Annotated in this window: 70 protein-coding genes and 3 tRNA genes (1 of these 73 cut by a window edge); 21 read left to right on the top strand and 52 right to left on the bottom strand. The window is 38.5% G+C overall.

All coding sequences use genetic code 11. From position 1 onward, the window contains the following. The 3 genes in view from OXU73_02580 to OXU73_02570 are tightly spaced (at most 56 nt apart) and all read left to right on the top strand, a layout consistent with a single transcriptional unit that may run on beyond the window. On the top strand, window positions 1-123 hold the 3' portion of the coding sequence (locus tag OXU73_02580; protein MDD9868190.1) for a hypothetical protein. Its footprint begins 60 nt before the window's first position; the window shows 123 of its 183 coding nt (coding positions 61-183); the start codon falls outside the window, past its left edge; the stop codon is at window positions 121-123. Between the two features lie 15 nt (window positions 124-138). Further along, complete coding sequence (gene rplT, locus OXU73_02575) at window positions 139-489, top strand: 50S ribosomal protein L20 (protein MDD9868189.1); 351 nt, start codon at window positions 139-141, stop codon at window positions 487-489. A 56-nt stretch (window positions 490-545) separates the two neighbouring features. Further along, window positions 546-1319, top strand: coding sequence for a hypothetical protein (locus tag OXU73_02570; protein MDD9868188.1), 774 nt, complete (start codon window positions 546-548; stop codon window positions 1317-1319). 18 nt (window positions 1320-1337) lie between these two features. Here the strand turns inward: OXU73_02570 and OXU73_02565 are convergent, their stop codons facing one another. The 12 genes from OXU73_02565 to rpsN form a co-directional block, all read right to left on the bottom strand. Next, window positions 1338-1652 (bottom strand): hypothetical protein, encoded by a 315-nt coding sequence (locus OXU73_02565; protein ID MDD9868187.1) that lies wholly within the window; start codon window positions 1650-1652, stop codon window positions 1338-1340. Window positions 1653-1733: 81 nt separating this feature from the next. Next, complete coding sequence (locus tag OXU73_02560) at window positions 1734-2585, bottom strand: hypothetical protein (GenBank protein MDD9868186.1); 852 nt, start codon at window positions 2583-2585, stop codon at window positions 1734-1736. A gap of 191 nt (window positions 2586-2776) precedes the next feature. Continuing rightward, on the bottom strand, window positions 2777-3370 hold the full coding sequence (locus OXU73_02555; GenBank protein ID MDD9868185.1) for a nucleoside-diphosphate kinase: 594 nt from the start codon (window positions 3368-3370) through the stop codon (window positions 2777-2779). A 24-nt stretch (window positions 3371-3394) separates the two neighbouring features. Next, window positions 3395-4165: a type I methionyl aminopeptidase gene (gene map, locus OXU73_02550; GenBank protein ID MDD9868184.1), complete on the bottom strand. Its 771-nt coding sequence runs from the start codon at window positions 4163-4165 to the stop codon at window positions 3395-3397. Further along, window positions 4162-4764: a nucleoside monophosphate kinase gene (locus OXU73_02545; GenBank protein MDD9868183.1), complete on the bottom strand. Its 603-nt coding sequence runs from the start codon at window positions 4762-4764 to the stop codon at window positions 4162-4164. Before OXU73_02545 ends, map begins: the two co-directional genes overlap by 4 nt. Further along, a complete protein-coding gene (gene secY, locus OXU73_02540) occupies window positions 4754-6037 on the bottom strand; it encodes a preprotein translocase subunit SecY (protein ID MDD9868182.1) in 1284 nt (427 codons plus the stop codon). The genes OXU73_02545 and secY overlap by 11 nt, the downstream gene beginning before the upstream one ends. A 3-nt stretch (window positions 6038-6040) precedes the next feature. Next, on the bottom strand, window positions 6041-6487 hold the full coding sequence (locus OXU73_02535; GenBank protein ID MDD9868181.1) for an uL15 family ribosomal protein: 447 nt from the start codon (window positions 6485-6487) through the stop codon (window positions 6041-6043). Between the two features lie 3 nt (window positions 6488-6490). Next, window positions 6491-7117, bottom strand: coding sequence for a 30S ribosomal protein S5 (locus OXU73_02530; GenBank protein ID MDD9868180.1), 627 nt, complete (start codon window positions 7115-7117; stop codon window positions 6491-6493). Between the two features lie 3 nt (window positions 7118-7120). Then, a complete protein-coding gene (gene rplR / locus OXU73_02525) occupies window positions 7121-7471 on the bottom strand; it encodes a 50S ribosomal protein L18 (protein MDD9868179.1) in 351 nt (116 codons plus the stop codon). A 10-nt stretch (window positions 7472-7481) separates the two neighbouring features. Then, window positions 7482-8021 carry a 50S ribosomal protein L6 gene (gene rplF, locus OXU73_02520; protein MDD9868178.1) on the bottom strand — a complete coding sequence of 180 codons (540 nt, stop codon included), beginning with the start codon at window positions 8019-8021 and terminating at the stop codon, window positions 7482-7484. 11 nt (window positions 8022-8032) lie between these two features. Continuing rightward, the gene (gene rpsH, locus OXU73_02515; GenBank protein ID MDD9868177.1) at window positions 8033-8425 is read right to left on the bottom strand and encodes a 30S ribosomal protein S8; all 393 of its coding nucleotides are present in this window, start codon (window positions 8423-8425) and stop codon (window positions 8033-8035) included. After that, window positions 8419-8688 carry a 30S ribosomal protein S14 gene (gene rpsN, locus OXU73_02510; GenBank protein MDD9868176.1) on the bottom strand — a complete coding sequence of 90 codons (270 nt, stop codon included), beginning with the start codon at window positions 8686-8688 and terminating at the stop codon, window positions 8419-8421. The genes rpsH and rpsN overlap by 7 nt, the downstream gene beginning before the upstream one ends. A gap of 353 nt (window positions 8689-9041) precedes the next feature. Between rpsN and OXU73_02505 the strand changes: the two genes are divergently transcribed. Together OXU73_02505 and OXU73_02500 are read left to right on the top strand one after the other, a co-directional pair. Beyond that, window positions 9042-9512 carry a DUF4065 domain-containing protein gene (locus OXU73_02505; GenBank protein MDD9868175.1) on the top strand — a complete coding sequence of 157 codons (471 nt, stop codon included), beginning with the start codon at window positions 9042-9044 and terminating at the stop codon, window positions 9510-9512. Window positions 9513-9515: 3 nt separating this feature from the next. Beyond that, a complete protein-coding gene (locus OXU73_02500) occupies window positions 9516-9896 on the top strand; it encodes a hypothetical protein (GenBank protein ID MDD9868174.1) in 381 nt (126 codons plus the stop codon). An 81-nt stretch (window positions 9897-9977) separates the two neighbouring features. Here OXU73_02500 and OXU73_02495 read toward each other — a convergent pair whose 3' ends face one another. The 26 genes from OXU73_02495 to OXU73_02370 form a co-directional block, all read right to left on the bottom strand. Beyond that, window positions 9978-11102 carry a hypothetical protein gene (locus OXU73_02495; GenBank protein MDD9868173.1) on the bottom strand — a complete coding sequence of 375 codons (1125 nt, stop codon included), beginning with the start codon at window positions 11100-11102 and terminating at the stop codon, window positions 9978-9980. Between the two features lie 33 nt (window positions 11103-11135). Continuing rightward, window positions 11136-11381, bottom strand: a complete 246-nt coding sequence (locus tag OXU73_02490) for a hypothetical protein (GenBank protein ID MDD9868172.1) — start codon at window positions 11379-11381, stop codon at window positions 11136-11138. A 114-nt stretch (window positions 11382-11495) separates the two neighbouring features. Then, window positions 11496-12260, bottom strand: a complete 765-nt coding sequence (locus OXU73_02485; GenBank protein ID MDD9868171.1) for a hypothetical protein — start codon at window positions 12258-12260, stop codon at window positions 11496-11498. A gap of 65 nt (window positions 12261-12325) precedes the next feature. Then, a complete protein-coding gene (locus OXU73_02480) occupies window positions 12326-12808 on the bottom strand; it encodes a Fic family protein (protein ID MDD9868170.1) in 483 nt (160 codons plus the stop codon). Then, window positions 12774-12938, bottom strand: a complete 165-nt coding sequence (locus OXU73_02475; protein MDD9868169.1) for a hypothetical protein — start codon at window positions 12936-12938, stop codon at window positions 12774-12776. Before OXU73_02475 ends, OXU73_02480 begins: the two co-directional genes overlap by 35 nt. 54 nt (window positions 12939-12992) lie before the next feature. Then, complete coding sequence (murB, locus tag OXU73_02470; GenBank protein ID MDD9868168.1) at window positions 12993-13991, bottom strand: UDP-N-acetylmuramate dehydrogenase; 999 nt, start codon at window positions 13989-13991, stop codon at window positions 12993-12995. A 33-nt stretch (window positions 13992-14024) separates the two neighbouring features. Next, window positions 14025-16013: a hypothetical protein gene (locus OXU73_02465; GenBank protein ID MDD9868167.1), complete on the bottom strand. Its 1989-nt coding sequence runs from the start codon at window positions 16011-16013 to the stop codon at window positions 14025-14027. 21 nt (window positions 16014-16034) lie between these two features. Continuing rightward, a complete protein-coding gene (gene rplE, locus OXU73_02460) occupies window positions 16035-16577 on the bottom strand; it encodes a 50S ribosomal protein L5 (protein MDD9868166.1) in 543 nt (180 codons plus the stop codon). A gap of 1 nt (window position 16578) precedes the next feature. Further along, the gene (gene rplX, locus OXU73_02455; GenBank protein ID MDD9868165.1) at window positions 16579-16884 is read right to left on the bottom strand and encodes a 50S ribosomal protein L24; all 306 of its coding nucleotides are present in this window, start codon (window positions 16882-16884) and stop codon (window positions 16579-16581) included. Next, on the bottom strand, window positions 16881-17261 hold the full coding sequence (gene rplN, locus OXU73_02450) for a 50S ribosomal protein L14 (protein MDD9868164.1): 381 nt from the start codon (window positions 17259-17261) through the stop codon (window positions 16881-16883). The genes rplX and rplN overlap by 4 nt, the downstream gene beginning before the upstream one ends. 5 nt (window positions 17262-17266) lie before the next feature. Continuing rightward, window positions 17267-17527, bottom strand: coding sequence for a 30S ribosomal protein S17 (rpsQ, locus tag OXU73_02445; protein ID MDD9868163.1), 261 nt, complete (start codon window positions 17525-17527; stop codon window positions 17267-17269). Window positions 17528-17536: 9 nt separating this feature from the next. Further along, entirely contained in the window at window positions 17537-17725 is a 189-nt protein-coding gene (rpmC, locus tag OXU73_02440; GenBank protein MDD9868162.1) for a 50S ribosomal protein L29, read from the bottom strand. Between the two features lies 1 nt (window position 17726). Next, window positions 17727-18146: a 50S ribosomal protein L16 gene (gene rplP / locus OXU73_02435; GenBank protein ID MDD9868161.1), complete on the bottom strand. Its 420-nt coding sequence runs from the start codon at window positions 18144-18146 to the stop codon at window positions 17727-17729. A gap of 6 nt (window positions 18147-18152) precedes the next feature. Beyond that, a complete protein-coding gene (gene rpsC, locus OXU73_02430; GenBank protein MDD9868160.1) occupies window positions 18153-18827 on the bottom strand; it encodes a 30S ribosomal protein S3 in 675 nt (224 codons plus the stop codon). Next, a complete protein-coding gene (gene rplV / locus OXU73_02425; GenBank protein ID MDD9868159.1) occupies window positions 18824-19159 on the bottom strand; it encodes a 50S ribosomal protein L22 in 336 nt (111 codons plus the stop codon). Before rplV ends, rpsC begins: the two co-directional genes overlap by 4 nt. Window positions 19160-19170: 11 nt before the next feature. Further along, the gene (gene rpsS, locus OXU73_02420; protein ID MDD9868158.1) at window positions 19171-19512 is read right to left on the bottom strand and encodes a 30S ribosomal protein S19; all 342 of its coding nucleotides are present in this window, start codon (window positions 19510-19512) and stop codon (window positions 19171-19173) included. Between the two features lie 65 nt (window positions 19513-19577). Continuing rightward, complete coding sequence (gene rplB / locus OXU73_02415) at window positions 19578-20417, bottom strand: 50S ribosomal protein L2 (GenBank protein MDD9868157.1); 840 nt, start codon at window positions 20415-20417, stop codon at window positions 19578-19580. Window positions 20418-20422: 5 nt separating this feature from the next. Further along, complete coding sequence (gene rplW / locus OXU73_02410; GenBank protein MDD9868156.1) at window positions 20423-20908, bottom strand: 50S ribosomal protein L23; 486 nt, start codon at window positions 20906-20908, stop codon at window positions 20423-20425. Window positions 20909-20914: 6 nt separating this feature from the next. Next, window positions 20915-21583, bottom strand: a complete 669-nt coding sequence (gene rplD / locus OXU73_02405; GenBank protein ID MDD9868155.1) for a 50S ribosomal protein L4 — start codon at window positions 21581-21583, stop codon at window positions 20915-20917. A gap of 6 nt (window positions 21584-21589) precedes the next feature. Further along, window positions 21590-22168 (bottom strand): 50S ribosomal protein L3, encoded by a 579-nt coding sequence (rplC, locus tag OXU73_02400; protein ID MDD9868154.1) that lies wholly within the window; start codon window positions 22166-22168, stop codon window positions 21590-21592. 39 nt (window positions 22169-22207) lie between these two features. Further along, complete coding sequence (rpsJ, locus tag OXU73_02395; GenBank protein MDD9868153.1) at window positions 22208-22537, bottom strand: 30S ribosomal protein S10; 330 nt, start codon at window positions 22535-22537, stop codon at window positions 22208-22210. Window positions 22538-22611: 74 nt separating this feature from the next. Then, window positions 22612-23808, bottom strand: a complete 1197-nt coding sequence (tuf, locus tag OXU73_02390) for an elongation factor Tu (GenBank protein ID MDD9868152.1) — start codon at window positions 23806-23808, stop codon at window positions 22612-22614. A gap of 147 nt (window positions 23809-23955) precedes the next feature. Next, window positions 23956-26115, bottom strand: a complete 2160-nt coding sequence (gene fusA, locus OXU73_02385) for an elongation factor G (GenBank protein ID MDD9868151.1) — start codon at window positions 26113-26115, stop codon at window positions 23956-23958. Between the two features lie 14 nt (window positions 26116-26129). Next, window positions 26130-26600, bottom strand: coding sequence for a 30S ribosomal protein S7 (gene rpsG / locus OXU73_02380; GenBank protein ID MDD9868150.1), 471 nt, complete (start codon window positions 26598-26600; stop codon window positions 26130-26132). Window positions 26601-26602: 2 nt separating this feature from the next. Further along, window positions 26603-27019, bottom strand: a complete 417-nt coding sequence (gene rpsL / locus OXU73_02375; protein MDD9868149.1) for a 30S ribosomal protein S12 — start codon at window positions 27017-27019, stop codon at window positions 26603-26605. Between the two features lie 44 nt (window positions 27020-27063). Beyond that, complete coding sequence (locus tag OXU73_02370; GenBank protein MDD9868148.1) at window positions 27064-27705, bottom strand: site-2 protease family protein; 642 nt, start codon at window positions 27703-27705, stop codon at window positions 27064-27066. A gap of 60 nt (window positions 27706-27765) precedes the next feature. Between OXU73_02370 and OXU73_02365 the strand changes: the two genes are divergently transcribed. Next, the gene (locus tag OXU73_02365; protein MDD9868147.1) at window positions 27766-28008 is read left to right on the top strand and encodes a hypothetical protein; all 243 of its coding nucleotides are present in this window, start codon (window positions 27766-27768) and stop codon (window positions 28006-28008) included. A gap of 2 nt (window positions 28009-28010) precedes the next feature. Here the strand turns inward: OXU73_02365 and OXU73_02360 are convergent, their stop codons facing one another. Then, window positions 28011-28601, bottom strand: a complete 591-nt coding sequence (locus OXU73_02360; GenBank protein ID MDD9868146.1) for a superoxide dismutase — start codon at window positions 28599-28601, stop codon at window positions 28011-28013. A gap of 50 nt (window positions 28602-28651) precedes the next feature. Between OXU73_02360 and OXU73_02355 the strand changes: the two genes are divergently transcribed. Continuing rightward, window positions 28652-29524 (top strand): MBL fold metallo-hydrolase, encoded by an 873-nt coding sequence (locus OXU73_02355; protein ID MDD9868145.1) that lies wholly within the window; start codon window positions 28652-28654, stop codon window positions 29522-29524. A gap of 163 nt (window positions 29525-29687) precedes the next feature. On the opposite strand, the gene OXU73_02350 is transcribed toward OXU73_02355, so the two are convergent. From OXU73_02350 to recJ, 3 genes are read right to left on the bottom strand one after another with little or no spacing between them, the layout of a single operon-like run. Continuing rightward, window positions 29688-31220, bottom strand: coding sequence for a ComEC/Rec2 family competence protein (locus OXU73_02350; GenBank protein MDD9868144.1), 1533 nt, complete (start codon window positions 31218-31220; stop codon window positions 29688-29690). Between the two features lie 3 nt (window positions 31221-31223). Then, window positions 31224-31652 (bottom strand): ribonuclease HI family protein, encoded by a 429-nt coding sequence (locus OXU73_02345; GenBank protein MDD9868143.1) that lies wholly within the window; start codon window positions 31650-31652, stop codon window positions 31224-31226. After that, window positions 31649-33334, bottom strand: a complete 1686-nt coding sequence (recJ, locus tag OXU73_02340) for a single-stranded-DNA-specific exonuclease RecJ (protein MDD9868142.1) — start codon at window positions 33332-33334, stop codon at window positions 31649-31651. The genes OXU73_02345 and recJ overlap by 4 nt, the downstream gene beginning before the upstream one ends. 44 nt (window positions 33335-33378) lie before the next feature. On the opposite strand from recJ, the gene OXU73_02335 reads away from it, so the two are divergent. From OXU73_02335 to OXU73_02325, 3 genes are all read left to right on the top strand, one after another. Beyond that, entirely contained in the window at window positions 33379-33795 is a 417-nt protein-coding gene (locus OXU73_02335) for an HIT family protein (protein MDD9868141.1), read from the top strand. A gap of 103 nt (window positions 33796-33898) precedes the next feature. After that, window positions 33899-34387, top strand: coding sequence for a dihydrofolate reductase (locus OXU73_02330; GenBank protein ID MDD9868140.1), 489 nt, complete (start codon window positions 33899-33901; stop codon window positions 34385-34387). 102 nt (window positions 34388-34489) lie between these two features. Further along, a complete protein-coding gene (locus OXU73_02325; protein MDD9868139.1) occupies window positions 34490-35104 on the top strand; it encodes a hypothetical protein in 615 nt (204 codons plus the stop codon). 59 nt (window positions 35105-35163) lie between these two features. Here OXU73_02325 and pgk read toward each other — a convergent pair whose 3' ends face one another. After that, entirely contained in the window at window positions 35164-36267 is a 1104-nt protein-coding gene (gene pgk / locus OXU73_02320; protein MDD9868138.1) for a phosphoglycerate kinase, read from the bottom strand. A gap of 15 nt (window positions 36268-36282) precedes the next feature. Next, window positions 36283-37047 (bottom strand): triose-phosphate isomerase, encoded by a 765-nt coding sequence (gene tpiA / locus OXU73_02315; protein ID MDD9868137.1) that lies wholly within the window; start codon window positions 37045-37047, stop codon window positions 36283-36285. Window positions 37048-37149: 102 nt separating this feature from the next. Here tpiA and nusA point away from each other — a divergent pair, with 102 nt between their 5' ends. The 6 genes from nusA (at window position 37150) to OXU73_02285 (ending at window position 41283) form a co-directional block, all read left to right on the top strand. Beyond that, the gene (nusA, locus tag OXU73_02310) at window positions 37150-38472 is read left to right on the top strand and encodes a transcription termination factor NusA (GenBank protein MDD9868136.1); all 1323 of its coding nucleotides are present in this window, start codon (window positions 37150-37152) and stop codon (window positions 38470-38472) included. A gap of 24 nt (window positions 38473-38496) precedes the next feature. Further along, window positions 38497-39015 carry an inorganic diphosphatase gene (locus OXU73_02305; GenBank protein MDD9868135.1) on the top strand — a complete coding sequence of 173 codons (519 nt, stop codon included), beginning with the start codon at window positions 38497-38499 and terminating at the stop codon, window positions 39013-39015. A gap of 43 nt (window positions 39016-39058) precedes the next feature. Then, entirely contained in the window at window positions 39059-39313 is a 255-nt protein-coding gene (locus tag OXU73_02300) for a hypothetical protein (protein ID MDD9868134.1), read from the top strand. Beyond that, window positions 39314-40273: a trigger factor gene (locus tag OXU73_02295; GenBank protein MDD9868133.1), complete on the top strand. Its 960-nt coding sequence runs from the start codon at window positions 39314-39316 to the stop codon at window positions 40271-40273. A gap of 37 nt (window positions 40274-40310) precedes the next feature. Beyond that, entirely contained in the window at window positions 40311-40895 is a 585-nt protein-coding gene (locus OXU73_02290; GenBank protein MDD9868132.1) for an ATP-dependent Clp protease proteolytic subunit, read from the top strand. A 109-nt stretch (window positions 40896-41004) separates the two neighbouring features. Then, window positions 41005-41283 (top strand): HU family DNA-binding protein, encoded by a 279-nt coding sequence (locus OXU73_02285; GenBank protein ID MDD9868131.1) that lies wholly within the window; start codon window positions 41005-41007, stop codon window positions 41281-41283. A gap of 56 nt (window positions 41284-41339) precedes the next feature. On the opposite strand, the gene OXU73_02280 is transcribed toward OXU73_02285, so the two are convergent. From OXU73_02280 to OXU73_02265, 4 genes are all read right to left on the bottom strand, one after another. After that, complete coding sequence (locus OXU73_02280) at window positions 41340-43559, bottom strand: AAA family ATPase (protein ID MDD9868130.1); 2220 nt, start codon at window positions 43557-43559, stop codon at window positions 41340-41342. Window positions 43560-43561: 2 nt separating this feature from the next. After that, the gene (locus OXU73_02275) at window positions 43562-43984 is read right to left on the bottom strand and encodes a hypothetical protein (GenBank protein ID MDD9868129.1); all 423 of its coding nucleotides are present in this window, start codon (window positions 43982-43984) and stop codon (window positions 43562-43564) included. Between the two features lie 22 nt (window positions 43985-44006). Next, window positions 44007-46400, bottom strand: coding sequence for a VWA domain-containing protein (locus tag OXU73_02270; protein ID MDD9868128.1), 2394 nt, complete (start codon window positions 46398-46400; stop codon window positions 44007-44009). A 117-nt stretch (window positions 46401-46517) separates the two neighbouring features. Next, window positions 46518-46588: transfer RNA gene (locus OXU73_02265), tRNA-Gly, on the bottom strand. A 66-nt stretch (window positions 46589-46654) separates the two neighbouring features. Here OXU73_02265 and OXU73_02260 point away from each other — a divergent pair. Then, window positions 46655-47524 (top strand): M15 family metallopeptidase, encoded by an 870-nt coding sequence (locus OXU73_02260; protein MDD9868127.1) that lies wholly within the window; start codon window positions 46655-46657, stop codon window positions 47522-47524. Window positions 47525-47552: 28 nt separating this feature from the next. Here the strand turns inward: OXU73_02260 and OXU73_02255 are convergent, their stop codons facing one another. The 3 genes from OXU73_02255 to OXU73_02245 form a co-directional block, all read right to left on the bottom strand. Then, window positions 47553-48434: a restriction endonuclease gene (locus OXU73_02255; protein MDD9868126.1), complete on the bottom strand. Its 882-nt coding sequence runs from the start codon at window positions 48432-48434 to the stop codon at window positions 47553-47555. Between the two features lie 248 nt (window positions 48435-48682). Continuing rightward, a tRNA-Pro gene (locus OXU73_02250) sits at window positions 48683-48755 on the bottom strand. 29 nt (window positions 48756-48784) lie between these two features. Further along, window positions 48785-49159: a YraN family protein gene (locus tag OXU73_02245; GenBank protein ID MDD9868125.1), complete on the bottom strand. Its 375-nt coding sequence runs from the start codon at window positions 49157-49159 to the stop codon at window positions 48785-48787. Window positions 49160-50713: 1554 nt separating this feature from the next. Between OXU73_02245 and OXU73_02240 the strand changes: the two genes are divergently transcribed. The 4 genes from OXU73_02240 (at window position 50714) to OXU73_02225 (ending at window position 53217) form a co-directional block, all read left to right on the top strand. Further along, window positions 50714-51031, top strand: coding sequence for a hypothetical protein (locus tag OXU73_02240; GenBank protein MDD9868124.1), 318 nt, complete (start codon window positions 50714-50716; stop codon window positions 51029-51031). Between the two features lie 221 nt (window positions 51032-51252). Continuing rightward, window positions 51253-51323, top strand: a tRNA-Gly gene (locus tag OXU73_02235). Between the two features lie 31 nt (window positions 51324-51354). Next, the gene (locus OXU73_02230; protein MDD9868123.1) at window positions 51355-52563 is read left to right on the top strand and encodes an MFS transporter; all 1209 of its coding nucleotides are present in this window, start codon (window positions 51355-51357) and stop codon (window positions 52561-52563) included. 120 nt (window positions 52564-52683) lie between these two features. After that, window positions 52684-53217 carry a hypothetical protein gene (locus OXU73_02225; GenBank protein ID MDD9868122.1) on the top strand — a complete coding sequence of 178 codons (534 nt, stop codon included), beginning with the start codon at window positions 52684-52686 and terminating at the stop codon, window positions 53215-53217. A gap of 523 nt (window positions 53218-53740) precedes the next feature. Here the strand turns inward: OXU73_02225 and OXU73_02220 are convergent. Then, a complete protein-coding gene (locus OXU73_02220; GenBank protein MDD9868121.1) occupies window positions 53741-55150 on the bottom strand; it encodes a serpin family protein in 1410 nt (469 codons plus the stop codon). Between the last annotated feature and the right edge of the window lie 273 nt (window positions 55151-55423).

Genomic DNA, 55423 nt, shown 5'->3' with positions numbered 1-55423 from the left:
AGAAAGTCAGGTCACGGTCATTTTAATGCAAAAATGTCACGCAGGAAGCAACTGGCAAGGAACAGGGGCAGACCGCTGTCTGTGTCTAAAAAAGAGATGCAGAGGTTCTTTGTAAATCTTTAATTATACTATCTATTTATGCCAAGAATAAAACGAGGAACAACATCACTAAAAAGAAGAAAGAGTACCTTAAAAAAGGTGAAAGGTTTTCGTTTTGGAATTTCAAATAAAGAGCGACAGGCAAACGAGGCTATAAGGCACGCTGGACTCCACGCATACAGAGATAGGCGGGTAAAAAAGGGAACTTTCAGAAGGTTGTGGAACATTAGATTAAACGCTGCCTTGAGATCAAAAAATACCACTTACAGTAAATTTATAGATACTTTAAATAAAAGAAAAATAAATATAAACCGAAAGATGCTTTCTTCCATAGCGCAGGAACATCCCGAAACATTTGATAGAATTGTCACGCAGGTGGAGAGTAAGTAGTTAACTCAGAGTTACTACATTTTATTATGATACATGTGGAACAATATAGTGAAGGTATGAAAAAAGATAGAATATATGTTCGCCACGCTGAAAGGAATTTGGCAAAGATCTTTCTAATTAGTGATGGATTTGCTATTACTATTCCAAATAGTTATCTAAAAAACTCTTCCAATAAGAGATGGGATGTTGCAAGACAGGATGGGCAGGACTTAAATGAGATGGATTCTTTAGATTTAAGCACTGAGCCAAAGTTAAGTTTTCATATATTTGGAAAAGAGGTATTTATTCAGATTTCAGGCAGGGGTATTACCTCTGGTAGAAATAATGATGGAACAATAAAAGGAATTGGTATGTATGTTGAGGAATTGGAATTAGAATATTTTAAGGAAAATGGTATTAGTCTTATAGCATATATATTAAACTTTAATATAAATGATAAATATAAAGAAAATCCGAAAAAAGGTGATTTTGTTTACTCGACTTGCAATGATAAAAGTGCAGAAAAATTAAGAACAGCGATTTTTTTAACAGATAAAGATAAAACAGGGATTGGGAAAAAAGGACTTTATGTTGAACAAATAATAAGGGATTTGTTTGATGGGAATACTGAGAAAGTGTTTCAAGAAGAGAAATTTGAGGTGCAATTTTTACCTCTTCACAATCTTCCTTACTGTCTGGCATGTGCAACATTTCAAGAAAGTTTTGATGATACAACTGGTGATATAGTAGGAGCAATGACCACTATACAACACCCTTCACGGTTATATCCTTCTGGTCCAAAGGAAAAAAGACAAATAATGTTAAAATTGATAGAAGAAGAAACAGGGTAAATTATACTTTGTGTTTAATTACAACTCATATTTTTTAATCTTGTATTCTCTCTTATACTCACTTATACAACTCTTTACATCCCGTTCTAACTGCTCTTCTGTTTTTCCTGTAAATTTTATTCCCCTCCACAAGTATGTATTGCAACTTTCGCCCAGAGGTAGAAACACTCTTTCTCCACTTTCAGACCCAATACAAGCGATGGTACGATAAGAATCTTTTATTGTTGAGTTACAATATTGAGTTGCCTTGTAATGGACACTATTTACATATAAAACACCAGCGACTATTATAATCACCGCTACACCTATAATATATTTATAATTTTTTTTCATTACTATATCTTATAATAAAAATTGTTTGGTGTGAATAGGGGTCTTCGATAGAATATTTACTATAGATTGGTAAAAGTAGATTTAATCGTTTTCGTATTTGTATTTTTCTGAATCGTAGTTGGGATTTCTGACTGCTGCTTTTCTTACATATCTATCTTTTTCTTCATCGTTATCAGAAAGCCGTCCAAGGACATCTGATGGTGTGTTGGGGTTTCCTGCCACTTCTTCTCTTATCTCTGCATAGGTGTCGCGTGAGAGGAAGCGGAGTGTTTGTGATGATGTATTGGGGTGTCTTGCAACGGCTTCTCTCACATTTTCCTCTTGATCGCTTGCAAGGGAGCGAAGTGTCCCCCTTGTTGTTCTTGGGTTAAGTGCGACTTCTTCTCTTACCTCTCGTCTTTTATCTTTTGAAAGTGTGTCAAGTGTTGTGGTAAAAGTGTTTGAATGTTGCGCAACATACTCTCTTACTTCCCAATCACCGTCACCGGCAAGGTAATCAAGTGTTTTTCCTAATGTGTTTTCATTTTTTGCGACTTCTTTTCTTACAAAATCAAAATCATCTTCTGCAAGACGGCGCAATGATTCTTTTGGTGTGTTTGGGTTTCTCGCAACTTCGTATCTGACATCTTCATCTCTACTTCTTGCAAGACGGATGAGAGTTTCTTCATCTGTTTCATAATCTCGTGCTATGCTTTCTTCATCTCTTGTGTCTTCTTGTTCTTGCTCTTGTGTGCGTGTTTCTCTGTTGTCTTGAAGTGGGGATTGTGTTTCTCTATCTCTGTTGTCTGTTGTTGTGGAGGTTTCATCACGAATTCTTATTTCCTGTGGAGCAAATTTAAGGATGTCATCATAAAAAAGAATTATTATTATTAAGAAAAAAATAATTACTGCAACGGATATAAGTATGACAATTAAACCTATGTAGTTTTCCATATTTCTTAGTATACACCCACAAAAAACGGATAAACACACAAAACCTATCCTTAGAGCAGGATAGGCTTTGTGTGTTTTTAAAGTGCTCCTTATAAGACCTTTTGGTCATGTGGTTAACTCAATTAAAATTGTATCGAGTATATCCTATATATATTGTGTAATCTCTTCCAGAACACTACTTATATTTTAAATCACTCCTTTAGACCGTCAATATTGACATCATAGATTATTTGCTCTGCAATTAGGCGATACTTCAAAAGCTCTTTATTATCAAACCAAACGGCTACCTCTTTGTCAGCATCCTCTGTGGAAGAAGAGGCGTGAATTATGTTCCTGACTGCCCTTCCGTCAACATCTGCGAGTTTGTAGGAGTCAAGCACCAAGTCCCCTCTTATTGTTCCCACATCAGAAGACAAGGGTTCGGTTGTTCCCACAAGTTTTCTCACAAGTTGCACTGCGTTTGCGCCCTGCCATACCATAGCAACAACAGGTCCACAAGTCATAAACTTAACAAGGTTGTTCAAAACAGATTTTCCGGCTTCTTCTGGTGTTTCAAACTCGTTTGATCCTTTGTTTTTTAGATTCTCAATAAGTTTTTCACCTGTGCCCTTAATCCACATAGGGTCAACGGTGTAATGTTTTCTTACTGTTTCATCATCTGGTATCAAAATTTTTATAGCAACCAATTTAAGCCCTACTCTTTCCATTCTTGTAATTATTTCTCCTATGAGAGAGCGCTGGACACCGTCTGGCTTGACTATGACTAATGTTTTTTCGTTTTTCATATACAAAGAATTATATTATTTTTCCTAAGTTATGACAACTCCACCTTTGTTTGTCACTTCAATGGTATGTTCAAAGTGAACTGCCCGTGCACCGCTTTTTGTTCTGTATGTGTAGCCGTCTTCATCAACTTTAATTTTGTTGTTTGTGCTTTCAATAACCATGGGCTCTATTGCGATAACCTGTCCTTCTTTAAGAACTTCACCGCTTCCTTTTATTCCTTTGTTAGGAATAAAAGGTTCTTCGTGAACTGCTCTGCCCACTCCGTGACCGCCCAACTCTTTTGGGACACTGTAGTTTTCTTTTGATACTCTTTCATAAACAGCATGTCCTATGTGACCTGTTGTGTTTCCTGTCTTTGCTGCGACAATCCCCATTTCAAGCGCTTCTCTTCCCGTCCTTAGAAGCCGCTTTAAGTTTTTGTCTATATCATCCTCGCCAATTACTATTGTTATCGCAGAATCAACAAAAAACCCGTTGTGTATGAGTCCGCAGTCAAATGACACGACATCACCTTTTTTGAATACTTTTTGTGTTTCATTTGGAATGCCGTGTACCACTTCATCATTAACAGACACACAGAGCGCTGCGGGATAAGGTCTCTTTGCGCCATACGGCGTGTAATTCAGAAACGCTGGAACATCACCGCCTGCTTTTATCATTTCTATACAGAGAGTATTTAATTCACTCGCATCTGTTCCAACCTTTGCGCGTGATGCGACATCTCTTAATATTTTATGCAATCGCCTACCAGCTTCTTTTATGGTATCTCGTTCTTTTTGTGTTTTTATTATCATAGAGATTTTAGGACATCAACTACTTGCTCAGCGACACCTCCTATCGTCTTTGTGCCATCTATTGTGTATATTTTTTCATCCATTGCGACCCATTCTTTTATCGCTGCGCTTGTTTCTTTATTAAACATCTCAATCCTCTTGTCTATGACTTCAATATCCCTATCATCATGCCGACCTCGTTTCAGCAATCTTTCTCTTGAGACATCGTTGGGGACAGATATCAAAAAAACTACTGGATCCATTTTCAGAAATTTAAGGGCTTCTGACAGGCTTTCTGATTCTCCTATCCTTCTTGCGCCACCGTCAAACACAAATGAGTCATATTCGCTGCCTATATTTTTTCTTAGGAAATCACCCCATATCATCGTTGGTAGGAATTTGGGGACAAGGTATCCTTTATTCAAATACTCTTTTAGACACCTACCAAAAAGGGTCCCCTCGTCTTCTTTCGCCATTTCTCTGAGTGCGTGCCCCATTGAGAAAAGTGTCGCTTTTTCCTTTTTTTCTTCCTTCAGCCACTTCACAAGTATCTCAGCTTGAACGCTTTTTCCCGATCCTGGCGAACCGTATATTATGTAGCATTTGTTATCAGACATCATTTTTGTTAAAGGTTACGAGGTGTGCCTGTATTTTTCTATGAATATCAAGGATAACAGACACGGTAATGAGAACTGATGTTCCACCTATTGCAAAAAGTGCTGTCTGTGTTACGCCTCCTTGAATTAAAAACGGAGATGCAGTCACAACACCAAGGAACAAAGCGCCGACACCCAAGATGCGTATTATTATGGTGTCCATATATTCTTTTGTTTCTCCTCCTGGTCTTATCCCTGGAACAAACGCACCTTGTTTCTGCAAATTCTCTGACATTTTTTTGGTGTTGAGGACTATAGGCGTGTAGAAATATGTGAAGAATATGACAAGGATAAACACAGGAATTGCGAAGTAATAATTATTTGCCAGAAAAGTGTGTGTCGCTTGTGCGGCGGTTGAAACTATTTCGTTTGAACTATTGCTTAAAGTTCCAGATAAAAATCGGACAAACGCCACGATGGTTAATGCAAATATTGATGGCAACACTCCTACTGGATTTACTTTGAGTGGAAGATATGTAGAAGTTCTGCTTGCTTGCGTTGTTCCGCTACGCTCAAAACGGGCGTATGTTACAGGGACTGGTCGTGCTGCTTCATTCACCAATACAACAATATAGAACAAGACAAATATGCCGAGTATGATGCCGACATAAAGCGGTATATCTGCTGTTTCAAAGGCAAACACTGCCTGACCTATTAATGTAGGGATGTTAACCACGATACCTGCAAAAACTATCATTGAGATTCCGTTACCTATTCCAAACTCTGTCATAAGCTCACCAACCCACATCAACAAAACGGCACCTGCCGTCATGACGGATACATTTACCAACATCACAAACCAGTCAAGTTCTGGGAGGACTCCCGTTGTCTGAAAGTAAGTTAAAAGACCGAATGCGTTTGCAGCAGCGATGGGAACGGATGCTACTCTTATGTATTGCCCCATCTTTTTTCTTCCTATTTCTCCCTCTTCGTGATAAAGCTCGTGAAGTCGTGGAATCACGCTTGTCAACAACTGGGCAACAATGGCAACAGTAATGTATGGAAACACACCCAAAAGTGCTATTGAAAAGTTCTCAAGACCACCACCTGAAAATATGTTGAATATGCCTAAAAATTGGTTTTGTTCAAGGAGTGCGCTTAGAACATTTGTATCAACTCCTGGAACAGGAATGGAAGCAAGAAGACGGAAACAGATAAGACCAAAAAGGATGAATCCTATTCTTCTAACGAGAATTTTGTCAGTTGCTATTGCTGATAATGTTTGTATTATAGTCATAATTTATATGTGCACTTTACCCCCTGCTTTTTCAATTTTTTGTTTAGCACTTTCTGATACAAAACAATTATATACAGAAAATGCCTTTTTTACATCACCCCTTCCGAGCAGTTTTACATTTGGCAACATTCCCCTTTGCTTTTTTATAACACCGCCCTTTAGAAGTGTGCGGGGATTTATTAGCTTTCCTTCTATGCTGTTTAGCGAACCAATTGATATCTCTGTTCTTGGAACAAACCTGCGACGAAGCGTCCTTCCGCGATTTTTGTTGTGTCCTCTCTTTTTTGGTATCTTCTGAAACACATCCCTGAAAGCAGGTCTTATCCTTGTTCCTGCCCTTGATTTCTGTCCTTTTGTTCCGCGACCAGCAGTTTTACCCCTTGCGCCTCCCCGTGCAATTCTTTTTTTATCTTTTTTATGTGATTCTTTTTTGAGTTCGTGAATTTTCATATTTTAAGTTATCAATTTACTCAACGCCTTTACGGTCGCCTTTGCGTTGTTGATATGATTTTTTGAGCGTGTTTTTATTTTTGCGTTTATATTTCTTATCCCAGCAAGATCTGCTATCTGTCTAACTGCACCACCTGCTATGAATGATTTTGAAGGACGAAGCATAACCTCAGAAGCACAGTATTTTGCCGACACTTGATGAGGGATACTAAGCGTTTCGGTGAGAGGGACATTTATTAAATTCTTTTTCGCTTGTGCCGCTGCTTTTTCTATCGCTTGAACTGTGTCTGTCGCTTTTCCCTTTCCAATTCCAACTTTGCCACGGCGGTTGCCTATCGCCACCGCAACAGAAAGTGAGAAACGGCGACCGCCAGCAACAACTCGGGATACCCTTCTTATTGAAAGTATCTTTTGATCAAACTCCTTCGCCTCAGACTTGTTAGCCCGTGATTTTCTCTGTCTTTTGTTTTGAGGTCTTCCAGAAGAACCCCGTGATTGTGGTTTTTTGTTGTTGTTCCTTTGGTTGTTCTGCTTTTTGTCCCTTGGCGCATTCTTAGAAGCGACAGCAGGTTTTGCTTTCTTTACCTCTTCCTTTTTGGTATTTTTTTGTTGTTTTTTCTCGTCTGTCATATATTAAAATTTAAGTCCCGCAGCCCTCGCAGAATCAGCAACTATCTTTACCAATCCCGCATACAAAAAACCGCTCCTATCAAAAACGACCTTTTCTATCTTCTTTTCCTTTGCAAGACGGGCGATATTCTCCCCCATCTGTGCTGCCTTTTCTTTTTTGGAAGCATCAGAATAGTGTGAAGAAGTGTATGCAAGGGTGTTACCCTTTTCATCATCAATTATTTGGAGATATATATGCTTGTTTGTTCTTGAAAAAGAAAGTCGCGGACACTCTGCTGTGCCAAAAATTCTGCTCCTTATTTTTTTATGCCGTCTTTCTCTTCTTATTTTTTTGTCATTCTTTTGTGTTTTCATAATCTTATCTTTATGCTGTAGCACGCTTACCCTGTTTACGCCTTACAAAAGCACCTTCGTATCTTATGCCGTATCCTTTGTATGGTTCTACTTTTTTTACCGCACATACATCCGCAGCAAACTGACCAACCATCTCCTTGTCCATCCCTTCAACAATAATTACATTTTTCTCAATAGAAACTTTTATCCCTGACGGTATGGAAACCATAACAGGATGTGACAAGCCAACTATTAGTTTTAGTTTATCCCCCTGAGCTTCCGCTTTGTAACCCACGCCTTCAATCACCAATCTTTTTGAGAAACCATCCGTCACCCCTTTGATCATATTGCGGATATGCGACACAAGAGTGCCCGACATCACGCTGGAAACTCTGGGAGAGTTCGTCTTGATTGAAACCGATACCTCATTATTCTCAATTTTAATATCTGCGTTGTCCTTGAATTGCCTTTTTAACTCACCCTTAGGACCCTTTACGGACAAGGTAAAATCCTTGTATTCTGCTGATACTCCTTGTGGTAGCGATGTTGGTTTTTTTGATAAACGAGACATAATGAATTTTATTACCAGATTGAGAAAAGCAACTCTCCACCCACATTCTCACGCCTCGCCTCCCTGTCTGTGAGGATGCCCTTAGGAGTAGAGAGAAGCGTAACGCCACGACCTGTTTTTATAGGCAATATTTTTTTAGACCCACCATACACGCGATGAGAAGGGCGAGATATTCTTTTTACATCATGTATGCAGTGCTGTCCGTTTTTGTTGTATCTCAATTTTATAATCAGCCTACTCTTTGGTTTTGACTTGTGCTCAACAGAATCCAAAAAACCGCAAGAATGCAACTTCTTTGCTATCTGATGCTTGAACTTTGAATACTGAATCTCAACATTATCTTTATTCACCATCCCAGCGTTCTTTATGCTGATTATTAAATCTGAAACTTTATCAACTACCATGATGATTTTCTTACTCCTGGGAGATTACCCTTGCGTGCTTCCTCGCGAAAACATATCCTTGAAATTCCAAAAGCACGAAGATAACCCCGCGACCTGCCGGTTATGAAACAACGATTACGAATACGAACAGGCGAAGCATTTTTTGGAAGTTTTTGTAGACCAATGTAATCATTAGCCGCCTTTAATGCTTTGCGCTTTTTCTCGTATTTTTTCGCCAACTTTATTCTTTTTTCGTTTCTTGTTATAAGTGATTTTCTCGCCATACTCTCGCGATTTTTATTATGACAAGCAATATCGTATGAAATCTTCTCTATATCAGAATACAGGGAGCATCCCATAGATTGACAAGTCAATAGGTTAAAGGATACCAAACCACGCCAAAAATTGCAACCGTGCTATTTTTCAGCCTTCCTCTTTTATTTTTCTGCCCTAATAGGCTATATATTATTCTTTTGAGAGTCGTTCAATGATGTGTCCATATTTTTTCACAGTAAAATCAAAGAGAATATCAAAAATTAACCCAATTTTTACTTATTCCCCTACATATTTATACCCTCTGTTTGTATGACGATTGTTGGCGATTATTGCTCTTTTGGTGTATAATAATTTAATAAATATGGACACACTTTCTAACAAAGCAAGTGCAGTTGATATAGCAAGGTTGTTTATTTGTAAATCTTATGAGAAAGACCAAGATTTAAACGATATAACAAATATGAAACTGCTTAAGTTTCTATACTTTGCTCAGGCTATATCATTAGTAAGATATGACAAACCACTATTTTCTGAAACAATAGAGGCATGGAAGCACGGACCTGCCGTAGACAGTGTTTACGAAGAATACAAAAGTAATGGTGCAGGTGTGATACCAAATGAAAAATGTGATGTTGATAAGTTTAATGAAGAAACTATATGGGTAGTGGAAAAAACTTTAGAAATATTTGATAAATATTCTGCAAGAGAACTTGTTGATATAACACACAAGCACAAGCCATGGAAGGATGTCTATGAAGAAGGAAAGAAACATATTCCAATATCAAATGAGTCTATAAAAAATTATTATAGAGATGTGTTTAGTATAGAGTAGGGTATGGGTGATTTTGGTAGTAAGGTATTGCCTAGTCACACCGAGGATAAGGTTGTGTTTAGTTTCAGATATTTTAAGGCAAATGATAAAACCAATAAAAAACAGCTTGTCATCAATTTAAAACTCATTTTTAAGAAGTTGGAGGAAATAAATGGACAAACATGGAAACAATGGGCGGCAAAGGATAGGGCGCATGGGGGCATAACTATTGATAAGGGCCATATGAAAAGTGAAATTCGTAATGCGATAGACAGTGCAGAAGATAGAGAATTGGGCAGACCCTTTCATTTTAGGATAAACCAAAACTTTAGGGTATTTGGCATCCAATGTGAGCAATTTTGTATGGTAACCCACATAGACCCAAACCACGAAAGACAGGTTTGATATGTCGGTTTTGTGTTTTGTAAGATTTTCTTAAGGTTCATATAATTGGTTTTTATTACACAATGGGTTAATTATATCAAATTATCTAGAAAACTTTCTAAAGGATTTTATTATTTCGTATGCAAAGAATAAAATGAATATCCTTCTAATAAAGTCAATATGGGAAATATAATCACGATTAAAATGCTCATAGCCCTTTTCTTTTAGATAACTATTTAAATTTACAAGTGGATCTAGTGACGTAAACCATAAATTAAGATTTATATGAAACTCCCCCAAAAGTATTATTAATATAATATAAATTACAGTATTAACTATTAGAAGCCATACCATTGCTGAAATCCAAGAAGTTTTAAAGTTGCTCACATGTTTCTCTATATATAATAAAAATTTATCTCCAAATTTTATACGGTTAGGATTTCTTCTATAAATATCCAGTTCTATGGCATTAAAGTCATTAGCCTCTATCGTAAAATTGGATTCTATACTTTTTGATTTCAGTTTTGCGAATGTCCTTCTTAGTCTGTCAATCTCTAATTCCCTTTTACCTTCTAGGATAAATTTATTATCTGTGGAAAAAGATATGTAATCTATTTTAGAAACATCGTCTATACCAAAATCATGGAAGGTATTTTTTCTGCCTATAACTTCTTTAATTATTTTTCCACTACCTGCATATAAATCAAAGCTTTCAAATTTATTATGCTTCAAAACTATTGAGTCAATTTTTATATTTCCAATTTGTTTTTTTTCATTGGAAGAAAAAGATGGATCAGTCAATATACCACATGATGAGTTATTAAAAGAATTATTCACAAAAGAAATTCGCCAACCCATAGAAGCTATAAATAATTCAAGAAACTTTTCTTTAAAAGAATTATTCTTAAATGTAATTTGAGCATTAGTTGCTGATATATTGACACCCGCACCATCCTTCTCACACTCAAATATATTATTTTCAAAGTGAATTGATATTAAATAACTATTATTAAATGCAAGTACTCCTCCCCTTTTAAAGTGTAAATTTCTTATGGTGAAAGTATTTTTTTCAAAAATAATATTATTTTCAAGTCCTAATCTTTTAATTTCTTTATTTATTTCTGTGGTGTTGTGTTTCCAACTTCCCGACGAACTTTCTGGTTTAAAAGGATTTTTCTCTAATATTTCATTAATAACACAAATTGAGTCTAAAATTTTTCTTTTCATATAATCAATATCTCAAAACAAAGGTCCATATTTTTATTTTATCCTTCTGATAAAAAATTCAGTAATGGCTGGAAATCGTTCTGGGTCATTCACATTACCAATACCTATATGCATATAAGGTCCTTCATCATATGTTATTTTATCGTTTAACTCATCAAGCAACCCCCTAAATTTATCCATAGATTCCTTTTCACTATTATTAATTCCTATTTTCATTTCTCCGCCCTGTTTTTCAAGTTCTTCCATTATTTCTTCTTTTGTGTTGAGATTGTTGTCCATAGGTTTTTAGCCTGTATCAAATGCGATAAAAATGATACCAAACCACGCCAAAAATTGCAACTGTGCTATTTTGGGTTGGTGTTTTTGTTATTGCAAAAGGTCAATTTGGCTTCTTTATAACTTTGCGATATAAGAAGTATCGCTAAAAAACATTGTCAAAGAGAACATTAAAATTAATAATGAACCACCCAAAAGAAACGATGTGTATGATAAACTTATACCCAAAAAAATTACTACACACAAGAACAATATTAAAATTATTTTAAAAGGAAATAGAAACCTTGTATTGGGATAAAGATGGGGCAGATGTGAATAAAAAATTTCTAACAGTAATCTTTGATAATCAACTGACAAATATAATACAAAAATTAATGCATAGTTCAATTGCATTACATTTATCCCATTATAAAAACTGGTGTTAGAAAAATAACCCAATAATCCGGTATATAAAATCAAAACAACCACCAAAGAAATGAGTATGCCACTTGTTGCGACAAGTGAAATTTTATATTTTGGAAATCTAGAAAGTTTCTCGTCTGCTTCTGTTGGAATAGTTGGCGCAAAACCGCTATAATGTTCTGTAACATTTGATTTGGCAAATGTTTTTTGAAAGTCTTTCATACATTTTCTTTCTTCTTTTGTAAAAATAATAAAATTAAAAGTTTCTGTTAATAAAAAAGTAAGTAATGGTGCTACAAGAATTGAGCTAACCAGTACTAGAACTATTTCTATAAAATGACCTGTAAATAAAAGGTAAAAGAAAGACAGAAAAGAAAGAATTAATATAATTTTTGAAAAACGCTTATATATAAAAGCAGAAAAAGCATACCAGGGGGTAAATATGAAGTTATTAATTTTATAGGCAAAATTACTGTCCATATATTAGTTTTTATATTAGATACAATAGGGAAATGATATCAAAGATTTCCTAAAATTACAAGTCCCTATTTTTTTGTTTTTAGAAACTCGGTTAAATCAACTATAACTTTTTCGTCATCTATTGTTTGGGAGTCAAGCGCAGCGATTTCCTTGACCTTGTGATACAAGGATTCTGGATCAAATGTAAATCTCTCTTTGTTGCCGACACCTTTATCTGAAACATATAAGTTTAGGGCATACAGACCCACCATGCACAAAATGGAAGATCGCTTGTTTCCATCAACAAGTTTGTGTCCTTTTATTATGCAAAACATGACACGAGCGACTGCCTCATCTAAAGACATATTGCAAAAATTGCTTCTTGTTTCTACGGTTGACATTATAGAAGCCATTTCTTTTACCCATTTTTCTTTTTCAGTTGGCAAAAATTCACCGAATATGGAGGTTAGATACTCCTTTTCATATTCTGCTTCATACAAACCCAATAAAATTTTTTCTGTAAGAAACTTGATATTATTCTTTTGAGAGTCGTTCAATGATGTGTCCATATTTTTTCACAGTAAAATCCGCAGTAAATTTAATTACTTCGTTTATTTGTTCTTGCGTTAATGTGTTTGTTTGATTGTCTGCTACCTTATTTGTCGCATTGTAATTTAATTTTTTGTTTGAATTTTCCATAATATATTCACATCATTATTTACACATAAATTATACACAAAAACTGGGGGAATATCAACCTTTGTGTATTGATACTTCTGGCTCAAGGTTTATTTTAAATTTTTTGCTTACTTCTTTTTGTATTTTTTGTGATAGGGAGTAAATGTCATTTCCCCTTTTTGTTCCATTATTTATTATTACTAATGCGTGTTTTTCTGATATTCCTGCTCCTGTTTTTTCTTTATAGCCCTTCATTCCACACAATTCTATCAACTCCCCTGCAGAAAATTTTGTTCCCTCGTCTGTTTTCCAGTGTTTTAATTTTTTATGTTTTTGTAATATATTTTCTGACTCTTTTTCGTTCAGTATCGGATTTTTGAAAAAACTTCCTGCGTTTGGACTTGTTTCTGGGGATGGAAGTTTTCTGTTTCTTGTTTTTGTTATCTCTTTTGATATTTCTATTGGCGTATATGCTTTTGGAGTACCCACACCTCTGTTTCTCGTGTTGATGAGGAATTGTTGTTCTGCGTTTTTGTTTTGTTTCTGTATCGTAATTACAATATCTGTTATGATGTATTGGTTTGGCATCTTCTCAAATATGCTGGTTCTGTAGCCAAATTTACAATCTTTTGATTTTATTTCTCTGAATGCTTGTTTTTCTTTATCATATACATTTACTGCTTTACATATGTCAGAGAGTTCTGATCCATATGCCCCTATGTTTTTTACAACTCCTGCGCCTGCACTTCCTGGTATTCCTGATAAATATTCCAATCCCCAAAGATTTTTCTCACACATTTTGTCTACAACATCTGTCCATATTTCCCCTCCTCCGATGATATATGTTATTGATTCTTTGTCTTCTTCCTGTATCTTTATTCCCTTAAACTCGTTTATTAAAACAGGGATGAATATGTTTTTTACAAAAAGTGTATTTGTTCCCTTTCCCAAAACTATGTGGTCTGGGTGTTTTGTTACGGCGTCCTTTAATTCATTTTCAGTGCTTATTTCTATAATTTCCTGTGTTGTTTCTTCTGTCTTGAATGCATTTATTTCTTTCAGTGAGATAGCCATATATTCTATACTACACAATTTGTTAATGTATTTCTAAAATGTTGTAGGCAGTGATGTAGTTAAAGGGTTTGTGTTTCTCAATTTATGTATCATCAAAATCTTTTTAGGTTGCTCAATTTTCTGCACTTGGCAGGAATATACTACTGCTGCTTGGCATGTTTTACCGAGGCAGTCTTCACCTCTGCAACGGCAACCATTATGGTAGCCGATAACTTTGCCATTGATTTGTTCACAACTAAGATTATCTGGACCTCCCCATCCATCACATTCATAATACCCATATCTCTCAACCCAATGAGCATCTTTTTCACAAAAGCGCCTCTTGGCCTGGAGTCCATTCATAATTATTCCCAACATATTCCAAACTTGCAATTTTCCATCTTTAAATTCAGCCAATTTCTTGCCATTCTTATACCAATACATTGCCATAATAATTTTTAAATTTTCTTTATCTAATATCCCTGATGGCTTTTTTATGGCAAGAAATTGTGTCTCTGATGATTTTTGTCCTTTTTCATACCATATCTTTGTAAAACCTTTTTCCCAATCTGCCTCATATTTTGGAGTTCCATCTTGACGCCATTCTTTGATTCGAGATGTTTCGTTGTCTATTCTAAATTCTGATGTTCTTAAATTTCCATTTTCCCACCACCATTTAAGATTATCATGCCACCTTCCATCTGGTGCAATCTTCTCAATTGATTCTTCTTTTTTATTTCCATTTTCCCACCACGACTCATATCTTGATTTTTTTTCATCAGAAACTTTATCAACTTTTTTTTCACCATTAGGATACCATGATTTGGTTATACCACCATTTTTTATTATATGAATAGAACCATTTTCATACCACTCGGTATATTTGGGTTTTTCAAACCATTGAGTAACTTCGTTTTCAACCTCTTCTCCCACCGACATTAGTTGTCCATTTTGATACCATCTTTTGGTGACACCGTTTTCAGTTTTTCTTGCCAATTGTCCGTCTTTATACCACCGCTCTAACTTCAGATTTCTTTCAACCCGTGTTGTTATAGGTCTAGACCTCCACCACTCCTCTCTCAACTCACCATCAAACCTTTCTTTTATTTGCCCATTCTCATACCACCACTCCTCCTTAAATTTGCCTTCAATAAGCGTTCTCTTAATTTGCAATTCTCCATTCTTAAAATACACTTTCTGAATTTTTTTCGGAAAACAAAGCATTTCATTAGATATTTGACCGTCCTCATACCATTCTCTCCATGGACAAGGCACTTGGTCTAGATAACCATAGTGTTTTTCTGACATCTTTTTTCCATTTCTATAGTATTTAGTTAATATAAAAGCATCTCGACCAATTTCAATATGTCCTCTGCCGATGGTTTTTGTTTGCCATTCAAAAATCACTCTTTCTATATTCTCCAGTATTTCTTCACTAAGCATCTCTTCAATTTGTCGTATTATATCCTTTGGCTCGTTGTACACGATAACAACATCCTTGCTTTCTCTGGCATGAGTTTTATCAACTATTTTTTGAACAATTTTTTCTATGGCCTCTATTTTTCCACTATGCTTTTCTTCCACAGAAAGTGATTTGAAAATCTTTTCTGCATCCTTAATGGTCAACTCAACTGAGCCATCGTTTTCCTCTTCTCTATCTCTTTCTTCTCTCCACTTTTCATATTCTTCTTCCTCTCTCCTTCGTTCATCTTCTTCTTCTCTTTCTAAACTTAATGTTTCCTCATAATCTTCTCTATCGTTTGTTCTATATATCGGTGCTTCATTAACAAGTTCATCATCAGTCCATTCTTTTTGGATGACTGGTATTTCATCTTCTTTATCATCAGCGGATTGTTTCTCTTGCTGAGTTTGTGCTGGAACGACTGGTGCCCATGTTTGGGGTTCAACAACTTGTGTCTCTTGGATTGGGACAACTGGTGTCTGTGTTTGGGATGGGACGATTGGTACTTGTGCTTGAACTGAAATAGATGGTTGGGCTAATAATAAAAAAGCGACAAGTAATAATGCAGTGGTTTTTTGCATGATTATATTATAACCCTTGTTTTAGGCAGTGTCTTTCTTAAAGGGGATGCCGAGGTAGGTTAGGAATGCTTTTGTGTCTTCGTGGTTTGTTGTGTTTGTAACAAGTGTTACTGCGAGTCCGAATATGTCTTTTGCTTCTTCGTTTGAGGTTTCTGGGAAGATTATGTGCTCTTGTATCCCTATTGTGAGGTTGCCTGCTTTGTCAATGCCTTTTGGGGTTATTCCGCGAAAGTCACGGCTTCGTGGGAGTGTTATGTTTATAAATTTCTCAAGAAAGTCTTCCATTGCTTTTCCTCTTAGTGTTACTTTGTATCCTATTATGTCGCCTTGGCGGAGTTTGAAAGATGCGATTGATTTTTTTGCGGCACACGGAACTGGTTTGTATCCTGTTATTTTTGCGAGGCGGTCTTGTATGAGTTCTATGCGTGACTTGTCTTTCACACGACCAACACCTGCAGAGATGACTATTTTCTCCAGTTTGAAGGCTTGCATTGGGTTTTTCAGATTTCTCTGTTTCCCTATTGCCTTGAAAGATTCTTTTAGTTTTTGATTTATTGTATTCATATTAAATTTTTACATCACTTTTTCTTGGGACGCGGATTTTTTTGTTGTCTTTGACTTCCCATTTTGTCTTTGTTGGCTTTTTTGTTTTTGAGTCAAAGAGTGATACATTTGAAATGTTTATTGGCATTTCTTTTTTTACAAGTGCTCCTTTTTCGCCTTTTTGTCGTGCTCGCTGATGGACTGTTCTTACACACACACCTTTTACAACCACGGATAACTTGCTTGGGATTGATTTTATAACTTCTCCAGTTTTTCCCTTGTCTTTACCTTTTATTACTATTATTTTGTCTCCTTTTTTTATTTTCATATTACTTCATTTGCGAGAGATACGATTTTTTGATAACCCAATGATGATAGCTCGCGGGGGACTGGGCCAAAAATACGATTTCCTCGCGGTTCGTATTTTCCTTTTTCAATAAGGACGGCAGCGTTTTCATCAAAACGGATGTATGATCCGTCTTTCCTTCTGTATGGCGCAACTTGACGGACTATTACCGCATGAAATACATCTTTTTTCTTTGCGCTTTGAGCCAATTTCTTTGGTTCTGCGGTTTGGACGGATAAAACAACTTTGTCGCCTATGCGTGCATATCTTTTTCTTGAGCCACCAAGCACTTTGAAAACGCGCCCTATTTTTGCGCCTGAGTTGTCTGCTATTTTTACGAGTGTTTGTGGCTGTATCATAAGTATTATTTTATTGAGGTTATCTCAAATGATTTTCTTTTAGAGATTGGTTTTGTTTCTCTTATTATCACTGTGTCGCCTTCCTTTGCGCCTATTGTGTTGTGTGAGCTGTATTTTTTTATTCTCTTTACATACTTTCCGTATCGTGGGTGTTTCACAAATCGCACAACTTGAACAACTGCCGTGTCTTTCATCTTGTCAGACACGACAACTCCTTTGAGTTGTTTTTTTCTGCTTTGTGTTTTTGTTTCTGATGTTTTTTCCATAATAAATAATTAAGATCGTGATGCTAAGAGTGTTTTTATCCTTGCGATATCTCGGCGCAGTTGTTTTCTCATATGTGTTTTTTTGACATCACTTACACCACTGCCTCCAAACCGTTCGGACTGCAAACTATCTTGGAGTTTTTTTAACTCTTCTATTATTTCTGCCTTGCTCTTTATTTTCAAATCTTTTATATCCATATTATTCTCGTGATACTACTTTTGTCTTTACAGGCAATTTGCTACCTGCCTTGTTGAGTGCCAATGTCGCTATTTCTTTTGATACGTTGTCCAGCTCAAATATGACTCTGCCTGGCATGACCTTGAACTCAAAGCCCTCAACATCACCCTTGCCCTTACCCATTTTAACCTCTGATGGCTTTTTAGTAAAAGGTCTGTCTGGGAACACTCGTATCCAAAATTTAGCGGTTTTTCCTGCTGAACGGACGATGCACCTTCGTGCTGCTTCAATCTGGTTGGATTTCAATTTTCCTTCTGCAAGCGATTTCAATCCATAAGATCCAAAAGAAACTTTTGTCCCACGCGTTTCCGTGTGTGTTTTGTTTTTGTTTGTTCGCTTCTTTTGAACTTTGCGATATTTTACTTTTGAAGGTATTAACATAGTTTTTTAATTATATTCTTTGTTCTTTTTTGCATACACATCTCCTCTGTACACCCAAACTTTCACGCCGATTGTTCCATAAGACAAAACTGCTGGTTTGTGTGCGTAGTCAATATCAGAACGAAATGTCTGCAAGGGAACTCTTCCTTTTCTTATGTGTTCCGACCTTGCGATCTCTGCGCCACCCAACCTGCCTGAGAGAACTATTCTTACTCCTTTTACTGCGCTGTTTGCCATCACCTTTTCTGCTGTCTGCTTTAGTAGACGGCGGAACTGCATTCTTTTCTCAAGACCTGCGACTATTGTTTCTGCGACAAGTGCTGCGTGTGGTTCTATGAATTTTATTTCTTCAATGTGTAATACGATTTCCTGATATTCTACTTTTGCTTTTTTTACAACTTTTTCAATTTCTTTTTTAAGGGTTTCTATGCCTGCCCCTGATTTTCCTATGAGTAGTCCTGGTCGTGCTGTTTTTATGGTTATCGCTATTGCTTTTCTTTTATGCTCTATGAAAACATCATCAACCAACATGCCTTTAAGGCGTTTCTCTAAAAACTTGCGGATTACATGGTCGCAACGGAGTGCTTCTCTGTATTTTTTGGCATCATTAATAAACCAGGAAGATTTCCAGTCTTTTATTATTCCTAAACGGTGTATGTATGGGTGAACATTGTGTGTCATACTTTTTTCTTTTCAAGCTCAATGGATATATTGCTTGTTCTTTTTTTGATGGGTTTTCCTGTTCCGCGACTACCAGCACGCCCTCTTTTTAGGATGATACCGTCATCAACTCTTATACTTTTAATTATTAAGTCCTTGTCTCCAATTTCTTTATTTTTTTCTTTTGCGTTCTGTGATGCTGAAAGAATTAAATTCTTTATTGGGTGCGCTGCCCTTTTGTTTAAGAAGGAGAGAATCGCACACGCATGAGAAACATTTTTTCCTTTAACAGTGTTTGCGACCAACCTTGCCTTTCTTGGCGACTGCCTGTAATTTTTCAAATTCGCTTTCATAATAATCTATCTTATTTTTTAGCCGCAGATGTTTCCCTCGCTGCTTTTGCTGCAGTTATCTCTGCTTCCTTTCTCTTCTGATCAAGTTCTTTCTGTATTTTTCCTCCGTGTTTTACAAACCTCTTTGTCGGCGAAAATTCTCCGAGACGGTGTCCGACCATTTCTTCTGTGACAAATACTTTTATAAATGTCTTTCCGTTGTGGACAAGAAAAGTAAAACCAATCATCTTGGGTGATATCTGGCTTGCCCTTGCCCATGTCTTTATATCACCGACTTGCTCGGGTGTTTTGCCGTCTATTTTCTTCATTAATTTAAAGTCTATGTGTGGACCTTTTTTGATTGATCTTGCCATGTTTGTCTGTGTTTATAAACACAAGTTTTATGCTATCGCAGAGAAATGTTGATGTCAAATTGTGACTATCTCCTGCGTTTCTTGTGTCGGGACGAAACGATGAATACATTTGAGTATTTTTTCGGTCGCCTCGTTTTTTGACCCTTTCCTACTCCTTTGCCCCATTTAGACACCGCCCTTCTTCGACCTCGTCCTGCGCGCCCTTCACCGCCTCCATAGGGGTGATCTACTGGGTTCATCGCGGAACCACGGACGGTTGGGCGTCTGCCCATGTGTCTGCTTCGCCCTGCTTTGCCTAAAACACGCAGTTTATTCTCTTCATTTGAGACAGAGCCTATTGAGGCAAAGCACCTGTCGGACACTTTTCTTACCTCGCCAGAGGAGAGTTTGAGGTTTGTGTTGCCTGCATCCTGCGCGACAACCTCTGCGAAGTTACCTGCGGAGCGGGCAAGCTTTGCTCCTCCGTTTGGTTTGAGTTCTATATTGTATACAGAAGTTCCGACTGGCATGTGTTTAAGCATCATCCTGTTTCCTGTTCTCAATGGTGTCTTTTCTGCTGTAACTATTGTATTACCAACTTCTATGTTTGATGGGACGAGCAGGTATCTTTTTTCTCCATCTTTATAACACGCGAGTGCGATGAAGCCGGTTCTGTGTGGGTCATACTCAATTGTTTCAATGCGCGCTGGTATTCCGTGTTTGTTATAGAGAAAATCAACTTTCCTATATCTTTTTTTGTGTCCGCCACCTTTGTGTCTCATAGTTATACGACCAGCACTTCCACGACCGGATGCGCGTTTCGCTCCTGATGTTAATTTTTTGTGTGGTTTTTTTGCTGTAACTCCTTTGAATGAAAGAAGTTTTGTTCCACGCGATCCTGGTGTTGTTGGTTTAAGTACTTTCATATTATTTATGAGAATTGAATCTTATCTCCCTTAGCAAGATACACATAAGCTTTTTTCTTCACTTGTGTGCGTCCAGCACGCCCCACACGGCGTAGGGATGTTGGCTTTGATGAGGTTGTCAATATATTAACCTTCTTTGGGATGACATTGTATTTTTCTTTTATAGCGGATGCCACCTCTCGCTTTCCTGCACGGCTGTTAACCTCAAAGATATATATTGATTTTTCAGAAGAATCTGCTGCTTTTTCCGTGTAATACGGCTTCACGAGAACACTTGTCTTGCTCATTTTCTTCGTAGTGAAGTTTGTCCTGCGGAGTTTTTTCTTTGGCGCTTTTTTTGAAACCCTTTTTACAAATTTCTTTTTGGTTGGAGTTGTCGGTTGTGAGAATGTTTCAAGGGTTTCTTCTTCACCAATAGAATCATCAATAACAACTTTCTTGTCATTTTCATCTTTGTCTTTTTTGCCGAAGTCAATTCCAAATATTTTCATAATACTTTATTTATTTTCTACTAAACGCTTTGTTAGTATCTCCACACATTTTTCTGGGTCAACCATAAAAATGTATTTGTAAAGAGCCAAATCTCTTGCATTCAAAGAGGAGACAAGTGAAACGCCAACATTGTTTATATTTTGTAAACTTCTTGTTGTTGTTTTGTTGTCGTTGCAAAGTAGAACAAGGGATGCCTTTGATGTTTTTGAAAGTGGGTTAAAATCCTTCTTTGATATTTTTCCAAACATTTCTACTGCTTTTTTTGTTTTTGGCTTGTCACCAAAATCAATATCGTTGAAGAAAAACAACTCTCCATCTCTTGCCTTTTGTGAAAGCATTGATGCAAGGGCTTTTGCTTTCATTTTCTTTGTTATGTTTTTTTTGTACACTTTCTCATTTCGTGGTCCAAAAGTTATAGCACCACCAACCCATATAGGAGAACGGCGTGATCCGTGTCTTGCCCTTCCTGTTCCTTTTTGTCTCCAAGGTTTTTTACCACCACCGCGCACCTCTCCTCTCATTTTTGTGTGTGCTTTTGCAATCCTTGTATTTGCCTCAGCGGTGTCTACAACCTGTTTTACAAGGTCTGCATTCCACGCCACATCAAAAATTTCAGATGGGAGTTGAAAACTCTTTACTTTTTTACCTTCTATGTCAAATACTTGTGCGTTCATATTAGATTAAATTCCTCTTATTTCAACAAGTGTCCCCCTTGAGCCAGGAACCGAACCTCTTATGTATATCTTTCCGTCTTCTACTTTTACAATTTTTGCTTTCTTGATGGTGACTCTGTCTCCTCCCATTCTTCCTGGCATTTTTTTGCCTTTTGGAACACGAGCTTGAAGACCGCCCCCAATCGCTCCTCCTATTCTTTCTCCTTTTCTCTGACCGTGTGTTCTCGGACCACCGTGAAAGCCGTGTCTTTTGACAACGCCTTGAAAACCTTTACCCTTTGAGACAGAAGACAGACGGACCATATCTCCTTCTTTGAAAGTTTCACCTGTGTTTATCTCGTTGCCCTCTTTGTATCCAGAGGTATCATCCATACGAAATTCTTTAAGACCTTTGAAACTTTCTTTTGATGACTTTTTAGGAGAATTTCCATATCCCACTTGAACAGATGAATAACCACGGCTTTCCGTGTCAAATATTTTTGTGACGATTATCGGCTCAAGCGATAGCATGGTTACAGGATGAACTACACCATCATCATCAAATAATTGCGTCATTTCTTCTTTTTTTCCTAAAAGAAATTTCATATGGGTTATTATATTTTGTTGTCTGACTGGAGAACGCGACTATGAAGAGTTTTCGTTTGCTATGAGCTTAACACTTACATTAACACCTGTTGGTAGGTCAATGTTTGTTAATGCTTCTATAACTTGTTGTGTTGGGTTCAATATGTCAATTAACCTTCTGTGAACTCTTGTTTCAAACTGCTCTCCCGATGACTTGAAGATGAAGGTAGATCTATTAACAGAATACTTTTTGATTGTGGTCGGCAAAGGTACAGGACCAACAACCTTGAAACCAAGTCGCAGACCGGTGTCTACAACCTGTTTTACTGATGTATCAAGAACACGACTGTCGTATGCTTGCACGCGAATGCGAAGCTTTTGCATACTCATTGGTTTCTTATCTTTGCTCTTTCCGTCTGTCTTTTTATTCTTTGCATCTACCTTCATAATCAATCTTAAGATTATTAGGAGATTATTTTTGTAACAACACCTGCTCCAACAGTTTTACCTCCTTCACGGATTGCAAAACGCTGCTTTTCTTCAAGCGCAACTGGAGATACCAACTTTATGTTGAATGTTGCTGTGTCTCCTGGCATTATCATTTCAACGCCATCAGCAAGTTTTATCTCACCTGTAACATCTGTTGTTCTCATGTAGAACTGAGGCTTGTAACCAGAAAAGAAAGGCGTGTGTCGTCCTCCTTCTTCTTTTGATAGGACATATACTTCAGCGTCAAACTCTGTGTGTGGAGTTACGCTGCTTGGCTTTGCAAGAACCTGTCCGCGATGAACATCTTCTTTTTTCATACCACGGATAAGGACTCCTGCGTTGTCGCCTGCCTGCCCGTCATCAAGAGATTTGTTAAACATTTCAATACCTGTAACGGTCGTTTTTGTGGTGTCTTTTATACCCACTATCTCAACCTCATCTCCTACTTTAACCACTCCTCTTTCAATCTTTCCAGTAACTACTGTTCCGCGACCTTCAATTGAGAATATGTCCTCAATAGGCATCAAGAACGGCTTGTCTGTCTCACGGTTAGGGACTGGGATGTATTCGTCCATCTTTGTAATAAGTTCAACTATTTTTTGACTCCACTCGTCACTTGCGTCTGGTGCTTCAAGCGCTTTTAGCGCAGATCCTCTTATTATCGGTGCGTCTTTGTCAAATCCGTATTTCTCAAGAAGTTCTCTTGTTTCTTCTTCAACAAGGTCAATCAGGCTTTGATCGTCAACTGCATCACACTTGTTTATGAATACCAAAATCTTTGGAACACCAACTTGCTTTGCAAGAAGAATGTGCTCTCTCGTTTGTGGCATCGGACCATCAGATGCGGCAATTACTATTATTGCTCCATCCATTTGTGCGGCACCTGTAATCATGTTTTTGATGTAGTCAGCGTGACCTGGCGCATCAACATGGGCATAGTGTCTTTGTGGGGTTGAGTACTCACTGTGAGAAAGTGCGATGGTTATTCCACGCTGTTTTTCTTCTGGTGCAGAGTCGATTTGTCCCACATCTTTTACATTAGCTGAAAAGCCATCTCCTTTCGCGTTAAGCGTTTTGAGGATTGCAGCAGTCAATGTTGTTTTTCCGTGGTCGACATGACCGATTGTTCCCACATTTATATGAGGTTTATCTCTTTGGAATTTTTCTGCCATATTAAATTATTATCTAAATATTGTTAATGTAGCACTTACACAAAACGATATTTTGTGCTGTCGGATTCGTTCAAATAACGAAGAGCCGCGTTAGTGCTGTGCTTGAGCAGTAACAAAGGTATATGTTACCGAACTGGGCTGTATTAGTCAAGCAGAGGGTTTTCTCTGGGATACGATGCCTTCTGCCACATTGTTTGGGACTATCTCATATGAGGAAAACTCCATAGTTGGCGTTGCTCGCCCTTCTGTCATTGAACGGAGGGTGGTTGTGTATCCAAACAGCTCTGCCAAAGGCACGAGTGCGCGGATTATCTTCAGATTGCTGACATCTTCCATTCCCAACATCTGACCTCTCCTTGAATTTAAGTGTCCTGTTATGTCTCCCATAAATTTTTCTGGAGTTGTAACCTCAAGTTTCATTATCGGCTCAAGCAAAACAGGTTTTGCTTTTTTTGCGCCTTCTTGAAACGCATGACTTGCCGCGATTTTGAATGCGATTTCTGATGAGTCAACTTCGTGGAACGATCCATCATAAAGTTCAACGGATACATCTCTCATTGAGTAGCCAGCAAGGACACCGCGATCCATGGCTTCTTTTATTCCTTTTCTTACAGCAGGGATATACTCTTGCGGGATGATACCTCCTTTTATACTGTTTATAAATTCAAAACCATCTTCTCTGTGTATGTTCTTTGCTTTTTTGCCGTCTTCATTTTTCTGCGCTTCTTTATCAAGCGGTTTTATTTTTATTTTTACATGACCGTATTGACCGCGACCACCGCTCTGGCGGATGTATTTGTATTCCTCATCTGCATTTCCTACTATTGTTTCTCTATACGCAACCTGCGGTGCACCGGTTGTTGCCTCCACACTAAACTCTCTTCTCATTCTCTCAACCAAAACTTCAAGGTGAAGTTCGCCCATACCTGCAATTATTGTGTCTAATGTTTCTGAGTCACTTGAAACACGAAAAGTAGGGTCTTCATCAGAAAGTTTTTTCAACGCCATTCCCATTTTTTCTTGATCCCCTTTTGTCTTTGGTTCAATTCTTAAATTAACAACTGGCTCGGGAAATGTTATTGTTTCAAGGCGAATCTGGTTCTGCTCATCACATAGAGTGTGTGATGTTTTTGAGTCTTTTAGCCCTATCGCTGCGGCTATCTCACCTGAATACACCCTCTTTACCTCTTCTCTTGAATTGGCGTGCAATCTGACAATTCTTCCTATCCTTTCCTTTTTATCTGCCGATGAGTTATACACAAAAGAGCCAGCGTCAAGAACCCCCGAATAAACACGGAAAAAGGCGAGCTGTCCGACAAAAGGATCTGCTTGCAGTTTGAACACGAGGGCAGAGAACGGTTCATCATCAGATGCCTTTCTTGTAACCTCACTTTCATCTTTTGGATTGACCCCTTTGACAGGAGGGATATCAAGAGGAGAAGGAAGATAATCAATAACAGCATCAAGAACCAATTGAACCCCTTTGTTTTTAAGTGAAGAGCCGGCAAAAACAGGGACTATTTTGTTTTCAATAACTGCCTTACGAAGTGCTTTTTTTGCAACATCAACTGTTATCTCTTTTCCTTCAAGGTATTCCTCCGCAAGTTTGTCATCACTCTCTGCAATTGCTTCAATAAGTTCTGCTCGTTTTTTCTCTGCTTGTTCTTTGTATTCACTTGGCACTTCTTCTTTTCTTACTTTCTCACCTCTCTCACCGTCAAAGTAATACGCCTTCATTTCAAGAAAATCTATTATCCCTTTAAGTTCGTCTTCTTCACCAATAGGGATCTGCATCATTATCGCGTTTGTGGTAAGGCGTTCAAGTATTGTTTTGAAAGATCGCTCAAAACTTGCTCCTGTTCTATCAAGTTTGTTTATGAAACAAATTCTTGGGACTTTATATTTGTCTGCCTGTCGCCACACTGTTTCTGACTGTGACTCAACACCAGCAACTCCGTCAAAAACAACAACACCGCCATCTAAAACTTTTAATGATCTCTCAACCTCTGCTGTGAAGTCAACATGACCAGGTGTGTCAATTATATTAAAACGATGTTTCTTTGATGTGTCAGTTCCTGCATATGTCGGAACCCAAAAACAAGTAGTCGCAGCAGATGTTATTGTTATCCCTCTTTCTCTCTCCTGTTCCATCCAGTCCATCACCGCCTCACCCTCGTGAACTTCTCCTATTTTGTGCGATACGCCAGTATAAAAAAGAACCCTCTCTGTTGTGGTCGTTTTGCCCGCATCTATGTGGGCTATTATTCCTATATTTCTTACTTTATCAAGCGGATAATCTCTTTCCATAACTTTCTACAAATTTACCATGCAAAATGCGCAAATGCCTTGTTTGCCTCTGCCATCTTGTGGGTATTTTCTCTTTTTGTAAATGCCTCGCCTTCCTTGTTACTTGCCGCGATTATCTCTTCTGCAAGTTTCTGATACATAGGTGCACCCTTTTTGTTACGCGCAGAAGCGACAATCCACCTGAGCGCGAGGGCTTGTCGTCTTTTTTGAGAAACCTCCCTTGGAACTTGATAATTTGCTCCACCAACACGCCTTGAACGAACCTCCATATTTGGACCAACATTATTAACCGCCTCTTCAAACACCGCGAGAGCTTCTTTTGACTTTGTTTTTTCTTTTGTTATATCAAGCGCTTTGTAGACAATATTTTGTGCACGCTCTTTATGACCGCATCTCATAACATAGTTTATAAGCTGACTCACTTTTAGGGAGTTGTATCTGTGATCTGGCTCAAGTTGATTTTTTTGTTTTATGGGCTTTCTCATATTTATTCTTTCTTCTCTTTCTTTGTTCCATACGAACTCCTTCCATTTTTTCTTTTCTCAACGCTTGTCGCATCAAAAACTCCGCGAACGATAACATAACGAACAGAAATGTCTTTTACCCGACCACCGCGAACAAGGACAACAGAGTGTTCCTGTAAGTTGTGTCCTTCACCGGGTATGTATGCTGTGATTTCCATTCCGTTTGTTAATCTCACTCTTGCTATTTTTCTTGTCGCAGAGTTTGGCTTTCTGGGGTTCATCGTGTAGACACGAGTACACACACCGCGCTTGAATGGTGATTCATAGTTTGTTATCCGTTTTTTAATCGGACTGAAAGCACCACGCGAAAGTGCGAGTGTCTTTGCCTTTTTTGTTCTTGCCTTTCGGCAACCTTTTATTAATTGTCCTATTGTAGGCATAATGTATAAAACTTACCACGATAGGCGCGATTATGCAACCTCATCTACCCGCCCACAAGCAAACTCGTCACAAAATTCACAAATAAGAAAAACGGCTGTGCGAGGAGAAATATGAATATGAACACCACGAGAAAGAACGCCAAAAAGCCCATTCTTTCAAAAGGATTGATTATGTATTTTTTATACGCAGACTCAATTTTCATAGGAAGTATGGCGAGAAGGACTTTAGAGCCGTCAAGTGGGGGTATCGGCAATAAATTGAACAGACCCAACAAAACATTAACAAAAACAATGGTTGTAAATGTGAAAACTAACTCTGTCTGGGATGGATCAACGGAGGCAACGACCTGTGCCAAAATTCCAAATATTATCGCGAGGGCAAAATTGGAAAGTGAGCCGGCTGCCGCAACAAACGCTTCTGCTTTTGCGCCACCGCGGAGGTTGTAGGGATTGTATGGGACTGGCTTCGCCCAACCAAAAAGAATGCCTGCCTGTGAAAGAATCAAAAACAGTGGGACCAATATGGTTCCCAAGATATCAATGTGTGGAATCGGATTCAGCGTGAGCCGACCTTGATACTTTGCCGTTGGATCTCCGAGAAAATGAGCCGCATATCCATGAGATATTTCATGGACGACAACCGACATAAAGACTATTCCTATTGTTAATATAACTTCCAAAGCCATTATTTCTATATTATACATTAGTATTGCAATAATTTTCTTTAAGTGCTATTATATTTTGCAATGGCAAAAGTATGTCCCATAACTGGAAAAGGAAGCATGGTTACAGGTGGTTATAGCAACCGTGTCCGAGCAACCAAGTTCAACCCTATTCCTAAGAAAAGAAAGAGCACTAATATGTGTAAGAAGACGCTTGTTGACCCAGAAACAGGAAAGAAAATAAAAATTGAAGTTTCTGCTCGCGGACTTAAAACAATCAGAAAGCGTGGTGTCAAAAAGACACTCTCAAAATCTAAACTTATTTAGGACTATAAAGTGTTGGCAAACTCTTCGCTCAATTTTTCCCAATTCACAGCGTTGAGGTATGCTTCAACATATTCTCCTTTTTGGGCGGGAACATAATCAACCATATAAGCATGCTCCCACACATCAAACACAAAAACGGGTAGCATGTCCGTGCATTGTCCTATCTCGTGATCGCTAACCCACAACAACACCAGATTCTTTTTTATTCTGTCTTTTGCTAAGATAAGCCAGCCGTTTCCTCTTGTTGAAAGGGCGATATTCTTAAACACACTTTTAAAATTATCAAATGACCCAAATGTTTTGTCTATCTCTTCTTTTAATTGAGAGGTCGGCATTGGTTGTGCACCACCCTCAAGGTGTCCAAAATAATACTCGTGGTTTCTCATACCGTTGAACTCAAAACCAAACCGCCTTCTCAGCTCGGCAATCATATACGCGTTTTCTTCTTTGTTTTTTGACAATTCGTCTATTTTCTCAATTATTAGGTTAGAGTGTTTTACATAACCCTCATAAAGCTTGAGATGAGCGTCTATCTGCTCTTTTGATAGACCTGTAATTTCTGGTATAGAAAAAGATTTTTTTGTGTAAGACATTTTATTTTTTATTTCTCAGATTTTCTTGTAATATATTTAAGTATAGCACGATGAAAACAAGTCAATACATACTCTGCTCGCAAATCTTCGCAATCGCGTCTCTTCTCGCCATCGCCTACTTTGTCTACTATATCTCAGAAAATGACAGACAGGTGGAGCAACAGGAGTTGAAACTTTCATTTTTAGATGTTGGTCAGGGGGATTCTATTTTTATTGAAACACCAACTGGTTTTCAGATACTCGTTGATGGGGGTAACTCGGGAACTGTTCTCACAGAAATTAAAGATGTTCTTGAATTGAACGACAGAGAAATTGATATGTTAATCGCCACACACCCTGACGCAGATCACATAGGGGGACTGGTTGATGTGTTGAAAAGATTTTCAGTTAGATATTTTGTACACAACGGAGTGGAAAGCGGCACCGCAACATACAGGGCTCTTACAGAAGAGATGGAAGACGAGGGGGCGGAAATCATAGTTATTGACTCTCCACAGGTTTTCGCTTTTTCAGATGGAGTAACTCTTGAATTTATTTCTCCACAAAAAAATCTTTTGAGGGGAGATAGAAACGACACATCAATTGTTGCACGACTTCTTTATGGAGAAACAACTGCTCTTTTAACTGGGGACATATCTACAAAGATAGAAAGGTCCATAGCAAATAATTTTGGTAAAAAAATTGAAAGCGACATTTTGAAGGTAAGCCACCACGGGTCAAGGCATTCAAGTGATGCGTTATTTTTAAGTATAGTAAATCCTGATTTTTCCATAATATCTGCTGAAGAAAACAGCCGTTATGGACACCCGCACAAAGATGTCGTAGACAGGATAAACCAAAACACCGACTCTATTTTATTGCACACAAAGGATAAAAAGACCCATTTTGTTTCAGATGGGTTTGCGTGGTATAATAAAGAGTAAGTGAATATTATGGTATATCTAAAACACCATCGAGAAAGGTATAATCGCGGAAAAGATAGGGATTATGTTGAGAAACCAAAGTCTTCAAAAGTTTTTTTGTTAGTGCTTGTGATAATTGTCTTAGTCCTTATTGGAATCTTCGTATACCTTGTATAATAAAAATTTATAAAAAGTAATGCTTTTTATTTTCATCTTTTATTCCCTTTCTTGAAGAAAGGTAGATTGTAAGTATAAATGCAAAATAAAAAGCGAACATAATCAACAAGCCGATATTTATTTCCAAAACAGCAATCGGCAGTGATGCGAAAAACTCACTCACGGAAATTATGTAGTTTGCAATCGCGTAGGTTATATAGAAAAATGGAAGCGCAAGCAGGAGTGGAAAAATTCCAGAAATAAAACCGCTGAGCATAAGCAGTGGAACTGCTGGTAAAACAAGAAGGTTCGCGGGGATAGAAACAACAGAAACCATGCCAAAAGTATACAAAAGGTATGGCGTAACAAATATCTGTGTTGCGAGTGTTAAGATGACTATTTCTTTTATGGATTTTGAAAATTTTGATGAATCCGATTTGTTTATTCTCTCCCTAAAAATTGGCGCAAGGTAGATTATCCCGCTACTTGCTAAAAATGAAAGGTGAAAAGATGCATCGTATAGCAATATAAAAGGATTGAAGAAAACCATAACCGCGGCGGCGAAGAAAAGTGCCCTGCCCGATAAATATGTTCTGCCTGTTGATTGTGCAAACATCGCGATTGCCGCCATGATTGCCGCCCTTACCAAAGGGGGTGTTGCCCCAGCCATCAACACAAACAGCGCAACAAATATGATTGAAAATATATTCGCCAAGCCGAGAGACAAAAACATAAATAGTTTCTGAAATGTAACCGCGATTATTGATATATTGTACCCAGACAAAACCGCTATGTGTATGACACCAGACCTTCTCATCGCTTCTTGAAGGGTTTCTGGTATTGCGCCTCTGCCACCGATTATGATTCCGTTTGTTAGTGATGCCTCTGGTTCATTTATGTTTTCAGAAACTTTGTTTGTAAATAATTTTTTTATTTTTATCAAAGGTTTTAGGGTTAATGTTGCCGTTGAAACTTCTGACTTATTAATTGCCGTGTCAAGACATTCTATCTTTTCATCTTTCGCGTCAATCTTTACAAGATAATAAATTCCGCTCTTTTTAAGAAAAGTAGGGTAATTAAAATCACGACCAACATCAGTAACAAAACTTTTTGGTTTTTCCAATCTCCCATATACCCGCACTTTCTGAGAAAACTCACATTTTGGAAAACGACCGCCAATGACAAGCGCTGAAACATCTTCTGATAGTGCGATTGTGTGATGAACTCTTCCTTTCTTTTCAACTGCTTCTTCTATCAGTGTCCCCTCAAACTCTATGCGCGTGTCGTATGGGTAAGGAAGTTTTGGAGGTGTTTGAACTGACTGCGCACGCCACATGCCAAAAAATAAAGACAGTATGACCAACGACAAAAGTAATGAAAACTCTTTTGGTTTATCACGCTGGAAAAAAGAGACCAAGAAAATGGTGATGGAGAGAAGTACCACAAACAGATACACCCACACATTCAGCGGATTATCAAGGACAAGAAATGAGATGATTATTCCTACAAAAAATGACAATAGCGCAACAAACGCGAAACTCACTTTATCTAACTTAAACATTTTCTATCGTCCGTTTTTATCAATACCAAGATTTGCTAATTTGTCTGCCTCTTTGTTTTCCTCTCGTGGAACATGAGTTATGACTATGGATGGTTTTTCTTTTACTATGAAATTATGAATTGCGATATATGGTGGAAAAAGGGTGGGTTCTTTTATCTGATACTCCCCCTTGATCTGTCTCGCGACCAATTCACTATCCATTTTTACCTCAACAACCACATCTTTAATATCCTTTGCCCTCCTTTTTAGCTCAACCAAGCCCAAAAACACTGCCTCATATTCTGCTTGATTGTTCGTCTGGTTTCCCAAAAACTTAGAGACCCTAAACATCTCAGCGCCATTTTCACAATAACCAATCGCGCCACAACCAGCAGGTCCTGGGTTCCCCCTTGATGCGCCATCTGTGTATATTGTATAGGTCGGGTTTGTCATATAGTTTTTTTATAATCAATAATTCTTAAACTTGGTTTGTTTGAGTTTAGGGAACTTTCAAGGTAGGCGACAAGTGTTGTGTTAGAACCTTCCTCAATCAAGACAGATGAGAAAAAAGATATTCCCTTTGCAACATTTCCTTTTTTATCTTTGAGCTCATATCTTACATGCCTTCCACCAATGCCAAACTTTGTAACATTATTAATATAAACATCCTCAAAAACAAAAAGTGGTTTTTCATTTCCACGACCAAAAGGCGCAAACTTACTCAGACATTCATTAAATATCTCAGTCAGTGTATCAAATGAAAGAACTGCATCTGCAATTTTTTCACCTTCCTCACTTTCAGAAGGAATTTTTTCAAATGCCACAGACAGTGCGGCTTCAACTTCAAAAAGTTTTTTTTCATCTATTGTAAAACCGCCAGCAACTTTATGACCGCCATATTCTGTAAATATATTTTTTGATTCCTGTGCCTTATTCATTATCTCAATAAGATTGACACCGTTTGGAGCCCGACAAGATCCTTTTATTGTTCCACTGCCACTACGACCCCACACAAAAACAGGTTTGTTGTATTGATCCACCAGAGAAGATGCGACAAGACCGGCGATTGAGGGTCGCCAGTCGCTTTGTCCAAAACACCATACAGACATTGAACTATCTTTTGTCTCTGCCACCTTTTTTGCGGTCTTTGTGACTGAAGCCACCAAACCCTGCCTTCTTTTGTTTAAATCGTTCAGTTTGACGGCGAGATTGTGTGCTTCTGCAGGGTCGTTGCTTGATAACATCTTAAAAGCATCATAGGGATCACCTATGCGAGATGCTGAGTTTATCCGAGGGGCGATGACAAAGCCAATATCGTCCTCTGTTATTGACTGTATGGGTCGTTTAAGGATAGACATCAAAGAGCGCAAGCCGTATCGTTGGGTCTTTCTCAAAACTATGAGACCGAAACGCGCAAGTATCCTGTTCTCCCCACGAAGAGGAACCATGTCTGCAACAGTCGCGATGGCAACCAAATCAAGAAGCCATTTTTCTGCGCCCTCTTTCAGAGAATACCTGTTTTCACTGAGAACCCCCTGAACGAATTTGAACGCAAGAGCACAACCGCACAAATCTTCTTCTGGATAAGAATCTTCTTCCCTTTTTGGATTTATTATTGCAAACGCATTGGGCAATTTCTCTGAAGGCAGGTGGTGATCTATAACTATCGTGTCAATTCCTTTTTTGTTCGCACTTTCTATCGCATCATTATCTCTTATCCCGCAGTCAATCAGTATTATGAGAGATACATCATCAAACTCCTCTACTATTTTTTCAGAAAGACCGTATCCCTCGCTATGTCGGTCAGGTATGCGAAAAATTACATTATCGTGTTTTATAAGCTGAAAAAAAGAAGACATCAAAGCGGCAGCTGGTATTCCGTCGCCATCGTAGTCACAGAACACCACTATTTTTTCATTGTTTTTAATTGCGGTATTAAAACGATCCACTGCTTTTTTCATATCCATAAACAACATAGGGTCGTGAGTTTTGTATTCCACATTCAAAAACTCTTCTGCCTCTTCTGAAGAATTTATCCCACGAGCAGAAAGCAAAATTTTGGTAAGAGAGTCATATTCAGACAACGCGCTTGATATACTTGGCGAAATCGGTTCTCTTAATTGATAGTCATTCATATACCTATTATGATAATATATTTATACCACCAGAATTATATATTATGGAAAAGACAATCTTTCAAAAGATAATTGACAAGGAGCTTCCAGCGAGTATAGTGTATGAAGACAATTCAACTATCGCATTTTTAGACATAAACCCCAACAACAAGGGTCATACCCTTGTGATTCCCAAAACTCCATACAAAAATATTTACGAACTGAAAAAAGAAGATTGTGGTTCATTTATGGAAACCATCTCAAAAATGTCACGGGCTGTGAAAAAAGCGGTTGATGCTGACGGTGTAAATGTGGTTATAAACAACGATGAATCCGCAGGGCAGGTTGTGTTCCATCTGCACGCACACATAATCCCCCGTTTCAAAAACGATGGCGTTTTTAATCCGTCAAAACATACAAAATATGCAGACGAAAAAGAGCAGGAAGAAATTACAGAGAAAATAAAAAATAGTGTTGAGTAGAAAAGTTGGAAAGTTGCAGAAACATTTTTTAGTTGTTATAATTTTGTCGGAAGTTTTCGTGTGATATGAAAACTTACTTTGTTCTACAAAAAGGAGGAATCTTGTGAACAGGATACACATGATTGTCGCACACAACGAAAGGCGTGTGATAGGTTTCAAAGGAAAAACTCCGTGGCACTTGTCAGCAGACCTAAAGCGATTCAAAGAAGTTACTTTGGGACACACGGTCGTGATGGGAAGGAAAACTGCGAACTCTATAGAAAAACCGCTTCCCAATCGCACAAATGTGGTTATGAGTCGCAGTCCTTACAGTCAATCAGGTTTTGAGTGGGTTTCAAGTGAGGAAGGGGTGTCAAAGTTTCTGGGCAACAAGCCAATCTTCATCATTGGTGGCGAACAGATCTACAAACTCTTTCTGCCTTTCTGCGACAAGCTATATCGCACGGTGATTGATGCTGATGTGGAAGGTGATGCTTTCTTTCCCGAAATCAGACAAAACGAGTGGGAGTTGGTGGAAAATATTCCTCACCCGATTGATGAAAAAAACAAAAACGAAATGGTCTTTCAAGCCCTGAAAAGAAAGTGGCTCTGACTAATTCCCCCTATAGATTGCTCCGCAATCTATAGGGGGTCTTGCTTTATTTGTGGTCTTGTGGTAGATTTGGGGTAGAACTGGTCTTTCAAAATAGGAGGAATGGAGATGAGTATCTATCACCACCCTGGCAAAAGCCAGGCACTTGACGACCAAGTCGTCAAGGTAGACGAATACCTTCGTTTTGCACGCTTCTTTTTTATCCCTGCTGATGTTCGTACTGCCGAAAATATTTCCGAAAGGAATTTGGCATTGTGTCTGAAGCGTTGGGCGGGCGTGGAAAGGGTCTATGCATCGGAGAAAGTTGGTTCTTTAGAGAGTCCTGGCATGTTTATGGGTTTTGACATACCACTTGAGGAAACGGGTGCGATGAGTCAAGACGACCCCATATGCCAGCCTCCCTCACACTGTATGGTCCACAGAGACAGCAGTGATTGGTACAAAAGTTGGCATGTAGATCAGGAGGAGTTTAGAAGCATCCTCGTCTGCAACCTTCAAGACATGTGTGCTGATGGCGAATCATATGCTGCGGCATACAGGAGATGGAGAGCGGTTAGGTTTCTCAGTCCGCTTCATCTTTTTCATGTTGGCAGAAAAGATGTCGATGGGAAACCCTATTGGAGTCTTCAAAAAGTCATCGACATACCAGCAGACTTTCCCTTGGAGAAGGGCGAGGTGGTCATCGCTGACATCCTCTCCGAACCCGTAGTGGCCTAAAGCCAACACCAAACCCCACTCTGTGCCTGCATTTCTGCAAGCACTGAGTGGGGGCTTTTTTATTTCAAAGCCGCAACAACGGGCAGAGTTTCGTGCAAAAGATAATAAAGCATTGCACCTCCTCCGGTTGATAAAAATACATTATCAGCAACATTGTTTTCTGAAATTAAAGCAACGGTGTCCCCTCCTCCTATGACAATCTCTGACTTAACAGACAAAAGTGCTTCTGCAAATTCTTTTGTCTGTTGCAAAAAACCTTTTTCATACCAGCCCAAAGGTCCGTTCCAAACAATTGTGTCTGATTTTTTCGCCTCATCAATTAAATTTTTCACGCTTGATGGACCTACATCAACTATGACCTCATTTTCTTGAACATCATTGATTGAACAAACTCTGTCGCCATTTTTTTCTGAATACACCACCAAATCAACAGGCGAGATAATTTTAGGATTACCAAAAATATTTTTGTCTGGAAGTTTGTCACCAACTTTTGAAAGACCGACAGAAAAGTGTGCTCTTTTTAACAAGGCATTCAAAAGGACGCCACCGACAAAAACTTTTTTATAGCGAGATAAAAATTTCTCAAGAATTGGTATCTTTGTTTCTGTCTTTGCGCCACCCAAAACCAAAAGTGATGAGGGCGATGGGTTGATTGTCTTAGACAAAACGGAAATCTCTTCTTTGAAACGAATTCCCCTGTATGACTCAAGAAGCTGAGGCAGGAGGACGACAGATGAGTGATTCCTATGCGCGACAGAAAAATCGTCAAAAACATAATGAGAGGCGTATTTTGAAAGTTCCTTTGCAAATTCTTTATCACAACAGGTCTCTTTTATGTTTTGTCTTAAATTCTCAAGGACGACAACATCTCCGTTTTTCATATTGTGAATTGCCGACTGTGCTACATCCCCCAAAATGTCTGGGACAAAGGTGTTTTTTACCGATAGTTTCTCTGCGACATTCTCAAGCGACTTGCCCTCTCTGCCTAAATGGCTTATCACAATAGTCTTTGCGCCCATTGATGACAAGATTTTGATTGTCCGTGCTGATTGTTCAAGCCTAAAAGTGCTCTGGATCTTGCCGTCTGAAATTGGGACATTGAGAGAAGAACGGATTAAGACATTTTCGCCCTCTTTGATTGATGTAAAATTTTTCTGAGACATATTGTGGCGAAGACACTATTTACTATTCACCTGTTTTATTATTTCTGAGAGTTTTGATGGGTCAGTGCTTGCTCTACCAATGATAAAACCATTTATGTCGCTGTTAACAAACAATTCTTTAGCATTTGTTTCGTTTACAGAACCACCGTAGAGAATTTTTATTGAGAACGCCATTGAACGATTATACATTTCATTTATTATTTTTCTTATAAACAAAACTGTTTCGTGTATTTCGTGTGGTGTTGGAGTGCTAACTGCTTCGTCGCCTATTGCCCATATTGGTTCATAGGCAATCATTGTTTGTTTGGCTTCTCTTTCTGTAAGATTTTCATACAGAGAGACCATCTGTTCGTTTATTTCTCTGAGTGCAGAACCGTCAGTTGCTTTTTCATGCTCACCGATACAAACGATGGGTGTTATTTTGTGAGACAAAGCTGATTTTATTTTTCTTAAAATTTTTTCATTGCTCTCACCCATCGCTTTTCTCTCTGAATGACCGACAATAACAAAAGACACACCAAAATCTTCCAACATCTCAGCAGAAACCTCGCCTGTGTTTGCGGTGCCGCCGTATGCCGAAACATCCTGTGCGCCAAGAACCACCCTTGACCTTGAAAGTAGGTCGGCAGCGATTGATAAATGAACAAATGATGGGCAGATGGTGATTAGGTTGTTGGTGGGATGCTTTATTGATTTTATTGATTTTAGTAGTTTTTCCACCTCCTTCTCGGTTTTAGGGGACACCTTCCAATTGCCGATAAAAACTTTATTATAAGCCATATATGTAAATCATTATATCACCACTTGACTAAAACCTGCTAAATAATATAGAGTTAGGGGGTAGATTAATGCCGTACGCGCTTGCGTCGGTTTTTTATTGATATGCTTGATTTAAAAACATTAAAAGTCGCAATAGACCAAATAGAAGAAGAGCGTGGTATTCCACGCGCACACCTTATAGACGCTATTGAGCGGGCTCTTGAGAGTGCTTACAAAAAAGAATACGGCAAGCCCGACCAAATAATTGAAGCAACCTTCAACACAGACACGGGGGACATCTCTTTTGAGCAGAAAAAAATTGTGATAGATGAGTCGGGAATTTTACCCGAGGGAGAAAAGGTGGAGAGCGAGGAAGACACGCGAGTTCATTTCAATCCCGAAAGACACATAATGCTTGAGGATGCAAAAAAAATAAAAGGTAGCATAGAAGTTGGCGAGGCGCTTAGTTTTCCCATCAAAAAGAATTCTTCTTTTGGAAGAATCGCGACACAGAACGCAAAACAAATAATCACACAAAAACTACGCGAAGCAGAAAAAGAAACTGTGATTAGCGAATTCTCAGAAAAAGAAGGGACTATTGTTTCTGGATCGGTCAGACGATTTGAAAGAAGAAATATACTTATAGATCTTGGAAGAACAATGGCGATACTTCCCTACAACGAACAGATACCCAACGAAAGATTCAAGCAAGGGGAAATCATAAAAGCGTATGTTCTTAATGTAAACACAGAGGCAAGCAGAGGAAATTTTGTCACCCTTTCAAGAAGCGCACCAGAGTTTGTGGTAAAACTGTTTGAGCTTGAGTCCCCAGAGGTTGCAAACGGAAATGTCACCATAAAGTCCATAGCCCGTGAAGCAGGTTCAAGGACAAAAATTTCAGTAACAAGTGATAACGACAGGATTGACCCTGTAGGCGCACTCATAGGTCAACACGGTGTAAGAGTTTCAATGGTAACAGGCGAACTACATGGAGAAAGAATAGATGTAATAGAATGGTCAGCAAACCCAGCCACCTTCATAGAGGAAGCATTATCCCCAGCAAGAATCACATCCATAGATTTGGATGAAGAGAACAACAGCGCCAAAGTTTTTGTTCCAGAAGACCAAATATCACTTTCAATAGGACATGGCGGACAAAATGTTCGTCTTGCCGCGAAACTCACAGGATGGAGCATAGACATTGAGTCGGTGAAAGTTGAAGGCGCGACAGATGATGCAGAAACAGGTGGTGAGGGTGAAGGTGTTGGTGAAGGTGTTGGTGCTTCTGCTGATGCTGAAGAGAAAGAAGCGGACAATGACGAAGTGAGCGAAGCGAAAGACAGCGAGGTGACAAAAGAAAATGAAGTCAGTGAAAATGAAGTCGGTGAAACTGAAAGCAAAGAAGAAAGTGAAGGTGAAAGCTCAAGTGCAAAAAAGTCAGATTAATTTGTGATATACTAAAAAACGATTATGAATCTTATACACGAAATAGACCCAGGAAACAAAGAAAAGGCAACAGTAATAATTGAGATACCGCGCCATTCAAGAAACAAATACGAGATAGACAAAAAAACGGGGCTCATCGCGCTTGACAGAGCACTTCACACAGCACAGGACTATCCCGTAGATTATGGGTTTATCCCACAGACCCTTTGGTATGATGACGACCCGCTTGACTGCGTAGTTCTTACCACATTTCCCCTCTCTCCAGGCATCGTGGTTAGGGCTCGTTTTGTCGGACTCTTAAAAATGATAGACGACGGCGACTCAGACGATAAGGTAATAGCAGTTCCAACACATGATCCAAGATGGGACAAAGTCAAGGACATAGACGACATAAACTCTCACACACTAAAAGAAGTCGCACACTTCTTTGAGACATACAAAGGTCTGCAAAATGTAAAAGTAGAGATTAAAGGATATGAAGGCGCAGAGGAAGCGAAAAAAGCATTTGAGGAGGCGAGAGAGATGTACGAAAAGTCAAAATAGGGAGAAGTAGAATTATTTTTACTTTCGTGGTACTATTTTTTATATGGCTGATTTTGAGTATGGACCAGTAGTAGCAATTTTTATAATAATAGGTGTTTTTATTATAGGTGGCTTATTTACACTATACAATGCATACAAGTCTAGAGTTGAACAAAGAGAAGCGATACAGGAAGAAGTTGACATAGAAATAATAGAAGCAGTTGATTACGAGGACGAAACCGCAATAGTTGAAGACAACGGAAGAACAAACTGGGAAATTCTGAGCGATCCGCCAACAGAGGCACCACAAATACCATAAATGGATACAAGCGAATGGAACATAGAGGTTGTCAGAAAAGACACATCTGCAAAAGTAAGCGGCACAATCCCTCAAAAAGAAATAGAAAGTAATTTTGATGGGTTTCTTCAGAATGCCAAAAAGACCGTAGAAATTTCAGGTTTTAGGGTTGGAAAAGCGCCAGATGACAAGGTTGTAGAGCACTTCGGAGGCGAGATGCAGGTTATATCGCGTGTAGCAGAATCTATAATAAAAAAAACATACATTGACATATTAAAAAAAGAAAAACTTGATGTGATAGGAGAGCCGCGAGTTGTTTTCAAAAAGATGGCGAAAGGCATAGACATACCTTTTGAAATTGAGATGATAATAATTCCAAATTTTGAACTGCCCGACTACAAAGCAATATCAAGACAACAAATACCAGAAGATCCGCCAAAGGTGGAGAAAAAAGAAATTGAAGATTTCGTATCACAATTAAAAAAAGACGACCAAACAAACGAGGAAGACCTTAGAAAACACGCAGAGGAAGCGATAATGAAAGGAAAAACAGAAATGGCAAAACAAAGAAGGCGTGTTCGTATCGCAAAAGCAATTGTTGGCGCTGTTTCATTGGAAGTTCCTGAAATTCTTATCAATTCAAAACTGGAAATAATGATTTCAAGAATAAAAGAAGACACAGAAAAGATGGGAATGACATTTGAGGACTACCTGAAAAAAGAAAACATAACAAAAGAAGAGTTGCGTGAAAAATGGAAAGGAGAAGCAAAGGAAAGAATAATAATGGAATTAATTATTGAGAAGATAGCAAGAAAAGAAAACATAAAACCAGATGAAAAAGAAATTGAGGAGCATCTGGCGAAAGTAAAAAAGCATTACAAAGATGCCGATGAAAAACAGCTAAGACCATATATAGAAGCCGTATTGAGAAATGAGAAAGTTTTTAATTTTCTTGAAGAATTGATACCAACAACGATATAAGTTGACAAAAGTATTGAATGACATTAATATAAAAACTATGTTAATACCAACAGTAATTGAAAATACAAACAAAGGCGAAAGGGCTTACGACATATATTCCCGCTTGCTGAAAGACAGGATTATATTTTTAGGAGGAGTTATTGAAGACAGCATGGCAAACCTCATAATAGCCCAGCTTCTTTTTCTTGCTTCTGAAGATAACAAAAAAGAAATATCAATATACATAAACTCCCCTGGAGGATCTGTATCATCAACACTCGCGATACTGGACACGATGAAATTTATCAAACCACCAGTTACCACAACCTGTGTGGGCTTGGCGGCATCTGGTGCAGCAATCGTCCTCTCTGCCGGCGAGAAAGGAAAAAGGACCGCACTGCCAAACTCAGAAATAATGATTCACCAGCCACATGCATCCGGTATTGAAGGACAAGCAACAGATATAAACATACGCGCCCAGCATATAATTGACTCAAAAGAGCGCTTAAACAAGATATTAGCCAAAAATACCAGCCAAACCCTTGAAAAAATAGCGGAAGATGTAGAAAGAGATTTCTTTATGACAGCCCAAAAAGCTAAGGTTTACGGGATAATTGACCAAGTATACACAAATAAAGACTAATACCCCAATAAACCCTATATTTTGCTATATGTGTATTTCTATAATATACTAATACTATCAGGGAAAAACCCCTGTTTAACAAGCCATATAAAGAAAATAAAGAGCTCTTATGAATAAAGCACTTCTTGTAGAACAAGTAAGCGAAGAATGCGGCTGTTCAAAAGCCGAAGCGGAACGCCTTGTAAACTTTGTGTTTAGCACAATCATGGATTCAGTGGTTAAAGGTGACGAAGTCGCCATTGCTGGATTTGGAGCATTCGTCTCAAAAGCGCGCGCAGCACGAATGGGAAGAAATCCAAAAACAGGTGAATCAATAAAAATAGCCGCTTCAAGAGTTGTAAAATTCAGGGTAGCAAAGCCATTTAAGGAGGCAGTTGCGAAAAAATAAACCCTGTTTTTTCAATAAAAAATAGTCCTTCTCTTGAGGGACTATTTTTTATTTTGCTAAAGGATTTTTAATACCCAGTTACCATTACTATTTAAAGAGACAACTTTTTTATTCAATAAGTCAGATCCCAGAGGTCCTATACCCTCACCCGTTGAGCGTATCTCTCCAAAGTGCTCCTCATACGGTTCTCCATTTTCTGGGTTGTGCAAGTAACTTACTTCTTTATCAACACTTCCACCCATAGATTTCAGAGTTTTTATACTACATTTCATATCCACAAAACCCTTGTTGGTAATCGTCCACGAAAACTTTTCTAAAGTATCTTTTGGGAAAATCTTACCAACCTTTTTCAGAAACTTTCCAGAACCTTGGCCAAGCATTTCATCAAATATACTTTCTGGAAGGATTTTTATTTGAAAAATATTTTTATTATTTAAAAGAGCAACCTTTCTGTCTCCTATCACCCTCAGCATGGGGTCTACACCTTGTGATCTGTATTGTTCTGCTCCTATATCATATGATGTTGCCATATCAATATAGTTTTTATCCACATACTTAGCCAAGCCCAAAGCATGAACCCCTATAAACCCTCTTTTTCCAAAAATCCATTTAATAGTTTCTCTATCATGTTGTTTACCAAAATTCTTTTTAAGCTCTCGATTGGAAAACATTTTATTCAAAATCTGCGGATCTCTGCCTCCTACTTTTTTTAGTATTTCTTGCCCTATTTTGTCCTCTTGTTCCCCATATTCTTTTGGGAGGATTTTTAACCTCCAATTATCTCCAGTTCTTACAGAGAGAACATTCTTACCTTCCAATTCCTTTATTAGGTTTTTGATGCCCATACCTTCCTTGACGGATGATGAGATTGGTTGGTCTGACCCTTCTATTGCATCAATATCTATATTTATACCAAGTTCTTTCAGATCGGATACCCCAACCTTCATGTCCACATGACCTTCGTTGGTAATATGCCAATTCCAATGTATTGAATCTATTAGATTAGGATTATTATCAAGAACATTAATGAACTTACCCAAAAACTCTGCAGCATCCCTGCCCTCTACTTCTGCTTTCTCAAGACCTTGGCGTTGAGATATTTTGGGCTTGATCTCTACTCGGACAACCTTTGCCAACTCTTTCACTTTTTCTTTGTCTTCTTTAGAAGATAATCTGCCCAGGTAAGTAAAGTCCAATGCATCTTGCATTGTTTCATTAATATCTCCTGTATAGAATTCTGCTATATGCTCTTTGATTCGTTCAGGTTCGCGATGAGTGTCAAAAACAATTTTTTGATCTTGATCTGTAGCCAATTCTCCTTTTTCCAAGAGTTTTTGGACAGCAATATGGAATTCTGCATATTTTTCAATCATTTCTTTTATACCAGGAATTTCTTTATATGCTTCCATCGCAAGTTCCTCTTCTCTGTTGTTGTGATGCGAAAAGCCGTTTATTGTCATGATAATAGAATGTATGTCTTCTTCCGTCATTTTTTCAAGTTTCTTATATAAAAAACGGTTAATGAGCTCTTTGGAAAGAGGCTTTGTGCTATGATAGTCCTCACCACTGGGATTCATTGTGCCAATAATTATCGTTTTTTCTCGGTCGACATGGATTTGTTCTGAGGAATCTTCAGTAAGAGTTACTGTTCCGCTTCGTTCAACAGCATTAAGCACTTCATTTAATCTTTTTAAAACCCCACCTTCTACGGTGTTTATTTCGTCAAGCACTATCACTTTCACCTTGCCTTCTTCCTGTATCAAACCCCTTGAAACAGGTCCATACTTAAACACATATTCTGGATCATTTTCTGTTTTACGATTTATGTTGGGGATATAACGACCCATGAAATTTTCTACATCTATTTGTTCATGGAGATTTACATAGTGATATTCATACCCAAGTTCGGCACACATTTTTTCAATAGTTGTAGTTTTTCCATAAGATGTCCCTGCTTCAATAAGCATAGACTGCCTTAACCTCCAAGCTGTAGCAATATCTTTTTGTAATCTTAGAGAATGATTGCTATTAACATAAAATTTAAACTCTTCTCGCCTTGGGACCCAAACGCCTGTTTGGTCTTTAGCTTTTTCTAACTTTACACCACTGTAAGAGACGCTTGTGAGCATTTCTTCTACAGGGGTACCTCTTAACCTTGCTCTCACTTCTTTAAATCCATCCAAGTTTCCCAATGTCGGATTTTTTGTTGGCGTTGATGCTTCCGATACTTCATTTCTTGCCTTAGCCAATTTTTCTTGTGACCTAATAATTTTCATAATTATTGCAAAAAGTTCTTAGGTCTATAAACCAGACCCACTCGACCAAACAAATCAAAATTTTTCAGCACTGTGTTCAAGTCATCTTTTTCAATAAGAACTATTACTGGATGTGTGTAATTGGGATGTATTACGATAGTTTCTGCGGTTTTAGGATCAAACAAAGAAATTATCGTTGATGGGTACTGACACACAAAGTCGTATGTTTGTTTGAAATTGTCTTCGTTAACAACAATATAATAGCCATTATTAACATTTTTGTATTCCAAAAAAGATGACAATTTGGTCATGCCATTCATTTCCAAAATATTAGAATACCCATCCATCTCCTTCATGTTTTCTGCGATAATCAACCCAACTTCTCTTGATACTAATGGAATAGCAGAAATAAAGGTCTGAAGTTTTTCTGTGTCTAAGGTTTCCATAGATATATTAATAATATCATACTTATGTTGTCTTTTCTTTCTCAATCAATTTTTTTATGTTTTCTATAATTTCCCCAACGGTCTTGCCATCAACCGTACCAATATCTATGTGGGTAATATTTGTGTTTTTAAGCGTTTTCTCTTTTTCTTCTACAAGATCCTGTAGTTCAGATAATTCAACGTCGCTGAGAGTTATCAACATCTTTTGTTCTTCTCTTTGTTTTGAGAGCCGTTCCAAAGCAATATCTGTTGCACGATAAACATTAGTTCCTCCGTCAGCTGCTTGAATCATTCCGCTTATTTTTTCTCTTACCTCTTCTGACATTGGCTGTCCAAAATTTTGATATTCACTCAATTCATCATTAAAACCAAGCACTTCTGTATTAATTCCCAAGCTGTTCAAGACATTAACAAGCACAATAACTGATTTAAAGGTTTCTTCGATACTTCTTCCCCACATAGAGCCTGACAAATCAACCAGCAGAGAGATTGCATATCTATTTTTTTTTGGATGTTCTCTTCTTTGCCACGCCTTGCTTTCCACTACCGAAATACCCTTTGCTTTTTCTTGAATGCGTCGACCGATATTGATTCTACCTCCTACCTTATGCCCCTCTTGCCAAGTACTCTTTTGTGGTATCAATATGCGCTTAAAATCATTTTTTGTTTTATTAATAAGTGCTAATAAATTTTGGCGATATTCTCTATATGCATTCATATCCTCATGAAAATCTTGGCGAAAATGTTCTCTCCACCTTCTGGTAGTGTGTTTTTCTGGTTCTTGGTTAGCAGCATTGTTTTCGGATGGTTCGCCTTCGGTGTCATCATATATTTGCACTTGCTCTTGCTGTTCTTGCTGTTCCTGTCCTTGCCCCTGCTGTTGTCCTTGTACTCCTCCCTGTCCCTGCTGTTGTTCTTGCTCTTCTGCTTGTTCTTGGGTTTCTTGTGCTTGTGCTTGCTGTTCTTTTTGTTCAGCCTCTATCTCTTCTGGATTTTTGGTTAACTTACCCTCCAGCTCTTTATTTAAAGCATCATTAAATTCCTTTATGGCTTGTCTTGCCCTTTCTTCAATCTCTCTTCTTTCGCCTTCGGGCAATGACTCAATGTATTCTCTTATTTTTTGTTTTAATTCTTCTGACAATGAGTCAAGGGGAACTGGTGTGATATTTTTACTTTCACCCTGCCCCTCCTCCCCAGACTGCCCAAGAGAGTTATTGATGGCATTTTCTAAATCTCTTTGTTCTTCAGAAGAAAGATTGTCTTTTAATTTTTGGGGAATACTTGGTGATTGCCCCCCAGCGCACGCACCACCCTGCTCCTGCTGTTGTCCTTCTCCTCCCTGTCCTTGCTGTTGTTCTTGCTCCTGCTGTTGTCCTTGTCCACCTCCCTGTCCTTGCTGTTGTTCTTGCTCCTGCTGTTGTCCTTGTCCACCTCCCTGTCCTTGCTGTTGTTCTTGCTCCTGCTGTTGTCCTTGTCCACCTCCCTGTCCTTGCTGTTGTTCTTGCTCTTCTGCTTGTTCTTGCCCATGCCCTTTTTGATTTTTCATATCTTGTATGGTTTCCTGTATTTTTTGATCTTCAATATCTTGAGCAATTAATTTTCTGAATTCTGGCCAAATTTCATTTTTATTTACTTCATAGGATGCACGGGCGTGTTGGACGATGGACTCTTCGCCCGTTGATCCCAGCTCATCATATTCTTTTCCATCAGCCATATCTTTGGTTGGAAAAAGCCTCCATGAACGAGCAGCTGATGATAGAGTTTTTCTGACAACATCTTTCACTTCTTTTGGCAAACCCCCGTCTATCTTAAAGTCCCGCCCTTTTTCTTGCCTCATCCATTGTTTTATATATTCACTAGAAGCTTGGGCATGTAGTGGTTGAAAACCTAAAGTTTGCTTTGCAAGCTCCTCACCCTTCTTTTCAGATCCAAACTCTTCTTTATAAACTTTATGCATCAATCCTCGAATTGGAGGATATGCCTCTGCGACAAAGTTGTTCATTCTGGGATCTTCAATGGAGTTCATCATAAGAGCAAAACCAGGCTGTTTCCATTCTTCAGGAGGTATAAATCCTACTCTGGAAACTCGCTCATGCCCACCTTCGTGAGAAATAAGATAACGCAAATAATCCATGGGTTTCTCCAGTAAATCTTTCGCGTTTATTTGTATATAACTTTCTCCATTCGCCTTACCCCAATGCCAACCACTCGGATTTGATTCACTTGGCAATCCTAAAACAATCGGCATAGAGAAATTTTTTCCTATGAAATACCCCAAGGCTGACAATACACTTTTTCTATCTTTTATAATCTTAGCTTCCTCTGGAGAAAAGTTTTTCAAAATTTCTTTTTCTCGGGATGATTCTAAAATAGATGTTCCCCTCCTATCTGCTCCTCTAAATTTAGGTTTTTCCATTACTATATTTTAGCACATTATTTCATTTCTAAACCAAAAATAAACGCTGGTGGGTTTGTTTGAAAAGTGAAGGACATCAGAATTTAACAGCCACTCCACTCCCCTCTTTTATCTCTGTGCGGGTGGGGAGAATCGAACTCCCGTCCTCTGCTTGGAAGGCAGATATTCTACCACTAAACTACACCCGCAGATATATTAAAATATAGCACAAATGTGAGAAATACACATTTATGTGATACCATATATATGAAATTATGAAGAAGCAAGGTTATTTTTTCAGTTATGGCTTTTTGGTAATACTCATCGCTGGTGGGTATGTATTTGGAGGATATTTCATAACAAAACAAAATCAGAAGGTTGGAGAGATACAGCAGACACTCGCAGAAATCCAAGAAAGCGTTGAGGAGAATGAAAAGGTTATATCAAGCAGTGTAAGATTCACCGAGAGCAATATAAAGAAGCTGAGCGAAGGAATTGAGGAGGTTGAGGATGATTTTGATAAACAACAAAGAGCAGTTAATAAATTCACCAAAAAGGTTGAGTCAGTTGCGAAAATACAAAGCACAGATAAGGAAATTTTGGATAAATACTCCAGAGAATACTTTTTGAACGAGCACTACATCCCAGCCACATTGGTGAGCATTCCTAAAAAATATCTACACGGAAGTGTGACAAAAGCAAGGATAAGATCTGAAGTTCTTGATTATCTGAGAGACATGCTTGATGATGCAGAGGATGATGGTGTTGATATAGTTGTTATCTCTGCATATAGATCTTTTGACCATCAAAAGAGGATAAAAACTGCAACGGGTAGTCCGGCGGTCGCAGACCCTGGCTTGTCAGAGCATCAGCTTGGAACAACGGTTGATGTTGTCGGCAAAACTGGTCCGCTACTTACTATTGCTTTTGCAGACACAGAGCAATACAGATGGCTTACAAAAAACGCTCATAAATATGGCTTTACACTCTCCTATCCAAAAGACAATCCGTATTACCAATATGAGCCGTGGCACTGGCGTTTTGTTGGCGTCCGACTCGCAAAAGAATTAAATAGAAGCGGAATTACTTTTTACGATATGAATCAAAGAGATATTTACGAGTATCTTGAGTATACTTTTGATTAGGTTTTGGGAATAAAGGATGCTTCCCTGTTTATTTTTTGCCCTCTTCAAATTGCTTGAAGTATTCATCATCAATATTTATTATGGATTTGATGTCTTCAGTTTCAACTCCCATTTTAAATTCTTTCATCATATTTACCAATTCCTCGCCATCAATTAAATCAATAATTTTTGATTTTTCTGAGCTAATTGCTTCTTTCCTTGCTGCCGAAGTAAATTTTCCAGTGGTAATAACTATACCTTTATCAACATTAGAAGGAAGAGACCCACGGAAATCTCTAATTGTTTTAGAAGCAACAGTGACTTCGTTATATCTTTTTGACTGATATGCTATACGCAAACTGACCAAACCTTGTATTTTTAATACACCAGTCCCATCTATACCACGATCATTTGAATAGGATGTTTCTTCAACATTTGTGACTCCAGTTCTTTCAAGTAATTTTTTACAAAATTTTTCAAAGGCCAGAGGGGTGAGTTCTTTTAATTTTTTCAAGAGAATTTCATCAAAGTTTTCTTCTTCAATTGTTTGTGGAGTTATTTCAATACTTTCTTCTTCAAGATATTTCTTTTTTTCTCTACTCTCTTTATTAATCTGTTTGATAAACTCTTTTACATCATCTATCTCTTTTTGGTCTTTTTTGACTAATTCCCAAATTGAACGACCGCCACTCTTCAGTATTTTGCCTTTCTTTAAATAAAATAGTGCCCAGCCTATTCTATCAAGCACTATAGATTTATCATTATTATTGTATGTATAACTAACCTGCTTTTCAGTAATACCCATTATTTCAATAACCTTATTTTCAATTTCATTTCTTAAAGCACTACCTCCTAATTCTTTAAGTGCTTTTATTATTGGATTAAAAAAGTCAGCAAAAGGTGGGACTTTTTTTGAGTGTTCATTTGACATAACAAATTTAGTATATATGTATTTATTATATAAAGCAAGAATAAAAAGTTCCTGCCTTCTTCCCTATTAAGTAATAATTTAATGTCGGGGAACCGGGATTTTTCACTTGCTTCGCAAGTGAAACTGTTTTCTAAACTCGCTTCGCTCGTTAAGAAAAAAGCGCCGAACCCATAGCCCTAACGGGCTCGTTCGTTTACATTGATAATAAAAAGTTCCTGCCTTCTTCCCTATTAAGTAATAATTTAATGTCGGGGAACCGGGATTCGAACCCGGAGTCGCTCGCTCCCAAAGCGAGAATGTTAGCCGTTACACCATTCCCCGATTTGCTCCCTACCCTTTTATACTATAACTCATAAAATATTTTTTAGCATATACACTTTTGCCTCCTTCCCTTCCACATCTATCAGAACAGAGATTGATCTTACGCCCACATCTTTTTCTATCTTTTTTTCAAGCTGATAAAGTTCAGCGGTCATTTTTATTTTTCTGAGTTTTTTGGGGGTGATTCTTTCCTCTGGTCTGATATAGTTATTTGATAATTCATTAGTTTTCACCTCAAAAAAATATATGATGTCATCCTTCTCTGCGATTATGTCTATCTCTCCGCATTTTTTTCTATAGTTCCTCTCTATTATTTTATACTTCTTTTTGGTGAGATATCTACAGGCGATATTTTCACCTATAATCCCGATTTCTTTGCTTGTTATAAACATATTATTAACCATATCACATATATTTTGCACTAACAACACACCATTTATCAACAGTCAATGTTTCACGTGAAACATCTTTTCCACAGTTTTTGAGAGGTATGTACACAGACATGTTTCACGTGAAACATCTTTTCCACAGCTTTTGAGAGGTATGTACACAGACATGTTTCACGTGAAACATCCCATCACCAAAAAATAAGGAAATTTAGGGGGTATGTACACATACATGTTTCACGTGAAACATCTTTTCCACACTTTTGGGGGGTGTATGTGTACATACATGTTTCACGTGAAACATTTTTTACACAAAATAAGGCATTTTGGGGAGGTTCGTGTACATACGTATGTACACGGACATATAGCCCTATATTTTATGGGGCGGAAGAGATGGGTGAGCAGGGGAGCGGAATAGGTTGTGGGATGTGAGTCTGACCGCAACGAATTTATGAGTTGGATTTCGCGAGCCCTGGGGGTTGACAAATCTTGCGACTTGGTATACCATATATATTAGGGTTCGGTTAGTACTGACCGACCTCGCAGACCGTTGGTTTGAAACCACAGTTAGTCAAATGGCTAGCTGCCCTAAAGCTCCAGGGGAAGCTGGAGTAGCGTGGCCACGCGATCAACGGTTTGCATAACCCCCTTGGGTCTTGGAGATTTGATGGGAGAAATCCCGTCAGTCTCCAGGGCCCTCTAAATTTTTATACAAAACTAATTTAGATAGGAGAATAAGTAGTAAATAGAGAAGTGGACAAAAAGAGATAATTGGTGTAATGTTATTATTGGCTCGTAGGTACAATCTTTTATTGCAATCGGGAGTCCTACACTAAAGCCAAGGGATTGCGGTTGTTGGTTTTAGACCTCATCTACCAATGAAGGCATGGTGCTGATAATTGCAATCCCTTTTTTTAATACTAAAAGTGGGGGATAGAGTGATTGATTATAAATCTGACCTTGAGAGAATCTGGATATTGACAGATATTTTAGCAGGGTATATCATAATAAATGAAGCAATGTGGTCCTCCTTCTGCAGGAGTTATCCATGTCGTTTCGTTAGCGGTGCGTGGAGGGGATGGGTTGTGTACGGCATTACGCATGGTTCGCCATGCGGTGACATAGCTCCTCTCCCTCCACCATTTATTTTGAAACCACGCATAGGCGTGGTTTTTTTGTTGTTGACGGATATTTTTGTGTACTATACAATTTTAATGTTTGAAGGGTTATTCCTTTGAATGGGGGAGAAGTCGTGTTGGTATTCTACGAGTTTTCTCTCTATTGTGGAGAGGTGGGTCGTGCCTCCTCCTTGGGTACGGAGCACATGCTCTGCGACCTTTCTTCTCCACCTCTATATTTTTATTTTGAAACCACGCGTAGGCGTGGTTTTTTTGTTGCCTAAAGAATGTGTTTGACAAATTTTATACTATATGCTAACTTTTAATATTAGCTGTGCAGATTGGCTGTGCGGTAAAGAAAACAGTGGGGTGTATTATGCGCACTTTGCATACTTTTGCTCTTTTTCTTTTCGTCGTCTTGTTGTCTGGTTGCTCAGCCCTTCATGATGCCAGAATGTCATTGGGGGAGATGATTGCTCCCGGTGCAAGAAACGATTCCAAGCCCATTGAACCCGAAAACTGTGAGATTATACCAGATCAAGCAGAGGGTGATGAGTATAGGGTCGTTAAGGCATACAGAGAGACAAAGAACCACAGCCTTAGCGGGCTTTACCAGGTTATTTTGTCTGCGACAGGGGCAGACCCAAGGTCACTCACTGTTCGCTCCATTGGTGAAAGAAAGCCCAGGGAGGGAGAAAGCGGTGTGGTACAGGAGGCAAGCTGTGGTCAGGGCATATTTAAGACCCACATGGATGTATTTGTTCCTTCTTAACGGTTAAACAAACCAAGGGGACTTGTGGGTCAGAGACGACATCCCCCAAGGCGCAGGTGCGCCTTGGGGGTTTGTTTTTGGGTGTTTTATTTATTTTGTGTTTTTGATATTATAGAAAAGAGGTGATGACTTCGCCTCACTTGCGAGTATATCTTGGGGATATATTCGCGGCGCTCGGTGTAAATATTAAAAAACTTGTTTTTTAATATTTAACCTCACTTGCGAGTATAGTTTAGTGGTAGAACGTATCCTTGCCAAGGATATAACGGGAGTTCGATTCTCCCTACTCGCACCGCAACTCCACACTTGCGACAATTCAGAGAATGATAGAAAAAAATCTCCAATCAAATATTTGGAAATACACTCTTTTCTTAATCACAAACAAGAGGGTTTTTCTTGCGATTCTTGGTGCTTACTATTTAACAATCCCCGGTGTTACGCCAGAGGGTATTGGTATCATCTTGCTTATTGGAAGTTTTTCGCAAGTCATTTTTGAGATTCCAAGTGGGTATCTGTCTGACAAAATCGGACACAAGACAGCGCTCGTGTTGTCGCGGTTGTTTATGCTCGCATCTACACTCTTTTTCCTTTTTGCGAACAGTATTGGTTTTCTCATTCTTGGAGGTGTGTTTATGAGTATTGGATATGCCTTTTTTGGTGGAACTGGTAATGCTTTTATGTATGAGACACTGCAAGCTCTCAAAAGAGAAAATGAATATGCAAAAATTATGGGAAAGATAAGCTCAATTGGTTTGATGGTTCCTATCATATTCATAGTACTCACGCCCTTTCTTGTGAGCATCAGTTTCAAAGCGCCTTTTGTCGTAGCACTTGTGTTTAATGTTATCGGCATAATCGCTGCTGCGCTTTTGGTGTCTCCGTCTGTTCCACAAGAGAAGATAAAAGAAATTCAAGTTACGAAGTTCAAGCAAGTTGTTAAAGAAGGTTGTCGTTTAAACTTTTTTGTTTTCGCCTTGTTTTCTGGAATTATTGCTGGGGTTGTGTTTGGTATTGAGGGCTTTCGTGCTCCATACCAAGTATTTTTGGAAGTGCCTGTTATTTGGTATGGTGTACTTTTTGGTTTGGGAAGAATGTTTGCTTCATTATTGACTGCTTATAGCGGAAAGATCAGAGAAAGGGTGTCGCTTTTTGGGTTTTACAGATTTCAGCTGATTTTTTATACGCTTCTCATTCTAACTTTGGGCTTTATTTCATCGTGGCAAGTTGCAGTCGCAACATTTATTGTTATAGATGCAGTTCGGTGGGGGTTGAATAGGGTTGATAATAGCTACTTGATTGATATTATAAAAACAAGTAAATTCAAATCTACGCTGTTATCAATCCAAGCACAAATCATTCAAATTATCGCTGCGATAGCAAGTTTTGGTATCGGTTTCACAATTGAACGATTGTCGTATCAATACGGATTTATATACTTGGGATTGATTTTTATCGTAATACTACTTCCTCTGTATTTATACATAGTCAGTAAACACAAGTCAGTAAATGCTGCGTTGGTGCAAGTTAAATAATTGATTGGCAGAATTGGGTCTGCGATTGATTTTGATGTTTGACAAACTATTTTTAATAGTTTAATATGTGGTTGGACTGCACGGATTTGCCGTGTAGAAAAAGGAACAGGAGGTGAAGAGATGATATGTTTAAAATCATATGGGGAACGAGATTATGCTGGTAAACCCACCCATATTCTCAACCCATACAAACTTTCAAGGATCTACACAGAATACGATGGCTGTGTGTGGCGAGTAATTGGGGATATCGTGGATTTTTTAGGTACTCCCAAAGGAGAAACCCGCGCTCGTAGACACTACCTGTCAAAGTCTTGCGAAAATTTTTCTGATGCAGATGCAAAACGAAAAGAATTGGTGGGGTCGCTACGATGCTACTTTGTAGACGTCTTTGAGAGATGCAGTAGTGAATCTCTGGAATCCCTGCTTGCACACAACATATGTGAGTTTTCTGTAGAAGAAGTGAAGGCTCATCCTTCTTCCGTTTGGCAGGTAGTCGGGTTTGTTGGGACAGGGAAAAAATTTTACCTGTCATCGCCCTACGATTCTGAGGAGGAAGCGTGGAACAAAGCAGAGAAGATTGCAGGTGATATGGCTGAGCAGGATACGTGGGACTATGAGCCACCGACTTCTATGTATGACACAATCGGCGGCTGAACCAACAGTCTTCTCGCAAGAACTCCCACCCCCCAAGGCACATGTGTGCCTTGGGGGTTTGTTTTTGGGTGGGTCGGGGTGGGGGTTGACATCAGCAAGGGGGTATGATAGGATGTAAGTAGAGGCAATCCAAGTATTGTATTGCCGTTGCACCTTTGATATGAGAAACCCAAAAAGGAGGGAATGCGATATGATTGTAATCAACGTCGGGCAGCCGAGTTGCTGCAACAACACCCCTTGTAATATTTACTAGTTCGCCGACGCGAACTACTTGTTCCCCCACCGCCGAGGTGATAGATTGAGAGATTATCTTTCGCCTTATGGGAACCCCGTCCAAGAGCCAGGAACACCAGCACACAATGCTGGTCCCTGGCTCTTTCCATTTTATATCCCATTTTATTATTATCGCTCGTGGCTTCGCCACTCGCTGACGCAACTCATAAATTCGTTGCGGTCGGACTTATACCTCAGCAACCTATTCCGTTCGTCCGTCGGGATTTATTTTGTGAGTGTGTAATGAAACTTAACTTGCAGGATTCACCACCTTGCCAAGAAACAAAATGTTTTGTTCTTTATTCTCTTGAATTACAAAAATGAAGGGGTGGTCGGCACGAAAGATGGGTGGCGGTGGGGATGCTCCGCTAAGACTCACACTCACCCCAGTAGCAGCGGCAGCTTCTGTCCCTTCTTCATTTACATCAACAAATGCCTGGTGAACAACGCTTCCGATATAAAGGTTTTTTGAACCATCAATGCCTGACAAATCGGCTGCTCCAGGGGTAAATGCGGTTGGCATACCTAATTTTGATAAAGTGTTGTTAAGTGAGTATCGCGCGTTAAAAGTAAACTTGGGTATATACACATATACCTCTTGTGTCTGCAGATTCTTCCTCCACTCATTAATATTTTGGATAGATAATGAATTTTCCAAAGATGTTATTCCGTCTTTTTCTTTTGGTAAAAAGATTAACATTGACAGATCTTTTCCTTTGTAGGGTAGTTCTATGATTTGTGCGTTGTCTGTCTCTGTATATTTAAACAGTTCTTCTTCTTCTTTTCTCATCATTTTTACTTGAACGACATTATCAGCATTAACATAAAAATCCTCTTCTCTTGTCAAACTCTTATCAAATTGTTCGTCCCAGCTGCCTTTGAAATAAATTGCATTAGTCAAAACAAGGCGAGTAAGTTGGTCAAGGCTTCCTTCTGGAAAGAGATTTTTGATTTTGTCGTTTGTCTGTTTTTCAACCCATGAATTTATTGTTTTTCTTGATTCTTCTGTAGCCCCAACAAAGTCAAGGTTGGTTGCATTTCCATCATAATATTTTTTGACGGTATCAAGATAGGTTTTTAATAACTTGTAATCCTTTTGAACCCATAGGGCGTTGGCGATACTTAGTTTGTATTTAGCATTTTTTGCATTCAATCGTTTGTGAGTTGTGGCAAAGGAATTTCTTCTTGTTTTGTCTTCTTTTGGGAAATGGAAAGTCTTTTGTATCTCTTCTGCAGTTTTTCCTTTGGTGCCTTCATAAACCATTGCCAGTGCAACAAAGATGCTGTATGGTGAGAAAAATATATTTCCCTTCTCTTGTTTGATGAGCTCGGAGTATATATCAAGTGCAAATTGATTGTTAGCGTCTACTAAGTTGTCTATTAAAATTTTTGCCCCATCTTTTGGGTCTTTTGTTGTTGTTTTACTTTCGTCTGATTTGTCATTTGGCGAAGCTGGTGAGTCAGGGTTGGTGTCAGGGGTTGGTTCAGGTGTGGTGTCAGGGGTTGGGGTGGGGGTTGGGGTGGGGGTTGGTTCAGGCGTAGGTGATATGTCTACAATTGGATTTTGTGGGGTTTGTTTGAGTGAAGGTTGGGAGACAATAAAAACACCTGCTGCGACAGCGACTACAATTAATATGACTACGAGTATTTTTACATTCATTTTTATAATTATACCATTATTTTAAAAGTCTGGGTCTGACCGCAACGAGCCTGCGAATGTAATAGATTGTTGGGATGTAAGTCCGACCGCAACGAATTTATGAGTTGCGTCAAGCGAGCGAGTGGAACGAGCGAGCGATAATAAATAGAAGCGAACGAAGTGAGCGATTGCGAGCAAAACCAAGCGAGTGGCGAAGCCACGAGCGATAGTAAATGGAGGTGCGCCTGGCAGGATTCGAACCCACAACCCCCTGGTCCGAAGCCAGGTGCTCTA

This window comes from Candidatus Campbellbacteria bacterium (assembly GCA_028817035.1).
GTDB lineage: Bacteria > Patescibacteriota > Minisyncoccia > Phycocordibacterales > JABAAK01 > JAPPQH01.
This window is presented reverse-complemented; position numbering and strand designations above follow the sequence as displayed.

Bases quoted from the DNA above. Each gene is read 5' to 3' on its own strand.
- OXU73_02335 (MDD9868141.1), top strand. From the start codon at position 33,379: ATGGAAAAGACAATCTTTCAAAAGATAATTGACAAGGAGCTTCCAGCG.
- OXU73_02305 (MDD9868135.1), top strand. From the start codon at position 38,497: ATGAATCTTATACACGAAATAGACCCAGGAAACAAAGAAAAGGCAACA.
- OXU73_02255 (MDD9868126.1), bottom strand. From the start codon at position 48,434: ATGTCAAATGAACACTCAAAAAAAGTCCCACCTTTTGCTGACTTTTTT.
- rplV (MDD9868159.1), bottom strand. From the start codon at position 19,159: ATGAAAGCGAATTTGAAAAATTACAGGCAGTCGCCAAGAAAGGCAAGG.
- OXU73_02360 (MDD9868146.1), bottom strand. From the start codon at position 28,601: ATGTCTTACACAAAAAAATCTTTTTCTATACCAGAAATTACAGGTCTA.
- rpsH (MDD9868177.1), bottom strand. From the start codon at position 8,425: ATGGTAGTTGATAAAGTTTCAGATTTAATAATCAGCATAAAGAACGCT.
- rplB (MDD9868157.1), bottom strand. From the start codon at position 20,417: ATGAAAGTACTTAAACCAACAACACCAGGATCGCGTGGAACAAAACTT.
- OXU73_02230 (MDD9868123.1), top strand. From the start codon at position 51,355: ATGATAGAAAAAAATCTCCAATCAAATATTTGGAAATACACTCTTTTC.
- rplP (MDD9868161.1), bottom strand. From the start codon at position 18,146: ATGTTAATACCTTCAAAAGTAAAATATCGCAAAGTTCAAAAGAAGCGA.
- OXU73_02560 (MDD9868186.1), bottom strand. From the start codon at position 2,585: ATGGAAAACTACATAGGTTTAATTGTCATACTTATATCCGTTGCAGTA.
- rplN (MDD9868164.1), bottom strand. From the start codon at position 17,261: ATGATACAGCCACAAACACTCGTAAAAATAGCAGACAACTCAGGCGCA.
- OXU73_02370 (MDD9868148.1), bottom strand. From the start codon at position 27,705: ATGGCTTTGGAAGTTATATTAACAATAGGAATAGTCTTTATGTCGGTT.
- OXU73_02295 (MDD9868133.1), top strand. From the start codon at position 39,314: ATGGATACAAGCGAATGGAACATAGAGGTTGTCAGAAAAGACACATCT.
- tuf (MDD9868152.1), bottom strand. From the start codon at position 23,808: ATGGCAGAAAAATTCCAAAGAGATAAACCTCATATAAATGTGGGAACA.
- rpsQ (MDD9868163.1), bottom strand. From the start codon at position 17,527: ATGGAAAAAACATCAGAAACAAAAACACAAAGCAGAAAAAAACAACTC.
- OXU73_02270 (MDD9868128.1), bottom strand. From the start codon at position 46,400: ATGGAAAAACCTAAATTTAGAGGAGCAGATAGGAGGGGAACATCTATT.
- OXU73_02325 (MDD9868139.1), top strand. From the start codon at position 34,490: ATGGAGATGAGTATCTATCACCACCCTGGCAAAAGCCAGGCACTTGAC.
- rpsC (MDD9868160.1), bottom strand. From the start codon at position 18,827: ATGACACACAATGTTCACCCATACATACACCGTTTAGGAATAATAAAA.
- OXU73_02290 (MDD9868132.1), top strand. From the start codon at position 40,311: ATGTTAATACCAACAGTAATTGAAAATACAAACAAAGGCGAAAGGGCT.
- rpsS (MDD9868158.1), bottom strand. From the start codon at position 19,512: ATGGCAAGATCAATCAAAAAAGGTCCACACATAGACTTTAAATTAATG.
- murB (MDD9868168.1), bottom strand. From the start codon at position 13,991: ATGGCTATCTCACTGAAAGAAATAAATGCATTCAAGACAGAAGAAACA.
- OXU73_02530 (MDD9868180.1), bottom strand. From the start codon at position 7,117: ATGACAGACGAGAAAAAACAACAAAAAAATACCAAAAAGGAAGAGGTA.
- OXU73_02225 (MDD9868122.1), top strand. From the start codon at position 52,684: ATGATATGTTTAAAATCATATGGGGAACGAGATTATGCTGGTAAACCC.
- OXU73_02535 (MDD9868181.1), bottom strand. From the start codon at position 6,487: ATGAAAATTCACGAACTCAAAAAAGAATCACATAAAAAAGATAAAAAA.
- rplX (MDD9868165.1), bottom strand. From the start codon at position 16,884: ATGAAAATAAAAAAAGGAGACAAAATAATAGTAATAAAAGGTAAAGAC.
- rpmC (MDD9868162.1), bottom strand. From the start codon at position 17,725: ATGGATATAAAAGATTTGAAAATAAAGAGCAAGGCAGAAATAATAGAA.
- recJ (MDD9868142.1), bottom strand. From the start codon at position 33,334: ATGAATGACTATCAATTAAGAGAACCGATTTCGCCAAGTATATCAAGC.
- OXU73_02545 (MDD9868183.1), bottom strand. From the start codon at position 4,764: ATGATGTCTGATAACAAATGCTACATAATATACGGTTCGCCAGGATCG.
- OXU73_02465 (MDD9868167.1), bottom strand. From the start codon at position 16,013: ATGCAAAAAACCACTGCATTATTACTTGTCGCTTTTTTATTATTAGCC.
- OXU73_02245 (MDD9868125.1), bottom strand. From the start codon at position 49,159: ATGGTTAATAATATGTTTATAACAAGCAAAGAAATCGGGATTATAGGT.
- OXU73_02565 (MDD9868187.1), bottom strand. From the start codon at position 1,652: ATGAAAAAAAATTATAAATATATTATAGGTGTAGCGGTGATTATAATA.
- rplR (MDD9868179.1), bottom strand. From the start codon at position 7,471: ATGAAAACACAAAAGAATGACAAAAAAATAAGAAGAGAAAGACGGCAT.
- OXU73_02500 (MDD9868174.1), top strand. From the start codon at position 9,516: ATGGGTGATTTTGGTAGTAAGGTATTGCCTAGTCACACCGAGGATAAG.
- rplC (MDD9868154.1), bottom strand. From the start codon at position 22,168: ATGAAATTTCTTTTAGGAAAAAAAGAAGAAATGACGCAATTATTTGAT.
- OXU73_02260 (MDD9868127.1), top strand. From the start codon at position 46,655: ATGAAGAAGCAAGGTTATTTTTTCAGTTATGGCTTTTTGGTAATACTC.
- tpiA (MDD9868137.1), bottom strand. From the start codon at position 37,047: ATGGCTTATAATAAAGTTTTTATCGGCAATTGGAAGGTGTCCCCTAAA.
- pgk (MDD9868138.1), bottom strand. From the start codon at position 36,267: ATGTCTCAGAAAAATTTTACATCAATCAAAGAGGGCGAAAATGTCTTA.
- OXU73_02220 (MDD9868121.1), bottom strand. From the start codon at position 55,150: ATGAATGTAAAAATACTCGTAGTCATATTAATTGTAGTCGCTGTCGCA.
- secY (MDD9868182.1), bottom strand. From the start codon at position 6,037: ATGACTATAATACAAACATTATCAGCAATAGCAACTGACAAAATTCTC.
- OXU73_02505 (MDD9868175.1), top strand. From the start codon at position 9,042: ATGGACACACTTTCTAACAAAGCAAGTGCAGTTGATATAGCAAGGTTG.
- OXU73_02275 (MDD9868129.1), bottom strand. From the start codon at position 43,984: ATGGAAACCTTAGACACAGAAAAACTTCAGACCTTTATTTCTGCTATT.
- rplW (MDD9868156.1), bottom strand. From the start codon at position 20,908: ATGAAAATATTTGGAATTGACTTCGGCAAAAAAGACAAAGATGAAAAT.
- OXU73_02285 (MDD9868131.1), top strand. From the start codon at position 41,005: ATGAATAAAGCACTTCTTGTAGAACAAGTAAGCGAAGAATGCGGCTGT.
- OXU73_02280 (MDD9868130.1), bottom strand. From the start codon at position 43,559: ATGAAAATTATTAGGTCACAAGAAAAATTGGCTAAGGCAAGAAATGAA.
- OXU73_02240 (MDD9868124.1), top strand. From the start codon at position 50,714: ATGTCATTGGGGGAGATGATTGCTCCCGGTGCAAGAAACGATTCCAAG.
- OXU73_02475 (MDD9868169.1), bottom strand. From the start codon at position 12,938: ATGGAAAATTCAAACAAAAAATTAAATTACAATGCGACAAATAAGGTA.
- OXU73_02365 (MDD9868147.1), top strand. From the start codon at position 27,766: ATGGCAAAAGTATGTCCCATAACTGGAAAAGGAAGCATGGTTACAGGT.
- rpsL (MDD9868149.1), bottom strand. From the start codon at position 27,019: ATGCCTACAATAGGACAATTAATAAAAGGTTGCCGAAAGGCAAGAACA.
- rpsG (MDD9868150.1), bottom strand. From the start codon at position 26,600: ATGAGAAAGCCCATAAAACAAAAAAATCAACTTGAGCCAGATCACAGA.
- rpsJ (MDD9868153.1), bottom strand. From the start codon at position 22,537: ATGAGTATGCAAAAGCTTCGCATTCGCGTGCAAGCATACGACAGTCGT.
- map (MDD9868184.1), bottom strand. From the start codon at position 4,165: ATGATAATAAAAACACAAAAAGAACGAGATACCATAAAAGAAGCTGGT.
- OXU73_02300 (MDD9868134.1), top strand. From the start codon at position 39,059: ATGGCTGATTTTGAGTATGGACCAGTAGTAGCAATTTTTATAATAATA.
- fusA (MDD9868151.1), bottom strand. From the start codon at position 26,115: ATGGAAAGAGATTATCCGCTTGATAAAGTAAGAAATATAGGAATAATA.
- rplE (MDD9868166.1), bottom strand. From the start codon at position 16,577: ATGAATACAATAAATCAAAAACTAAAAGAATCTTTCAAGGCAATAGGG.
- OXU73_02485 (MDD9868171.1), bottom strand. From the start codon at position 12,260: ATGGACAGTAATTTTGCCTATAAAATTAATAACTTCATATTTACCCCC.
- rplD (MDD9868155.1), bottom strand. From the start codon at position 21,583: ATGAACGCACAAGTATTTGACATAGAAGGTAAAAAAGTAAAGAGTTTT.
- OXU73_02480 (MDD9868170.1), bottom strand. From the start codon at position 12,808: ATGGACACATCATTGAACGACTCTCAAAAGAATAATATCAAGTTTCTT.
- nusA (MDD9868136.1), top strand. From the start codon at position 37,150: ATGCTTGATTTAAAAACATTAAAAGTCGCAATAGACCAAATAGAAGAA.
- OXU73_02350 (MDD9868144.1), bottom strand. From the start codon at position 31,220: ATGTTTAAGTTAGATAAAGTGAGTTTCGCGTTTGTTGCGCTATTGTCA.
- OXU73_02345 (MDD9868143.1), bottom strand. From the start codon at position 31,652: ATGACAAACCCGACCTATACAATATACACAGATGGCGCATCAAGGGGG.
- OXU73_02355 (MDD9868145.1), top strand. From the start codon at position 28,652: ATGAAAACAAGTCAATACATACTCTGCTCGCAAATCTTCGCAATCGCG.
- OXU73_02495 (MDD9868173.1), bottom strand. From the start codon at position 11,102: ATGAAAAGAAAAATTTTAGACTCAATTTGTGTTATTAATGAAATATTA.
- rplT (MDD9868189.1), top strand. From the start codon at position 139: ATGCCAAGAATAAAACGAGGAACAACATCACTAAAAAGAAGAAAGAGT.
- OXU73_02570 (MDD9868188.1), top strand. From the start codon at position 546: ATGAAAAAAGATAGAATATATGTTCGCCACGCTGAAAGGAATTTGGCA.
- rplF (MDD9868178.1), bottom strand. From the start codon at position 8,021: ATGTCTCGTTTATCAAAAAAACCAACATCGCTACCACAAGGAGTATCA.
- OXU73_02555 (MDD9868185.1), bottom strand. From the start codon at position 3,370: ATGAAAAACGAAAAAACATTAGTCATAGTCAAGCCAGACGGTGTCCAG.
- rpsN (MDD9868176.1), bottom strand. From the start codon at position 8,688: ATGGCGAGAAAATCACTTATAACAAGAAACGAAAAAAGAATAAAGTTG.
- OXU73_02490 (MDD9868172.1), bottom strand. From the start codon at position 11,381: ATGGACAACAATCTCAACACAAAAGAAGAAATAATGGAAGAACTTGAA.